General features: G+C 54.3%; 43 protein-coding genes and 5 pseudogenes (1 of these 48 cut by a window edge). 19 read left to right on the top strand and 29 right to left on the bottom strand.

What is annotated here, in order from left to right:
* From PSH66_RS25720 to PSH66_RS25710, 3 genes are all read left to right on the top strand, one after another.
* Positions 1-384, top strand: the 3' end of a protein-coding gene (locus tag PSH66_RS25720; RefSeq protein ID WP_078826142.1) for an MFS transporter. The gene continues 1,002 nt to the left of window position 1, outside the view; only the last 384 of its 1,386 coding nucleotides appear in the window; its start codon lies beyond the left edge, outside the window; its stop codon occupies positions 382-384.
* A 131-nt stretch (positions 385-515) separates the two neighbouring features.
* The gene (locus PSH66_RS25715; RefSeq protein ID WP_232291273.1) at positions 516-1,175 is read left to right on the top strand and encodes an AraC family transcriptional regulator; all 660 of its coding nucleotides are present in this window, start codon (positions 516-518) and stop codon (positions 1,173-1,175) included.
* Positions 1,176-1,258: 83 nt separating this feature from the next.
* Entirely contained in the window at positions 1,259-1,750 is a 492-nt protein-coding gene (locus PSH66_RS25710; RefSeq protein WP_305427901.1) for a DUF2269 family protein, read from the top strand.
* 257 nt (positions 1,751-2,007) lie between these two features.
* Here the strand turns inward: PSH66_RS25710 and PSH66_RS25705 are convergent, their stop codons facing one another.
* Positions 2,008-2,235, bottom strand: a complete 228-nt coding sequence (locus tag PSH66_RS25705) for a hypothetical protein (RefSeq protein WP_305427900.1) — start codon at positions 2,233-2,235, stop codon at positions 2,008-2,010.
* 370 nt (positions 2,236-2,605) lie between these two features.
* On the opposite strand from PSH66_RS25705, the gene PSH66_RS25700 reads away from it, so the two are divergent.
* On the top strand, positions 2,606-6,457 hold the full coding sequence (locus PSH66_RS25700; RefSeq protein ID WP_305427899.1) for an RNA-directed DNA polymerase: 3,852 nt from the start codon (positions 2,606-2,608) through the stop codon (positions 6,455-6,457).
* 179 nt (positions 6,458-6,636) lie between these two features.
* Here the strand turns inward: PSH66_RS25700 and PSH66_RS25695 are convergent, their stop codons facing one another.
* Positions 6,637-6,852, bottom strand: a complete 216-nt coding sequence (locus PSH66_RS25695) for a hypothetical protein (protein ID WP_305427898.1) — start codon at positions 6,850-6,852, stop codon at positions 6,637-6,639.
* 188 nt (positions 6,853-7,040) lie between these two features.
* Between PSH66_RS25695 and PSH66_RS25690 the strand changes: the two genes are divergently transcribed.
* Complete coding sequence (locus PSH66_RS25690) at positions 7,041-10,634, top strand: SIR2 family protein (protein ID WP_305427897.1); 3,594 nt, start codon at positions 7,041-7,043, stop codon at positions 10,632-10,634.
* Between the two features lie 344 nt (positions 10,635-10,978).
* Positions 10,979-11,598: pseudogene (locus tag PSH66_RS25685) on the top strand (tyrosine-type recombinase/integrase).
* 117 nt (positions 11,599-11,715) lie between these two features.
* Here PSH66_RS25685 and PSH66_RS25680 read toward each other — a convergent pair.
* Positions 11,716-11,934, bottom strand: coding sequence for a hypothetical protein (locus PSH66_RS25680; RefSeq protein WP_305427896.1), 219 nt, complete (start codon positions 11,932-11,934; stop codon positions 11,716-11,718).
* Positions 11,935-12,400: 466 nt separating this feature from the next.
* On the opposite strand from PSH66_RS25680, the gene PSH66_RS25675 reads away from it, so the two are divergent.
* Positions 12,401-13,117: a GNAT family N-acetyltransferase gene (locus PSH66_RS25675; RefSeq protein ID WP_305427895.1), complete on the top strand. Its 717-nt coding sequence runs from the start codon at positions 12,401-12,403 to the stop codon at positions 13,115-13,117.
* Positions 13,118-13,398: 281 nt separating this feature from the next.
* Here PSH66_RS25675 and PSH66_RS25670 read toward each other — a convergent pair whose 3' ends face one another.
* The 11 genes from PSH66_RS25670 to PSH66_RS25620 all read right to left on the bottom strand — a co-directional run bounded on the left by PSH66_RS25670 (position 13,399) and on the right by PSH66_RS25620 (position 28,540).
* The gene (locus tag PSH66_RS25670; RefSeq protein ID WP_305427894.1) at positions 13,399-13,620 is read right to left on the bottom strand and encodes a hypothetical protein; all 222 of its coding nucleotides are present in this window, start codon (positions 13,618-13,620) and stop codon (positions 13,399-13,401) included.
* Between the two features lie 600 nt (positions 13,621-14,220).
* Positions 14,221-14,493, bottom strand: coding sequence for a hypothetical protein (locus tag PSH66_RS25665; protein WP_305427893.1), 273 nt, complete (start codon positions 14,491-14,493; stop codon positions 14,221-14,223).
* Positions 14,494-14,512: 19 nt separating this feature from the next.
* A complete protein-coding gene (locus tag PSH66_RS25660; protein ID WP_305427892.1) occupies positions 14,513-19,459 on the bottom strand; it encodes a polymorphic toxin type 46 domain-containing protein in 4,947 nt (1,648 codons plus the stop codon).
* Positions 19,456-20,196, bottom strand: a complete 741-nt coding sequence (locus PSH66_RS25655; RefSeq protein ID WP_305427891.1) for a DUF4123 domain-containing protein — start codon at positions 20,194-20,196, stop codon at positions 19,456-19,458. Before PSH66_RS25655 ends, PSH66_RS25660 begins: the two co-directional genes overlap by 4 nt.
* Positions 20,186-22,228 carry a type VI secretion system tip protein TssI/VgrG gene (tssI, locus tag PSH66_RS25650; RefSeq protein ID WP_305427890.1) on the bottom strand — a complete coding sequence of 681 codons (2,043 nt, stop codon included), beginning with the start codon at positions 22,226-22,228 and terminating at the stop codon, positions 20,186-20,188. The genes PSH66_RS25655 and tssI overlap by 11 nt, the downstream gene beginning before the upstream one ends.
* A gap of 134 nt (positions 22,229-22,362) precedes the next feature.
* Positions 22,363-22,878, bottom strand: a complete 516-nt coding sequence (locus PSH66_RS25645) for an Hcp family type VI secretion system effector (RefSeq protein ID WP_074687775.1) — start codon at positions 22,876-22,878, stop codon at positions 22,363-22,365.
* Between the two features lie 563 nt (positions 22,879-23,441).
* Positions 23,442-24,662 carry an MFS transporter gene (locus PSH66_RS25640; RefSeq protein WP_305427889.1) on the bottom strand — a complete coding sequence of 407 codons (1,221 nt, stop codon included), beginning with the start codon at positions 24,660-24,662 and terminating at the stop codon, positions 23,442-23,444.
* Positions 24,663-24,679: 17 nt separating this feature from the next.
* Positions 24,680-25,621, bottom strand: a complete 942-nt coding sequence (locus tag PSH66_RS25635; RefSeq protein ID WP_305427888.1) for an alpha/beta fold hydrolase — start codon at positions 25,619-25,621, stop codon at positions 24,680-24,682.
* A 119-nt stretch (positions 25,622-25,740) separates the two neighbouring features.
* Complete coding sequence (locus PSH66_RS25630; RefSeq protein WP_305427887.1) at positions 25,741-26,739, bottom strand: NADPH:quinone oxidoreductase family protein; 999 nt, start codon at positions 26,737-26,739, stop codon at positions 25,741-25,743.
* Between the two features lie 113 nt (positions 26,740-26,852).
* Positions 26,853-27,824 carry an alpha/beta fold hydrolase gene (locus tag PSH66_RS25625; protein WP_305427886.1) on the bottom strand — a complete coding sequence of 324 codons (972 nt, stop codon included), beginning with the start codon at positions 27,822-27,824 and terminating at the stop codon, positions 26,853-26,855.
* A gap of 71 nt (positions 27,825-27,895) precedes the next feature.
* Positions 27,896-28,540, bottom strand: coding sequence for a glutathione S-transferase (locus PSH66_RS25620; protein WP_305427885.1), 645 nt, complete (start codon positions 28,538-28,540; stop codon positions 27,896-27,898).
* Positions 28,541-28,665: 125 nt separating this feature from the next.
* Between PSH66_RS25620 and PSH66_RS25615 the strand changes: the two genes are divergently transcribed.
* Positions 28,666-29,202: a TetR/AcrR family transcriptional regulator gene (locus tag PSH66_RS25615; RefSeq protein ID WP_163974006.1), complete on the top strand. Its 537-nt coding sequence runs from the start codon at positions 28,666-28,668 to the stop codon at positions 29,200-29,202.
* A gap of 172 nt (positions 29,203-29,374) precedes the next feature.
* On the opposite strand, the gene PSH66_RS25610 is transcribed toward PSH66_RS25615, so the two are convergent.
* From PSH66_RS25610 to PSH66_RS25595, 4 genes are all read right to left on the bottom strand, one after another.
* A complete protein-coding gene (locus PSH66_RS25610; RefSeq protein WP_305427884.1) occupies positions 29,375-30,793 on the bottom strand; it encodes an efflux transporter outer membrane subunit in 1,419 nt (472 codons plus the stop codon).
* Complete coding sequence (locus PSH66_RS25605; protein ID WP_305427882.1) at positions 30,793-33,984, bottom strand: efflux RND transporter permease subunit; 3,192 nt, start codon at positions 33,982-33,984, stop codon at positions 30,793-30,795. Before PSH66_RS25605 ends, PSH66_RS25610 begins: the two co-directional genes overlap by 1 nt.
* Positions 33,985-33,995: 11 nt before the next feature.
* A complete protein-coding gene (gene mexE / locus PSH66_RS25600; RefSeq protein ID WP_305427881.1) occupies positions 33,996-35,240 on the bottom strand; it encodes a multidrug efflux RND transporter periplasmic adaptor subunit MexE in 1,245 nt (414 codons plus the stop codon).
* 140 nt (positions 35,241-35,380) lie between these two features.
* On the bottom strand, positions 35,381-35,659 hold the full coding sequence (locus tag PSH66_RS25595; RefSeq protein ID WP_163974002.1) for a LysR family transcriptional regulator: 279 nt from the start codon (positions 35,657-35,659) through the stop codon (positions 35,381-35,383).
* 174 nt (positions 35,660-35,833) lie between these two features.
* On the opposite strand from PSH66_RS25595, the gene PSH66_RS25590 reads away from it, so the two are divergent.
* The gene (locus PSH66_RS25590) at positions 35,834-36,436 is read left to right on the top strand and encodes a TetR/AcrR family transcriptional regulator (protein WP_305427880.1); all 603 of its coding nucleotides are present in this window, start codon (positions 35,834-35,836) and stop codon (positions 36,434-36,436) included.
* Between the two features lie 81 nt (positions 36,437-36,517).
* On the opposite strand, the gene PSH66_RS25585 is transcribed toward PSH66_RS25590, so the two are convergent.
* Positions 36,518-37,066: a nuclear transport factor 2 family protein gene (locus PSH66_RS25585; RefSeq protein WP_305427879.1), complete on the bottom strand. Its 549-nt coding sequence runs from the start codon at positions 37,064-37,066 to the stop codon at positions 36,518-36,520.
* 64 nt (positions 37,067-37,130) lie between these two features.
* Complete coding sequence (locus PSH66_RS25580) at positions 37,131-37,556, bottom strand: MarR family winged helix-turn-helix transcriptional regulator (protein ID WP_305427878.1); 426 nt, start codon at positions 37,554-37,556, stop codon at positions 37,131-37,133.
* Positions 37,557-37,722: 166 nt separating this feature from the next.
* Here PSH66_RS25580 and PSH66_RS25575 point away from each other — a divergent pair, with 166 nt between their 5' ends.
* Entirely contained in the window at positions 37,723-38,358 is a 636-nt protein-coding gene (locus PSH66_RS25575) for a glutathione S-transferase family protein (RefSeq protein ID WP_305427877.1), read from the top strand.
* A 262-nt stretch (positions 38,359-38,620) separates the two neighbouring features.
* On the top strand, positions 38,621-39,502 hold the full coding sequence (locus tag PSH66_RS25570; protein ID WP_305427876.1) for an NAD(P)H-binding protein: 882 nt from the start codon (positions 38,621-38,623) through the stop codon (positions 39,500-39,502).
* A gap of 237 nt (positions 39,503-39,739) precedes the next feature.
* Here PSH66_RS25570 and PSH66_RS25565 read toward each other — a convergent pair whose 3' ends face one another.
* The 5 genes and pseudogenes from PSH66_RS25565 to PSH66_RS25545 form a co-directional block, all read right to left on the bottom strand.
* Complete coding sequence (locus PSH66_RS25565; RefSeq protein WP_305427875.1) at positions 39,740-40,990, bottom strand: hypothetical protein; 1,251 nt, start codon at positions 40,988-40,990, stop codon at positions 39,740-39,742.
* 441 nt (positions 40,991-41,431) lie between these two features.
* Positions 41,432-42,180, bottom strand: a pseudogene (locus PSH66_RS25560) (substrate-binding periplasmic protein).
* Positions 42,181-42,879: 699 nt separating this feature from the next.
* The gene (locus tag PSH66_RS25555; protein WP_305427874.1) at positions 42,880-45,018 is read right to left on the bottom strand and encodes a hypothetical protein; all 2,139 of its coding nucleotides are present in this window, start codon (positions 45,016-45,018) and stop codon (positions 42,880-42,882) included.
* A 195-nt stretch (positions 45,019-45,213) separates the two neighbouring features.
* Positions 45,214-46,215: a hypothetical protein gene (locus PSH66_RS25550; RefSeq protein ID WP_305427873.1), complete on the bottom strand. Its 1,002-nt coding sequence runs from the start codon at positions 46,213-46,215 to the stop codon at positions 45,214-45,216.
* Between the two features lie 198 nt (positions 46,216-46,413).
* Positions 46,414-47,679, bottom strand: coding sequence for an abortive infection family protein (locus PSH66_RS25545; protein WP_305427872.1), 1,266 nt, complete (start codon positions 47,677-47,679; stop codon positions 46,414-46,416).
* Positions 47,680-47,806: 127 nt separating this feature from the next.
* Here PSH66_RS25545 and PSH66_RS25540 point away from each other — a divergent pair, with 127 nt between their 5' ends.
* The 6 genes from PSH66_RS25540 to istB all read left to right on the top strand — a co-directional run bounded on the left by PSH66_RS25540 (position 47,807) and on the right by istB (position 54,679).
* Positions 47,807-48,139, top strand: a complete 333-nt coding sequence (locus PSH66_RS25540; protein ID WP_305427871.1) for a hypothetical protein — start codon at positions 47,807-47,809, stop codon at positions 48,137-48,139.
* A gap of 302 nt (positions 48,140-48,441) precedes the next feature.
* Entirely contained in the window at positions 48,442-49,038 is a 597-nt protein-coding gene (locus PSH66_RS25535) for a GNAT family N-acetyltransferase (protein ID WP_305427870.1), read from the top strand.
* A 121-nt stretch (positions 49,039-49,159) separates the two neighbouring features.
* Entirely contained in the window at positions 49,160-49,891 is a 732-nt protein-coding gene (locus PSH66_RS25530) for a hypothetical protein (RefSeq protein WP_305427869.1), read from the top strand.
* 474 nt (positions 49,892-50,365) lie between these two features.
* Positions 50,366-51,349, top strand: a complete 984-nt coding sequence (locus tag PSH66_RS25525) for a hypothetical protein (protein ID WP_305427868.1) — start codon at positions 50,366-50,368, stop codon at positions 51,347-51,349.
* A 1,040-nt stretch (positions 51,350-52,389) separates the two neighbouring features.
* Positions 52,390-53,904, top strand: coding sequence for an IS21 family transposase (gene istA, locus PSH66_RS25520; protein ID WP_305427867.1), 1,515 nt, complete (start codon positions 52,390-52,392; stop codon positions 53,902-53,904).
* 19 nt (positions 53,905-53,923) lie between these two features.
* Entirely contained in the window at positions 53,924-54,679 is a 756-nt protein-coding gene (gene istB / locus PSH66_RS25515; protein ID WP_305427866.1) for an IS21-like element ISPsy14 family helper ATPase IstB, read from the top strand.
* Positions 54,680-54,816: 137 nt separating this feature from the next.
* Here istB and PSH66_RS25510 read toward each other — a convergent pair.
* The 3 genes and pseudogenes from PSH66_RS25510 to PSH66_RS25505 all read right to left on the bottom strand — a co-directional run.
* Positions 54,817-55,350, bottom strand: a pseudogene (locus PSH66_RS25510) (DUF6088 family protein); the annotation flags it as partial.
* 97 nt (positions 55,351-55,447) lie between these two features.
* On the bottom strand, positions 55,448-55,714 hold the full coding sequence (locus PSH66_RS30280; RefSeq protein ID WP_370694818.1) for an antitoxin Xre/MbcA/ParS toxin-binding domain-containing protein: 267 nt from the start codon (positions 55,712-55,714) through the stop codon (positions 55,448-55,450).
* 320 nt (positions 55,715-56,034) lie between these two features.
* Positions 56,035-56,322 (bottom strand): helix-turn-helix domain-containing protein, encoded by a 288-nt coding sequence (locus PSH66_RS25505; protein ID WP_305427865.1) that lies wholly within the window; start codon positions 56,320-56,322, stop codon positions 56,035-56,037.
* 84 nt (positions 56,323-56,406) lie between these two features.
* On the opposite strand from PSH66_RS25505, the gene PSH66_RS25500 reads away from it, so the two are divergent.
* Both PSH66_RS25500 and PSH66_RS25495 read left to right on the top strand, forming a co-directional pair.
* The gene (locus PSH66_RS25500) at positions 56,407-56,859 is read left to right on the top strand and encodes a hypothetical protein (RefSeq protein ID WP_305427864.1); all 453 of its coding nucleotides are present in this window, start codon (positions 56,407-56,409) and stop codon (positions 56,857-56,859) included.
* 16 nt (positions 56,860-56,875) lie between these two features.
* Positions 56,876-57,329 (top strand): annotated as a pseudogene (locus PSH66_RS25495) (IS21 family transposase); the annotation flags it as partial.
* Positions 57,330-57,415: 86 nt separating this feature from the next.
* Here the strand turns inward: PSH66_RS25495 and PSH66_RS25490 are convergent.
* Positions 57,416-57,547, bottom strand: a pseudogene (locus PSH66_RS25490) (GrlR family regulatory protein); the annotation flags it as partial.
* Positions 57,548-57,671 lie beyond the last annotated feature (124 nt).

The raw sequence follows: 57,671 nt of genomic DNA, 5'->3' as shown, positions 1-57,671 counted from the left end.
TTCAGGCCGATGGCGGCAGGCGGCATGTCGATGCTGCTGCTCGGGTGCCTGTGCGTCGCGGCGGGCCTGCGCTGGGCATTCTGGCCGGCCATCGCCGTCGGCCAGGTGCTGATCGGGTCCGGCATGGGGTTCACCGCGACCACCACCCTGGTCTTTGCGCAAAACAGCGCCCCAGCGGATCAACTGGGCGCCTACACCTCCACGGTGCAATTCCTGCGTAGCCTCGGGGCGGCGTTCGGCGTCAATGGCATGGTCGCCATAGCGCTTCACCTGCCCCCGGAAAGTGCCTATCCAGGCACCTTCCTGCTGCTTGGTCTTGTCATGGGATGCGGTTTACTCTTCGCCTACGGATTGCCTGTACAACATGGATTACGAGAAGACTGACTGGGGTAGGCATGCATTACGATGAAACACATTATTCAGCAATGGTCGTTGAAAGGCAGTTAACCAATATCGAGGGCGAAGGCGAGCCCCACAGGCACCCGGTCGGGCAATTTGTATTAGTGAAAAAAGGCATGCTGTACGGTCATACGCAGGATCAGCGCTGGTTGCTCAAGCCCGGTATGGCCGTCTGGATTCCGCCTCAGACCCTGCACGCCGGTGTCGCGTACAGCCAGGTGGACCTCACGGTGCTGTACCTGGGCCGCGAACAGTCGAAGGATTTTTCCACCACCCTCAAACTGATTGAAGCCTCGGCGCTGGTCATCGCCCTGTGCGATCGACTGGCCGAGGAAGGCGCCCGGCCGCTGACAGAGGTTCAGCGCAGTTGCATCCTGCAGCTGTTGTTGCAGGACATCACCGAACTGCCGGCCAGTAACATGGTGCTGCCCTTGCCCAGTGACGGCCGGCTCAAACGCGTGACTGATCAATTGATTGCCCGGCCAGGGCTGCGCAAGAGCCTGGCGGAGTGGGGCGGCGAAGTCGGCGCCACCGAGCGCACCCTGACCCGCCTGTTTCGCAAGGAAACCGGCTTGTGCTACACCCAGTGGTATAACCGCCTGTTACTCGTCGAGGCCTATCGCGGCTTGATGGTCGAGCACACCAACGAGCGCCTGGCGCACCACCTGGGGTTTGCTTCCAGCGATTCGTTCGGTCATTGGTTTCGCCGCGTCACCGGCAGCAGCCCCGGGAAAGTGCGCAGCACTCTGCAGGGCGCTGCGGCGAAGGCGGCTTGAAACTGTCCGTTTCGTTCGGCTTTATGGCGGACTGAGCCATTTTGGACAGAATGGCGCTGCCTTAGGCTTGAGGCTCATATCTGATGAGGTTGAGCCTGATGATCGAGTACGACGCAATTAAAATCCTTCACGCGCTGGCAGCGGTCGCGGCGACCGGGCCGCTGCTGGTCGCCCCCTGGTTGTCGGCCCGGCTCAAACACTGCAGCACTGACAACAAGCCTCTACTGCTGCGCGGGCTGGCGTTCACCGATCGTTTTTATAATGTGGGCGGCTGGGGGCTGATCCTGAGCGGCATCCTGATGTTCTGGCTCAAGGACTGGAAGCGCTGCTTCGAGCTCTGGTTTTTGCTCAGCGTGGCCATCTTCGTGCTGGATTCAGCGCTGGAAAAGCGTTTGCGCGACCCGGCCAACGAAGTGTTGCAAGCCTGCAACCCGGATGCCGAACAATGGCAACCGGCAGCCCGGCAAATCCATCGCGGCGTGCTGGGGCAAGCGCTGTGTACCTCGGCGATCCTGCTGGTAATGCTGTTGCACAGCACGTTGGACCTGAAGGTGCTGGCGCTAAAACTATTCTGATGCACCTTGAGCGACACCGGTCGGCGTTCTGCATCTGTGCACAGGGGCATCTTGGCGTAGAATACCGGCCTTTGTTTACACCCGTTCATCAGAGGGCTCCATTTTGGCTCAATACGCATATCTACCCTATTAGATTTTAGTCATGTTTTACGATTTGAAGCCGAGCCCTGACAGTTACTAGTTCTCTAGGCTAATCAGCATTTTTTTGCCCTCAATCGTGTGTAAAAGCAGAGAACTTAGTTAGCTTTTGATGATTTTCAGCCAATTTCGGCTCCAAAACCTAACTTTTTATCAACCAAGAGCAGGCAGTCAATGCCCAAGATTTCCTTCGCAGCCATCGCCAAGGATAGCTTTGAGCACTTCATGCGCTCACATCGATGGCAGTCATGGCCATCCATGCCCATGAAGGCAAAAACCGCGCCAATACCACCGTCGCCAGGGACTGTTAGAGTTCCGTTGATTGAACCCTGCAGTTGCACTGCCAACATAGTCGTCGAGCAAAGCTCACCCGATACCTGCTCGGTAGCCGAAACGTCTCATGGCGTAATGTTAGGCACGCTGCGATAAGATGTGCTGACGCGAAGGGAGAAATCGATGAAAAGGAAGTCACTTGCCAGTCAGCATGACTGCGTCACATCGGTGGTTCGTGATTAGGTCACCACAGTGCTGGGGTGACAGCTGTGCGTATACAAACGCGAGCACCTCCTCTGATCTCATGGCTCTCGCTGGTGAGTGCTTAACGATCAGTGCGAGCAGTAGGTCTTACCGCCTGTTCTTGTTGCATTTAGCTCGGTGGAGCACTGTAAGCCAATCTTGCATAAAACCAATTACCAATGATGTTATGGAGGCTGCCGAGTGAGTGTCGTTGCAAGTCGTTACGAGCGTCTGGGGCCGTCACTCTCCCTGCTTGCTGATGAGGCCGTGTTGGCTCAAGCATGGAAGAAAGCTGATGCGTATATTCGGCGACATAACTGGTACGCCGACATTCTGGAGTTGGAACAAGTCTCTCTCTTGCTTCCGCAAACCCTGCGCGTTTGGCGGCAGCAAATTTCGTGGGGCGATCACGCCTCCGCCAGCCCACTGCGCTTGGTTCCTGCACCGAAGAACAGCAAGTGGCACTTTCCGTCCAAAAAAGAAGGTGGCGACTGGAAGTTCAAGCCCACGCGGAAGTCTGACGAGTTACTCCAGACCGAGCCGGATTTGCGTCCTTTGGCCCATGTCAGTATCCGTGAGCAGGTGATGGCGTCCTCCGTTATGCTTTGTGTTGCTGATTCGGTGGAGACCCTCCAGGGCAACACGGATCCTGCAACCTATGCCAGCAAGTCACAAGCCAGGCAACATGTCTGCAGCTACGGTAATCGACTGTTCTGCGACTGGCTGAAAGACTCGGACGGTCGTCAGCAGGCGCGTTTTCGATGGGGTAACGCAACAACGTATTCGCAGTTTTTTGTTGACTATGAGCGTTTCCTTGAGCGCCCGGCCGAGGTGTGCCGCGAAGCACTTCCAACGTTGCAGGACGAGCGACTGTTTGTAGTGAAACTCGACCTCGCCAAATTTTACGACTGTGTCAGCCAACCCGCTGTGGTGAAGCGCTTGCGCAGCCTGTACCAGAGTTACGCCACCAAGTTCTCAATACCCTACGTGGAATCAGACGCAGAACCGTTCTGGCAGGCGGTGGAGAAAATACTTCGCTGGCAGTGGCATGTAAGCGACTCCGCTGATCGTACAGACTTGAAGTTGGGCTTGCCTCAGGGACTGGTGGCTAGCGGGTTCTTCGCCAACGCTTACATGCATGAATTTGATCAGATGGTTCTCGGAGCCTTGACTCAAAGAATTGGCATTCCTATCAAGGTGAACGGCCATACCGTCACCGCCCGCTTGGTCGACTATTGCCGCTACGTAGATGACATGCGCCTCGTCGTTGCGATTCCTAACGAAGCAGCGAAAAGTATGGCGCTTGAAACCCTCGCAAATGATATGAGCGACTGGGCTAACAGTCAGATTCTTTGGTGCTTCAAGGACGAGCATAACGGCCTGGAAATTAAGAAAGAAAAGTCCGAGGCCGTTGCTTGGGAGGATTTTGCCGTACAGGGCAGTACGTCCCGTTTCATGCGTGGCGTGAATGGGCAAATCAGCACAGCTCCAGATCCGGCCACGTTACTGCAGGCTACCGGGAGCTTGGACCATTTGCTATGGCTGGCGGACGCGCTAGACGACGCTGGCGACGTCGATGAAAACCCTCTGGCACTGGCTCGGATTTCGCTCCCGCGGGCAGACGTGCGCGATGACACCGTCAAACGCTTCGCTGCCAACCGCCTACGCCAAGTCTTACGAATGCGTCGCAGTATGGCGGATCCTGAGCTACCTGCTGAAGATGCTCTGGCGAATACCGAGGTGAGCGAGCGCCAAGCGCTTGATCACGAAATGGAGACGATCGCGCGAAAGCTGGTTGCATGCTGGTCTCGCAATCCAGCATTGGCCAGCGTCCTACGATGTGGATTAGACATTTTTCCGTCCGCAGAGCTGTTGCGGCCTGTTCTGCAGGCGTTGCAGCTGAAGCTGAGATCTGGAGCGAACCGGGCAGAACGTGAAGTGTCGCTGTTTGTATTATCTGATCTGCTAAGGGCCGGTGCAGTGGAAACAGGACTGCATCGTCCAGAAAGCTATCCGGCTTCGGCTGATATAGCCGGGTATCGCAAAGAGCTTCTGCAGACAGCTTTAGAGGTCGTCGTCGACTCAGACCTTCCTTGGTACCTGCTTCAACAGGCGGCATTGTTTCTGGCGGTCATGCAATACCCAGTCTTGTTGCCACCGTTGAAGGAGTTGGTCTCGTACAGTGCCCTGCATGGGGCTTTGCGTTTTTCACCACCATTTACTCCTGAGCTCTCCACTGCGCTTACGGCAGGGCTGTTAGTGATGCGAATTACGGGGCAGCGCGACAAGTTTGTAATCTGGCTAGGCACTTGGCTGCAAAACCTGCCTATCAAAGAAGCCAACAAGCTTATTGATGACATTGCCATGATCGAACCAAAGGTCTTGGGCGAGCTCCACGCTGCGTGGATCGGTAGAGGCAAAGTCGGTTGGGTCAAGCATGTAGATCGGTATCTATCTCCATCTCAGACTCAAGAATCCTCGGTTCGGCTTAAAGACTGGCGAGCCGGCAAGCGCTCTCTTTTGGCAATAGCTACTCATCCTGAAAATCCATTTGTTCAGGAAAACGCGTTGCTCAAGTTGACAGTCGAACTGTTGAAAGCCGCATCATCAGGCCTACTCGATAACGATGGAGTAGGTTTGGATTGGTTGTCCGTAGAGTGTGCAGACTGGGGCAGGATTCAAGACCCCACCACCCAGATCATCTTGACGTTTAAAGCTCCCAACAAGATTGTACAGCCATGGAACGAGACACCATCATGGTGCTCGGATGAGTTGGCATGGGCGTATCGCCTCGGGCGTCTCTTGCGTTCCGCTATCATAGGGGAAAGCGACTTCACCACTCGCTTTTTCCCCCTCCGTGAGGAGCAGTTTGACCGCTATCGAGGTATCCAGAGCAGTTGGTACAAGCGCCGCCTGGGATTGATGCCCCTTAGCCGTGGGTTGGGGGAAGAGCCTACTCCCATTTCACCATGGTTAAACGAGTTGGTCATGCGATTGCTGCAGTGGCCTGGGTTGGAGATCAACAGCAACGTCGTCGTAGGGTTCGCTGAAGTTGGAGCCCCGTCGGATTTGCTTATTCTGGTCAAAGCACGATTGGCAGAGCAGGGGCGTCTTTTCGGAAGGCAGTCCAATCTCCCGGCTTACCTTCTACCTATCGAGTGTGCGAAGGCTACAAACCTAACTGCTTTCAAGGTGGCACTGGTCCAGTCTTTGATGCCCCGGGATAGGGACTTTTCTGAAGCTGATCCGCTGCATTGGACACAACCTTACCGAGCCAGGCATAGGGCGCATCTTGCAGCGATGTGCCGGTTGCTAGGACAGCAACTTTCGGCCGCACGCTTCGCGAACCGGAAACCCTCCACACAGCGCAAAGCGCAACTGGACCTCATTGTTTTTCCAGAACTTGCCATTCATCCCGACGACATGTGGCTTTTGCACAGGCTGTCAGACAGCACTGGCGCTGTGATATTTGCTGGGCAAACCTTCGTAGAGCACCAATACCTAAAAAAACCCGTCAACCGGGCTGTGTGGCTTCTGCGACAGGAGAGTGCAGCCGGTAGACAGATCATCCGGGCCTATCAAGGCAAGGAGTACGGAATCCCTTGGGAGTTGAAAGCTGGTGTGGCAGGACACAGGCCCTACCAGGTCATCGTCGAATTCAAAGACAAGCAGGGCGTTACAGCCAGGCTTACCGGCGCCATTTGCTATGACGCTACCGATCTCAAGCTCGCCGCAGACATGCGTGATATCACCGATGGTTTTGTTATTGCTGCGCTAAACAAGGACATCGGCACGTTCGACACCATGGCGACAGCGCTGCAATTCCATATGTACCAGCCCATCATGCTAGCCAATACCGGTCAATACGGCGGTTCAAACGCTCAGGCCCCCTTCAAAGCGCATCATGAGCGACAGATCGCCCACGTCCATGGGAATAATCAGGCGGTAATTAGCATTTTCGACGTGGACCTTCTCGCGTTTCAAAGCAGTCGAAATGTTGAGCAGGCGAAAGAGAAGAAGGCTGCACCTGCTGGCTTTGAGGGGCGACGCTAAGCAATATAACTCGCGCCGTCCTGTGGTAAACCCGCCATCGGCGGAATTGCAGGCTCAATTGAATGACCTCGTTTGAGTAGGCTGAGGGATGAGGCTGCTATCGGCCAAAAGCGGACGGTTGTATTTTTGAGGCAGCTCAGTTCAATAATGAGGAGTGCTCCAACATCCTACTATTGGAGTCACTCCACCATAATTGTGGAACGCCAAGGCAACGTGATTAAAAAACGGCCCTTAGTGGGCCCTTTTTTCTCATTCACCCGATACGCCTGAACTGCGGTATCGGCCTGAATGCGCTTTCCCATTAGGAAACACGCCACGAAGCACTTGAACAAACCCGCTTCGTTCGCGTCTGCGAGATCGATATGCAAGTCCTTCGTGCTGACAATCTTGGGCATGGCCCCGCTCCTTCATGACCCTAGGTTCGTCACATGGATGAAAACTGTCCAGACGCCCAGAGCAATCCAGAAATCGCAAAGATCCAGGATGTGCGCTACGTTGGCAACCTCTAGAGAACCACCTGAGGGTCGAGTACGATGGCATTACGATATCGCATTGGATGTTTACCTTGGATGGACTCTCATTTATGGAATTTTCTGAACAAAAAGTAAAAGCGCTCCAGGATTATCCTGCGCTGAAGAAGTTGGCAGGTGTACTGTGGCGTCAGGATTCCTCGTATCGAGGGGCCGCGGTAATGGTCGGGGCAGGTTTTAGCAGGTGCGCTGCACAAAGTGGCGACAGCACACGCCTAATGCCGCTCTGGATGGATTTCTCAAGAAAGCTGGCAACTGAACTGGACCCCGGGGACCCGAATTTAGCGTATCTCGACCCCCTACGCTTGGCGGAGTTATACAAGGCGCAATTCGGACAGCAGACACTCAATGATCTCATCAGAGCAGAGATCGATGACTCAGCTTGGTCGCCGGGTGACTTGCACACCAAACTGTTGCAGCTTCCTTGGTCTGATGTTTTGACGACAAATTGGGATACCCTTCTTGAGCGTGCCAGTGAACGTGTTCATGACCCAATTTACAGCACTGTGACAAAGCAAACCGACTTGGCCGCCGTCGCCCCACCCCGAATTACCAAGCTTCACGGCACGGTCAACGTCACCGAGGAACTGATATTCACTCAGGAAGACTACCGGCGCTACCCCGAAACCCACGCCGCGTTTGTGAATTTTTCTCGCCAAGTGTTTATCGAGAACGAGCTATGCCTGCTGGGCTTCTCAGGTGAGGATCCTAATTTCTTGCAGTGGACCGGTTGGGTTCGTGATCATTTGCAGAGCCAATCGCGCCGAGTGTACTTGGTGGGCGCTCTGAACCTTTCAGCTGCGAAGAGAAAATATCTCGAATCCATTAACGTCGCGCCCATCGACCTATGGGATGCCGTCAAACATCTGGACGACCCTGGACTGCGACACCTTCAAGCCACAGAACTGTTTATCGAAACGCTGAATAAGCTCAAGCCGGCGCACCCCTCAGAGTGGAGACCACAATCAATTGAAGGTCTTCCTCTCGCAGAGGCTGCATCGATGATGGAGTCCGACCGAAAAAGTTACCCGCACTGGTTGGTCTGTCCGTATGGGTTACGTTTATATCTTCAGTTTCAGTATGGAGTCAGGAGCATAACCCCCAGTGTTTTAGACGCCTGCGCGATCGAACTGCGGGAGAAAATTCTCTACGAAGTCTCCTGGCGTTACAGCATTACTTTTGACGCACTACCGGGTTGGCTGTTGGAGTCCCTCCTCAAGATCATCTATGAACCCGCGACACTGACGATAAGGCAACAGCTAGAGGTCGCCTTGGTGCTGCTTAATACCGCTCGCTGGTCTATCGGTGAACGCAAAGAACAAAGGCGATTCGAAGATGAAATTATTGCGCGTATTGAAGAACGTACCCAGTTCTGGCCGGATGTCGTCGCAGAGGTTGCATACTTCAAAGTAAATCGCGCCAGGCTGGATCTGAATTTCTCAGAGATGGAGACCAGCGCCTCTCAACTTCCAGAGCACTCAGCGGAATGGAAACTTAAAAAGTCAGGTGTCCTCGCTGAGCTAGGTCAGACTGAGCAAGCGGTCAAGTTAGTCCTAGATGGCCACGCTCAACTCATCGAGCAGCATCGAAAAAACCCAAACTCGGTACAAATCCTATCGAGACTTGCATGGGCAGACCTGTTGGCGAGGGCTGTAGATAGCGACCGTCCCGCCAAATCAAATTCCCTACCCAAAAGCATCTTATCCAGATGGAAGTGTGATCCGTGGGACGAGATTGAACACCTCAAGGAGAAGGTTAGAGAGAGGCTGGATAAAAATGATAAAAAAGCTTCAGTCGAACCGTCATTTCAAGTGGGCCAATACAAGGATAACTCCAAAACAGTACATTTGAGCAATGAAGTTCATGTTCTCTTGATCGCTGACGGACTGATGCGTTCAACAGGGGTTTTGCCCACGTACGAAGGGGCTAACCTTTTCTCGACCCAATTCGAAAACATCGCTTTCCTAGATGAGCTGACACAGCATGACCGCATGAAGCACTCGCTGCGCTTTGCTAGTCTTGATACGTCACCTAATCTGAATCGCATGCTTTCCCGTGTCAATGTCGCGGCCGCACCAGCGGAAGCGGTTGATGACATGAAACGGCTGTGTCGGGATGCAATTAAACATTTCCTGAATAGATACTATTCAAAAAATGTTAGTTCAGCTTTCGCTCTTTCAAAGCTTAGAGTCATGCTTGAGGCCTATGCTAGATTGATCGTAAGATCCACAGCAGACGAAGCCAAAGAGGCTTTCCGCTTTGCAATTGGCCTGGACGAAAACAAAGTTGTAAATCATGTTTGGGTGTCTAGGTCTTATGGGCATTTGCTAAATTATTCTTTGCACAGTATTCCCGCCAGCCAACAGAACGAATTGCTGGAGGAGATTCTGATGTTTCCTCTGGCATGTGAGAGAAACAATCCTGAGTGGCCTGAACTGATTGCGAACAATCCTGGCTCGCGAAAGGACAATCCAAGAATAAAGCTAAGAATCCTCGAGATGATTGATTCCATCGCGAAGCATTCATTAGCGCCCCCCCCATTGATAAGCCGTCCTATAGAGGGAATTCCGGCAGAAATGTTGGAGCAACTTAACCAATCTAGTTCAATCCCGAATATAAGTACTCCAACCATTGCCCGCCTCCTGCCGCTGGTCTTGAAGGGCTACACCACCGAGGAGGAGAATTCCTATCTGGCTAAAGCGATTTATGGTGCCGATGCCCCACTTGATTCGTTACCCATCGCTAGTTTCTTCCCTCACGTATTCAGCTTTCTTCCATCACCTGATCGAGTAAAAACGGATCGGCTTATAAGGGATTTTTTGTATCGGACCCCCATGTCGTTGGAAGTCAAAGACCTCCGTAAATTACTATGGGCGTCGCAAGCTCATGCGAGTGACAATAGATTGGCCCCCACTCCAGATCAGGCGCTCACGTGCTTTAATGAATTGATTGTCTGGAGGCAGCCAGGTGATGACGGTTCAGCCCTATTTAAGATGTTTTCCGATCCAAATGAGCCAGGCCCACTGGTTGCGGAGGTTCTCGCCAAGAGCGTATTACCTTGGCTGGGAAAAGAGCAGGTGACTCAAGACTTGGCCCTACGATTCAAAGAATTCGCGTCACAGGAAAGTTTCCCGGCAACACCGCTGGCGTTTTGCTACCTCGCAAAGCATCTTCCAGAATTAAGGCATGAGCTGGCCAGAGCAATTAAGCAGGGCCTTCGAGATAAGGACGTGAGCAAGGTTGGATTCGCTGCTCGTGCGGTGATCAAGGCCAAAGAACTGGGGATCGATGAGATAGCTGATAAATTGATCCCCCGACTGATTTCCCTCATTGAGTCTGGTCGGCTGACGGTGATCGCACCCTTGTTAGTTGTGGTTCGTGATCTACTAAACCGGTCCTGGCTCACTGACGAAGACGTTACGACAGTAGCAGAGTGCCTTCCTGATCTTTTCCAGAGCACGTCCTACGTCGCTGAATACTCTGTGGCGAAAGAGGCAGTATTCATTTCGGCAATAAGGTCCGGTTGCGCAAAATTGGCGGAGGCGATCGTAAAGCATAGGGCCAGCGGGCATCCAGATCTGGAGTCTCTCTTAGCGAGCGCAAAAAACGATCCGTTACCTGAAGTGAGGCTATTTGAGGAGGAATAATATTCTCAGAGACAAGTTAGTCATTAACTAACGGTTAATTTATGCATGGGCCTTTTAATATCACCAAGTATGAAGGCCCGCCTTAAAGAGGGCTCTGGCGCGTTAAATAGTCTGCTGAGTACAATTGTGCCGGATTAGCCGGCCAGTTGTAAGAGGACTGCTTTTTCCATGCTGGAAGATTACAGATATTTTCGAGAGTGAGTGTCCGCTTTTGGCCGTTTTCTGCCGTTAGGTACCGTCAGCTTTTGGCCGATTTATGGCTTTGCAGGCAGCTATGCGGCTGATAGCCACCACCAGCCATTGCGACCGATCCACCCTTGTCTTCCCTTAACGGAGGACGAGCCATGAACACTGTTGCTGGATACCGCCATCAGCCTTGGAACAAGGGAAAGCTTGTCGGTCAGAAAGCCCCGCTCCGGATCAGAGATATCTGGGCTATCCGAATAAGACTTCAGCTTGCTGAGAAGACGCGTGGTTTGGCGCTCTTCAATCTGGCCATCGATAGCAAGCTGCGTGCCTGTGACTTAACTAAATTGCGGGTCCGAGACATTGCCCGTGGGGAGCATGTGCCGTCACGGGCCATCGTGATGCAGCAGAAAACTCAACACCCAGTGCAATTTGGAATCACTGAACAGACCCGAACGGTTCTGGAAGCGTGGATGCGCCAGGCGCGTCTCCGCAGTGAGGATTTCTTGTTTCCTAGCCGCTTGCACGCCTCGGAGCATTTATCCACCAGGCAATACGCTCGAATAGTCAAAGCGTGGGTGACAACCATCGGCCTTGACCCACCATGTATGGCACTCACACGCTACGGAGAACCAAGGCTTCGTTGATTTATCGCAGGACGAAGAACTTGAGAGCGGTCCAACTCCTGCTTGGTCATACAAAGCTTGAAAGCACTGTCAGGTACTTGGGAATCGAAGTCAATGATGCCTTGGAAATGGCGGAGCAGACGGAGGTGTGACCATTCACAGCGACGGTCGTGCCAGACCGTCGCTATCCGTCCCTCTATCAGTCAATTGTGTCTAAAAGTCAGGGGGCCATTCAAATTAGAGAGCAGTCCTGGACCTCACTGAGTGATCTAACACCGGCGAACCCTCATAATGGAATCTGTAATCGCTTGAGCATTTGTGTCCAGCGTTTCCATTGCCGATATCGCATTAGCGGCGACACTGCCGACCCCATTTTCTGACAGCCACTTGGTTATTTCTTCTATCGCTGCACATATGGCGTGCTGATTGTGGAGGAGCAATGTCAGAGCGTCCGCTGTGGCGATTTTGCAATTTGAATTATCGGGCATGACGGTCGTCCTTGAGTAATGATGCCGGAAGCCTAGCTCATCTCGCCGTTGCCTTTCCCAGATCTACCCAGCTTTCTGGATTCGATCTGACGGTCCTTTGGATCGAATTTGACCTGTACGTGCCTAGGATATGACCGGCAGAGGTCGACCCATTGCAGCCGGTCGGGGTGGACCGAATATTGCCCGCTTTTGCCTGTCGTCGAGGACAGGCGTCGGCTGATCCCACTACCTGGGCGTGACAGTAGCTCGGCTGTGCAAAATGTGCAGTCTACAGAGGGCGTTCCCAATGGATCCGAGGAGCCCGGTTTGACGCGCGTCAGAGGCAACGGCCAGGCGGTGTCTCCGAAAGGGCTTACGGCGTACACACTTCTTCCCCTTTCAAGGCCTGTGACTTCTAACAAGACTAGGTGGCCCAATGGTTGGTATAAAGCCTAATCCCAACATCGATCCAACAGTGAGGTACTCAATGGAATTCTTGCATCAAACCGAAGGAACGAACCCTCGCGTGATCAGTGAGTGTGTTCGCCTCGCGGTGTCGGAGGCACCTGCAATGGTTGGTCAACACATCACCTTTGACAGCCCTTTGCTTCCGCTAGCTCAAGCTGAGGTTGAGATACTGCTCGCTATGAAGCTCAAGATGATCGGTGCTGGCGCACGAGAAGTCTTCGACCGGCAACTGGTCGAGTTAAAAGTAGGAGTCATCGTTGCCATCGACGATGAGCCAGAAGAGCCAGTACTCGCCGGGTTCCTCCAATACACGCCGCGGCTGCTCACCCAGGGCGTGGCAACTATTGGCTATGCTGCCGTGCATCCAGACTATCGAGGCAAAGGCCTTTTTACCCAGTTGCTCGATATCCTGAAGCAATCCTACCCAATCATCGGCCTGGATTGTCCGCTTGAGGTAGCTCCTATCTACGAAAAGCTGGGCTTCAAGCCTGACAACGTTCAAGGTGCTCACGTCGGCATGAGCCTGGGTGCGATCAGCGGAAAGACCTGGATGTACACTCAGGAAGACCTGGACAACGAAAAACTCTATCAACAGGCAAAGGAGAAGGTACGCGACAGGCTTGGCAAGGAGGCACGCGCTGCCTACGCGAAGCGTGATGCCGACACAGCCCGGCGGGCAGAAGAGGTGAAGGCATACATCGCACAGTTCAAGGCTAAGGCTGCCGCGCCAGCCTAACTCCAGATGGAGGGGAGGCCACGACTGTGAGCTTCCTCACTTCTGGCGAATAGCCGCCCGATGCCGTAGGCTCGAGGTCGGTACTGCTGCCTGTTTCCTCCTGAAGAGCCTAGACTCTTTCGATAGCTGTCCCACCATCAGTAGTAGCTATCGGACGATGCTGGGAATCAGAATAGGGCTAGATGAGTCGAAGCGCTCGGTTGGTCTCGTACGGCTTTAGCAGTCGCTGATCGGATGCGTTGAGATTTTTACCTTTTGCCCGCCTACCAGCACGTTCTGTCTCAACCATACATGCACAAAAGGTCGTCGATCAGCTCTAGCTCATGCTGCGAGTACTGAGCTTCGTTGTAGCGACTAATGTCTACAAGCACGCCCCTGACCGGAACTTGGCGCGAAGGATCTTGAACAATATCGATCAGACGGTCGTAATCGGGATCTCTTCCCTTGAGGTATTTTACGATCAGCTCTTTGAGCACTACGCGCGCCTCTAGATCGGTTAGCACTGTTACTTCTCCGGAAAAATTGTGACTTCATCTACTTTGATGATAGTGGTGGTACCCGGTTGAGGAATGAATTGCTACGCACCACCGGTACCGTACAGAGAGTTCGATTTGGTGGATGGCTTCAGATCCGGACTGAAATAGCCGTGAGTTTCGTAAATACTTCGAAGCCTCAAAATGAAACCACTGGGAGTTGGCCCGGAAGAAATAAAGTATTCAAACCATTGAGCCGTAGAGCAGTTTCCAGCTTCCGAGCTAGCCAAGGGTGCACTGAAGCGCGGCTTTTATAAGGCCCTTTCCAGTCGTATAGAAATTGTCGCTGATAGGCATTTAACCCGTGTTTGGGCTAATCAATGGGCTTTGGAAACTAGCCACATCGACAGCCGACCATCGCAGCCCTGGCAGCCGACAAGCGCGGTCGGGTGGCTTAGCGACTGCGATTAGGTACGTTCTACGACGATTCTGGACGCAGTGCGATAGCACAGATGGAGCTGTTTTCCAACGCATTAGTATCGCTAGTTACGGACGACGTCAGCACTCGGTACTGCCTGACTCCGCGCAGCACTCCGATGAGCTATTTTCTTTCACCTTCAAATGATTGCTTCAAATTGTTTTAAGCCAGGCCTCACAGGTATTTGCCTTCTCATCATCATTCATCGAATGGGATATCTTTTTGTCTAATTCTTGATATTTGTTTGGAGCAATTTCCTTGTAGAAAATCATCCATCCATCTCTTCCGTCTTGTTCGATCATATATGACGCATCGTGCTTTTTTATCCGTAGCGACCAAGATGAAAAAAAATCCGGATGATCGGAGAATAATGTGACAATAAATCCGGTGCGTTTAGCAATTTCGTAGAGCAGAGCTTGATTCATTTTTTTGCCTATGAAAGTGTTACTGTTTTTCAAAACTACCTTTGGATGCACTGAAAATTTGCGTGCCTCCACCGGATGAAGGTTGAGTCATACCGCGCACTGACCACGTGTCGTCTATGGACTTAGCTTTGGATTTCAAAACTTTTTGCTTCTCGGTGGTTCGATAAACACCTTGGAGCTTCAACTCCACAGTGCCCGCTGCGCGGTTATCACCCAGCGGACCAATACCTAGCTCCGATGGTGTGGTAGCTGGGTTCAAAGAATAATAATTACCTTGAGGTGCGCCAGGCGACTGATACTGATACACGGTTTTCCCTCGGTTTACAGCTTCAACATTCACTGGCTGATTAAAGTCTATGCCGTTCAAATGTCCTGGAATGCTCGTTTCCTCGAAGCCTTGGCTTCGATAAAAGGCCGTCGCAGTTTCTTTTCTAGAACGTATATTTATATCTTTGTTAACATCTCCAGTGCGACCGTATTTTTCATTTAGCTCTGCGCGCCTGGTATCGGGGCAATCACTGGGAACGCAACTTAACCCCAACGGATCCACCCACCCCGTAGGGTTCGGTACGTACTGGTAGTTGTTCAATCCACCCGCAAGCTTGATCGGATCCGGCGTCAGATACCGCGCTGTGCTCGGATTGTAGTAGCGGTGCCGGTTGTAATGTAACCCCGTCTCTGCGTCGTAGTACTGACCTTGGAAGCGCAGCGGATTGTCGATTTCGCTGACGTCCAGGGCTGCAAGATTGCCGTAAGCACGGTATTTCGCCGACCACATGATCTCACCACTGTAGTCGGTGAGTTCCTGCGGCGTGCCGAGGTGGTCGAGTTGGTAGTAGAACGGGGCCGCTCTTAGCGGGCCTTCGCCGTCGAGCATCGCCAGTGGACGGAAACTACCGGGTTCGTAGATGTAAGTTCGATAACGGCTACCCGCGCTTTCAGCGATCAGGCGTTCGCCTTGCCACAAGAACTCGGTGGTGTGTCCGTCGACGGTTTTCTCGATGCGGCGACCGAAAGCGTCGTATTTGTAGGACGCGATTCCTCCGCCAGGAAGGCTCACCTCGACCAGGCGATGCTGGCAGTCATAGCGATATTCAGTGACGAGTTTCTGGCCAGCGCCGCGCCGCTCGCGGATCAGGTTGCCGTAGGCGTCGTAGTCGTAGTGGCGGTCGCCCTGCATCAGCAGGCGGTTGCCTTTGACGTTGGCCAGATTGGCAACAGGCATGTCGGTCTGACCGAGCAGGTTGCCAGCAGGGTCATGGGCAAAGCTTTCGGACATTGCGCCACGTACGTTGATCAGGCGATCCAGCGGATCGTAGTGGTAGCTGCGATTGCCTTTGCGACTGTCGTCGATGACGGCGAGGTTGCCGTTGGCGTCGTAGGTGTAGCGACGCTGGAACAAGTTTTTGTCGCGTTGACTGACGCTGTGCGCTTGCAGACGACCTTGTTCGTCGTATTGGTATTGGCTGAGCAGCAGACCTTGCTGGCGCTGCTGTTCACGACCGGCACTGAACTGGTGGGAAGTCAGGCGCGTGCCGTTGAGGTCGATGCTGCTGAGATTCCCGCCGGGTTGATGGCGATAATCGAGTGTGCTGCCATCCGGCAGTCGGCAGTGACTGAGCTGTCCAACGTTGTCGTATTCGTAACGTGTGGTGCCCCAGCCTTGGTGCTCGGTGATCAGCCGATCCTGCTCATCGTATTCGTAGGCAAGCGGCCAATGACCATCGTTCACGTTGACCAGACGGCCCAGTGCGTCGTAGCTGTAGTGAATTTCCTCGCCGTCCGGCAGGGTCTTCACTAGCAGTCGGCCGGCAGCGTCGCGCTGGTACTCGGTGACCAGTTCGCTGCCGTCGTCGCCGAATTCGGTTTTCTTCAGCAGCTTGCCGTTGAGGTCATACTCGTAGGCAGTGCTACGTCCGTCGAAACCGGTTTCCTGCTGGATCAAGCCGTTCGAGTAGTAATCTAGATGGTAGTGTTCGCCGCGTTCGTTTTCGATGTCGGTGAGCAGCAGGCGCGCGTTGTCGTAGCGGTAGCGCAGTTGGCTGCCGTCCGGGTTGATGCGGCGGCTGACCAGGTGCAGGTTATCGGCATATTCGTAGCGAGTGATGCGGCCCAGTTCGTCGCGTTCAGCCGTGACGCGCCCGTAAGGGTTGTAGGTAAACGCGCGGGTGGCACCACCGGGCAGGGTGATCTGTGCCAGACGGTTTGCAGCATCCCACTGGTAGTGGGTGATTGCACCTGTTTCAGCCTGACGTGTGATCTGCCGGCCGAGTGCGTCGTAGCGATATTTACGTTGACCGCCGTCGGGAAGGCGCTCCTCCAGCAATTGGCCGAGGTTGTTCCAGCCCAGTTGATGACGGCTCCCATCAGGATGCTTGATTTCCAGCAGTCGACCCTGGCGATCGTAGCTGTAGTGTGTCGAGTTGCCATCCGGATCAACTTGTTCGGTGATATCGCCCTGGTCGTTGCGCCAGTAGATCCATTTGGCCGAGCCACGATTAACCACACGGACGTAACCGTGGTAGTACTCGTAGGAGGTCGGCATGTCTTCCGGCGGGATGACCGCGACCAGTCGACCGGCCTCGTTGTACTGGTATTCAGTGACCGCGCCGAGGGGATCCTTTTCGGCGATCAACCGGCCTTGGTCGTCGTAAGCTTTGAGGTGTTCGGCGCCATCCGGATCAACCTTGGCGACGAGTCGAGCCTTGTCATCGTGGGTGTAGACTTCTTCACTGCCATCGGCGTTGGTTACCGTGACACTACCGTTGTCATCCCAGGCGTAATGCGCGTCCATCTGCGAGAAACTGGCCCAGTGATGGATGCAACGCGCGGACTTGCCTTCCTTTTCCCATTCCCAGTAGAAGCTCGCGCCACCGGCAAGTTGCCGCTCGAGAATGACGTTCTGTTCGTTGTAGGTGTAACGCTCAGACTCACCGGCAGCGTTCGTGGCGTTGGTCAGGCGCTGCTGAGCATCGTACGTGTAGGTGACCAGGGTCTGAACGGTGCTCCACGCATCTTCCAGTGTGTCTGCCGGGACAAATTGCTGATAATCGATAGCGATGATGTGTTTGCGGTCATACCGAACCAGAAGTGCTCGACCGGCCCCGTTGTCCACGCGCTTGATTCGACCGTGGATGTCACGGGTGATCTGCAGGCGATTGTCGTAGTTGTCGCTGATAGCGATCAGCGTCGTGCCTTTGCTGTTGAAGCGGAAGTGATAGAACTGCTTACGTTCACCAGCCTGTGTGAGAACGAGCTCCGAAGGATCGCTGCCAATGAAGATAGCCGCTTCCGAAAGGCTGTTGGTGATTGCCGGGCGCTGCTCGCTCGGCATCGGAAAGGTCGTGACACGGTTTTCGTGGTCAGTCCAAACGACTTCATCACCATTGATGTCCACCCGCTGGGCGAGGGCGTGACTCCAACCATAACCGAGGCCGCAGTCGATTTCCGCCGCACTGGTGCGATAGAGACGCGTCCATGTAAAGGGCAGCAAACCGCCAAGCTCACCGTCGGTAATCGTCAACAGCTCTTCACCTGTCACCATCGAAACCGGGCAACCATTGGTGCAGGTTTTCTTGGCGCAGGTGGCGCTTTTGTCGTCGGGCGTCTTGGATTGATCGGGAGCGTCGTCGACGTTTTCCTTTGGCTGGAGCGAGGTTTGATTCTGTTTTTTGTCTCGTGGAAACGAAGAGGCGTCTTTAACTTCCTGTTTTGGAGTATCTGTAGTTTTCGGCAGCTGGCTTTTTGGCGGCAGCCCCGCTACATGACTTTTGGGCTCAGCCTTCGCTGCGGCAGCCTTTGGTGCTTCAGTAGTAGCTTCATCGATTTTCAGCACTGCGGTTTTGGCAGGCTTCATCGGCACGTTTCTAGCGCTGGCGATGATGGGCTTCGACACTTGCGCGTGGGCGGGCAGGGCGTGTTTGTTGCTGAGTGTCATTAGGGTCGAGGCAAGATCGTCCAGGTACTTGATTGCTTCGCCCGATTTGACCGTGGTAATGACTTTTGTCCCGGCTCTGACAGCCAATCCAGCGCCGCCTGTTAGGCAGATACCCAGCAGTACGTTGATCAGAAACTCCGAAGCAATCGCCGTCATAACATCGACAATGACCTGGGGCGGGAGCATGCCGACCCACGCCACGATTGCCGATACATAGATGAACATCAGCGGTTCGTCGCTGAGGATCAGCAACCCTGAAGCAATGGACTCTTTCGAAGCAGCGTATAGCCTGTCTATTTCGACGTCCGACAAATAGTCTTTGAGTTTTGCGTAGTTTTTTTGAGGGTGAGCGAGCAGGTCGAACAGGCTTTTGATGTCATCCCACAGACGGAGTAGAGCTTGCTCAAAACCGTCCAGCGCTCGTTTGAGCAAAATGACCGAGCGCCCCGCACGATCTGCCGCCGAGTAGCTCGCCCACTGCGGCTGAAACTTGCTCGACCATTCGCTTTGCAGCCAGCCTTCAAGCTTGCCGATAACGCCTTTATAGGAGTCATAGAGTGCTTTGACGTCACTCTGGGATACGTTGGGGAAGAAGGTGATGCGATAGGTCTGGCCTTTCTTGGCCCCCTCGATCACTTTGATGCCGCTTGGGCCGATCATGGTTTCGATGACCGGACCGGTAACGTCGTCGTAAAAGGTGCCTTTGGTGACTGGCTCCAGTTTCACTGGAGTATTTCCGATAGGTACAAATCGCGCTGACTCAAACATGTGGATCAGCGTGAAATCACCCACCAGTGGGCAGGTCGCATAGGTTTCAACGGCGCCAGTCTTGGTCTTGCGTTCCGTCACGCGGACTTCATTGCCGACCTTGAAGGTCTGGTCGACGTCCAGCGCCCAGCCAGTCCAGAAACCGTCTGCCCATTCCTTGTAATCACTTAGGCAGTTTTTGAAGTCTTTGAGAATCAGGCTCGCGTCAGGTGTTTTGGCGTCCAGCACACGTAGGACCAGGGTACCAATCGGGGTATTCATGACGTGACTTCCTTTGTCAGCTGTGCGGCAAGGCGCTCTGCCATATCTTCTGTGTTTGGGTTCTGGCGCACGAAGCGCTCAACTTTTCTGCGCAAGTTGGCTTCGGGAAATTCGAAGTAAAGCGCCGGGCAATCTTCTGATAGCCACTGCATCAGGTTCTCGACGACGGTGGTGTGGTCTGTTTCCGCGAGTGCTTTCAAGAGATTCTCAGGCACCTCCCACCAAGGCCAGTCCCGCACCTCCGGCCCCCCCCGCGTGCCCACTTCCAGCGCCTGCCCATTAATCAGATACCGCTCAAACATCGGCATCACTTCCCCAGCCTTTTCGCCCAGTCCATGCAGAATCGGGTAGATATGCCGCCCATCCCAAAACCGGAAAAACACCTCGGTGCCATCCGGCATTTTCACCTGCGTGAGGCTGCGCAGGTGTTCGAAGACGTCGTTCGGCGCTGAGCGCGAGACCGCCAGCCAGCCCCAGTCGGGCGCGTCGGTTTCGGCGATCCAGGGCAGGAAGGCGGAGTTGGCGTTGAGTTCGGTGAGGTAGGGCATCACCGGTTGCCAGTTGGAGTAGGGGGTACCGCCCCAGATCGGGATGAGCTGGGCGGTGGGTTCGGTCAGGTACAGGTTTTTCAGCGCATCGCTGTCGCTGGCCGCGCTGATGATCAGGTACAGGCGCTCGCCGCTTTGCAGTGGCTGTTGCGCCAGCCAGTCTTTGGGGGTGATTTGTTCAGATGGCACAGGCACCTGCCTTGCATTTTTCGCATTCTTCGCAGAACGGCGCGTTGCGTTTGAGGGTGTTGATTTGCGCCGGGGTCAGGACCTGGCCGGCCTTGTCGGCCTCGGCCTGTTTCAGAATGCCGGGCAACAACGGCGCAGCCCCCGTGCCACTACCCGGCCCACCGCCGGAGTTCATATTGATCACCGGGCCGCTCATGGTCACGCCGCCAGCGTCGATCTTGATGAAGCTCCCACCGCCGACCAGAGTTAACTCGGCGCCTGCTTCCATCACGACTTTCATGCCGCTGCTCAGGTGGATTTCCTGCCCTGCGTCGATGAACTGGCCGGTGCCGATCTTGATGTGCTGATTCACACCGACGGTGAGGTGGTCGTTGGCGCGGGTTTCGACTTTGCGGTCGGCGTAGACGGTGTGGTGTTCTTCGGCCTTGAATTCGGTGTAGCTGTTTTGTTCGACGATGTCGTGGCGTTCGTTGCCGACGCGGATTTTCTGGTCGTGCTCGATGTTTTCGTCCCAGTCGCGCTGGGCGTGCAGGTAGATCTGTTCCTGGCCTTTCTTGTCTTCGATGCGCAGCTCGTTGTAACCGCCGCCACCCATGGAACTCAGGGTCTTGAAGGTGCTGCGGGTCTTGTTCGCCGGCAGTGGATAGGGGACGGTGTTTTCCTTGTGGTACAGGCAGCCGCTGATCAAGGGCTGGTCGGGGTCGCCTTCAAGGAAGGTGACCAGCACTTCCATGCCGATGCGCGGGATGGCAATGCCGCCGTACTGGGCGCCGGCCCAGGCGCTGGAGACGCGCAGCCAGCAACTGGTTTTGTCGTCGGCCTGACCTTCGCGATCCCAGTGGAACTGGACTTTGACCCGGCCGTATTCGTCGCAGTGGATTTCTTCGCCTTTCGGGCCGGTGACCACCGCGCTCTGGCTGCCGAGGATGCGCGGTTTCGGGTGGCGCAGCGGCGGGCGGTTCGGTACGTCCCACGGCGTGGCCTGAAAGCGGTTGCGATAGCCCTGATGGAAATCGTCTTTCAGCGCCGTGGTGTCGCTGGTCACTGACTCTTCGAGCACCTGCGGCTGCTTGCCTTCGTGCAGCACTTCGGTGAGCAGCCAGAGGTCGTTCCATTTGGCTTTCGGGTGTTCGGTCAGAGCAAGAAAGTGGCCGCTGACCAGCAACGGCTGATCGCTCTTGCCTTCGGCGAGCTGGAAGTCGCTGCGGTGGCGTTCGAGGGCGCGTTTGGCCAGGTGCTTGCCGCGCTCGCGGTCGATGAAGCGGCCCGGGTAATCGTAGTCTTCAAGGTCGGGCAGGGCGTCGCCACGGTTTTCGCTTTCCAGGGTCAGGCGCGGTTTTTCGAAGTCGTAGTCGCGGCGGGTGGTGCGGCTGGTGCGGGTTTCCAGGCGCAGGTCGAAACGCTTGATCACCGGGTTGCTGGCGACCATGCCGGAGTCTTGCTGATAGGGCACGGGCGCAAGTTTCGGGAACACCGTCTGGTCATCGCCGAAAACGAGCTTGTGCGCGTTGGCGCTGTGCTGGAAGTGGTAGTGAATGCCTTCTTCTTCACACAGACGCTGGATGAAGTGCAGGTCCGACTCGTCGTATTGCACGCAGTAGATGCGCTCGGGATAGATCGAACCGGTCTTGAATTCGTAGGCGTTGCTTTGAATGCCGTGCTCTTCGAGCACCATGCCGATGATTTTCGGCACGCTGAGGTTCTGGAAGATGCGCTGGTTGATGCGGTGCGCCAGATACGCCAGTTGCGGGCGCAGGGTCACCGAATATCGGGTCAGGCGCTTGCCGGAATCGCCTTGCGCGGCGCGGTAGATCTGGCCATGAATGCCGCTGCCGTCAGGCGACAGCTGCAGAAAGGCCGGTTTGTGCAGCAGGGTTTCGAGGTCCAGCGACGGCTGCTCACTGACCAGCTCCACCTCAAAGACAAAAGGCTGGCTGATGGCTTCCCGGCCGGTGAGGGTAAACACCTGAAAGTCGGCGGAAAGCCCTTCGATGGTCAGGGCAAAGTGGGTTTCATTGGCCGGCGCGAACATCCCTTGTTCCTCGTGCTGTACAGCGGCGCTCGTCGACGACCGCGAAAAAGCGGCTCAACGTACGCGAAATTCTGGAGGGGCGTAAACAACATCGACCAGCAGAGCTGGCCGATGCGTGTAACGGTCAGCCGTAATTAAACGACTGGAGCACGCCAGTCATCGGAACCCGAAGTACCGGATACCTCGTGGGTCCAGGTGATTTTGCGGTAGGTGAACTGCACTTCTTCCAGGTGGGTGAAGTGGGCGTTCGACGGGTCCTGGCAGTTGTGCATTTTGTTGTTGATGGCGACGATGATCGCGTCTTCCAGTTTGGTGGTGTAGTAGTGCTCTTGGGTGCCTTGAGCCGAAGTGCGGTACCACTGGATAACGATTTCGCTCATGCGCTCGCCGGAGGTCAGAGCGGCTTGCAGCAGAGGCGACGACTTGTCGTAGACCTTGGTGATCACGACTGGCTTGTGCACGCGCTGACCGGTTGGCTGACCGGACTGTGGGTCACGCGGGATGATCACGTCGTGGCTGAAAGCCTGAACCATGACCTGGTCTTCGTGGCCTTCCTGGTAGGTGTTGCCAACGGAGTCGGCGGTGAAGGCGCCGGCAGTGATCAGGCCTTGTTTTTCGCCGGTAACCGACATGTACGCTGGTGTTGCCATGGGGTGCTCTCCTTGCGGAATAAAGTTAAGGGCCCGGAGGCGAAATCGCCCGGTGGGTGGCTGAGAGTTATCAAGGAGCGTGCCAAGTTTTGCGCGGTGCCCGGATGGCGGGGGCGCCACGGTAGTCGTTGATCATTTGCGGCGTTTTTCAGCGGTAAAGTCGGGAGAAAGTGCGCAAGAAGTTGCGCAGTACTGCGCAACTTCTTGCGCACTTGGCTACAGGCCTTTATCGGCATGGGCTGTAGAGCATTTACCCCCTGAAATATTACGACCTACTGCGCAACTTCTTGCGCAGCATGGCGATAGGCTATGATAGGCGTTTTATGAGTTATGGCCGCGGGTATGTGAGTAGGAAATGGCTGCTGTCGGCCACCGGCAGCCATGGGTCGATAACGGCGTCCTCTGAACGACTGCTATTGGTCTAAAGCGGTTATTGGTGAACGGCAGCTATCGGCCAATAGCAGACGTTCGACTTCGTCCGCTTTCGACCTTTACCTGCAAAGCATGGCTTAGAGGTTTCCTTTCCCCGCAGTCCATTAGCCTTTGACTGGTCTACTGACTTGCTAATTGTTACCACGATACACTCGCCAATGCGTCAGGCTGGTGGTCAGTGCTACCAGTAACAGCGCGGCGAGATAAACCCAGCTGGTGTCTAGCAGGCCGAAAACTCCGACTCCGAATCCGGCCATGACAGGAGGGAGGCTCAACGACAAATAACAGGCCACAAAAATCGCCGCGAAGAGCTCCGCTCGCTCATGTTCTTCGGCGAGTGTCGCCAGCGTTTGCATAACCGCCGAGAATCCCGCTCCAGATCCCACTCCCGCAATTAGCGTGCCGATGAAAAATACTGCGACCCCTCCTCCCAACAGAGACATGATCAGGACACTCACCCCAACGACCATGGCTATAGCGCCCACTGCAGCGCAAAGAGAGAGCGTGAGGAAACGGCCCAAAACTGCTGCTGCAATGGCTGCGGGACCGCACAACGCAGCCACTGTCAGACCGTTGAGTCCGGCGCTGTTCACGTTGAATATTCCATAAAGAATCGAGGGCGCCAGTGACATGTACAGGCCGCACAGCGCCCAGATGGCTAGCAACAGCGGTATGCTTCGAACGTAAGCAGTCTGGGCCCTGGCATTCACCGAAATACGAGGCTTCAACGATCCCAAAGCACCGGCACGCCGAGTCGCCGTTTCCGGGACCGTGGCAACACCCACCGCCGCAATCGAGAAAATGAACGCCAGCACCGCGAATATCATCACCTCCGGTCGCCCGATCCAGTACATAGACAATCCTGTGATTAACGATCCTGTGGCCAATCCCGCTAACGGAGCGATGCTGCTGAACAGTACCCCTGCCTTCTTGTGGCCGACAGGTGCTGCCTCGACCACAGCCGCCGACAATGCACCACTGGCAATTCCCGTCGCCAACCCTTGGAAACAACGCGCCACAATAAGTTGATTTATATCACCGGCATACACGAAAAGAATCATCGCCAGGGTCTGCAAACCAAGCGCGCCGATAACCACCGAACGTCGACCGATATGGTCCGACAACGACCCGGCAATGAGTAGAGCGACCAACAGTGCGATGGCGTACACCGAGAACGCAACGGTCAGCATCCCGGAGGAAAATCCCCAATCACGCTGAAACACCACGAACAGAGGCGAAGGTGTGCTCGCAGCAAAGAAGAATGCGAACAGCACCATGGCCAATAAGGGGAAGGCGAAAGCATCTGCCCGGCGAGCTGTCTCTTCTGTTGGGGTATTACCTCTATCCGACATGCCAATCTCCTGATGCCTCATTGCCCGGCAAAGACCTGAATAATGCGTTGGGCGATGTCGCGATGCTCTTCCTCCAGCGCAAAATGCCCGGTGTTGTAATGGTGGATCTGAGCCCCGGGTACGAACTCCTTGATGGAATCGGCGCCTCGCGGCGTAAAAATCGGGTCGCCATCTCCCCAGACCACCAACGTCGTGGGTTGAGCCTTTCGCAAGTAAGCTTGCCATTGCGGGTACAACGCGAGGTTTGATCCGATATCGAGCTGCAGATCCGTCATGGCTCGCCGTTTCTCGGGATCGCTGAGCGCAAAGGCATCGTTTGCCCACGCGTCAGGATTAAGGTCATCGGGATTGCGGGCACCGTGCTGATAAAGAAACAGGTCAGTCGCCAGAACAACCCGCGCCTGGGCGGCTGAACGTTTCTCAGGCGTTTGCGGACCAACGTTTGCCTGAATCGCTTTCAACCTCGCGGGCTCCCATCCATCCAGCGTAATCGGCGTGTTCTGGATGACCAGTCCCCGCACCCACTGTGGATTACGTGTCGCCAGGCGCATTCCGACAGGGCCGCCAAAGTCCTGCATGAAGATCACCGCGCTTTTAATTCCTAACTCCCGAACCAACTCTTCCATCGATTGACCTAACGCGTCGAAGGTAAGCGGCGTCAAGGGTGCTGCGTTGGGGACAGCGCTGTATCCCATACCGAGGTAATCAGGGGCCAGCACGTGAAAATACTGTGCTAGCTCAGGGATCAGGTCGCGAAACATGTGCGAAGACGACGGAAAACCATGAAGCAGCAGAATGGTTGGTTTATGAGGATCGCCGGCCTCCCGATAAAACAGATTGTTGCCAGCGACCGTGATGAACCGGTAGTGAATATCGGCTGCCGTCGCATGGCCGCCCCACGCGAGCATCAGTCCAAGCGTCAAACATCTTGCACTTGCAGTGAAGCCGTGACGGCGCATAGCGCGCTCCTCTCGTGATGGACATATTTACAGATGAGCATGTGGCCGCCTGATGAACACCACAGAAGCTCCAGCGTCCCTAATTCGCAAGAAAATTCAGGGGAATCGGTGATTCACTCTTAGAGGTTCGGATCCAGCACAATGACGCCTTGCACTTCCCTTCGCTCCAATAAGGCGTGCGCCAGCCCCGTTTCGCTCAGGGGTAACGTCGCGCCGATGACTGGTCTGATCACTCCGCCTGAAACGCCATCAGCGAGGAATTGCAAAGCCTCGCGAATCAACGTTGGGCGCTGGAAGAACGTCGGCAGGTACACGCCGGTCAAGGTTTGCGCTTTGGCCATCAACCGACGAGGCGCCAATGCCTCGCCTGGCCCCCTTGTGGAGCCCACCACCACACAACGCCCCAGCATTGCGAGACACTCAAAGTTCTGATCGAACACTTCGCCGCCGATGGTTTCGAGAATCACATCAACTCCACGCCCCTCGGTCAGTTCAAGCACCCGCTCCGGCCACTGGGGAGTGTCGTAGCTAATGGCATAGTCGGCCCCGAGGCTGCGTACAAATGCGCGTCGACTTTCAGTGCTGGCCGTACCGAAAACTGTCTGTGCGCCCATGGCTTTAGCGATCTGCACAGCCAGACTGCCAACCCCCCCGGCGGCACCTTGAATCAAAACGCTTTCACCTGACTGTAAATGCGCGCATGTGCGTAGAGCGAGGAACGCAGTCACTCCCTGACAAGGTAAACCCGCCATGGCGACGTCGTTCGCCCACTCATCCAGCATTACCAGCATGTCAGCACGGGCAATAGCCTGTTGTGCGTATGCGCCTTTAGGCATCAAGGCCATAACCTTGCGCCCGACAACGGCAGGGTCAACGCCCGCCCCTGTTTCCGAGACGCGTCCGACCACCTGAAGTCCGGCTACATGCGGCAGCGTGACACCACCAACGCGTGTTTCGGGCCGGTTATACATGCCCAACCGTTCACGAATATCTGGAAAATTCACCCCGATCGCAGAGGTGTCTATCAATACCTCTCCGGGCCCCGGTACAGGCATTGGCAAGTCGACGTACTCGAGTACGTCGGGGCCGCCGAAGCTACGGAACTGAATCGCTTTCATAATCTGAGATCCTGGATTCTTCGCTCGTCAGATCTTTAGACGCAGGCCTGACTTGGAGCCTAATCGGTGGTGCGGCATGTGCTGTCGAGCAAATCGTCAGTGTATTGTTTCGACTACTTCACCCCATTGAGAAACAGCGTGGCGTGTTTCAAAAACAGATCCGGGTATTGATAGATCGCGCCATGGTTTGAATCCGGGTAGATCACCAGCTGGGCGTTGGGCAAAGTCTGCTGCAAGGTCACGTCATTGGCCGTGTAGAAGACAATGTCATGGCTGCCGGCGACTACCAGCGTCGGTTGCTTGATGCCTTTCAGGTAGTCGTTGGCGTTGTCGGCCGGCGCTCCCCAGCCAGCGATGGCGGCTGCTTGTGCGGGTGCAGTCTTGCTATCGACATCGACATCGCGATTGACCTTGCGTGCACGCAGACGGGTAAGAAACTCACGTCCGGCGGTCTGGCTTTCTGCGGTTTGGGTGAAAAACACGTCCAACAACAGCTCATCCGGTATGTCGCGTTTTTTCGCCAGGTAGCCTTGGAACTCCGGCGTCAGCGAAGCCATGCCTACGCCACCACGAGGTGAGGAGCCGACCAGAATCAGACGACGTACCAGTTCCGGATGATCAAGCGTCACTTGCTGGGCGATCAGACTACCCATGGAAAAGCCAAGTAAATCAGCCTTGTTTACACCCAGCCGCTGGAGCAGCCCGGTGGCGTATTTGGCCATGCCCTGGATATTATTCGGCACTTCACCGCTTGAGCTGGCGACGCCGGCATTGTCGAAAAGTATGACTTCGCGATCACGGGCAAAACCGTCGATGACTTTCGGGTCCCAACTGTCGAGGTTGCCGACGAAATGCTGGAGAAACACCAGCGGTACGCCACCGGCTTTGCCAAATCGGCGGTAAGCCAGGCGCGCACCATCCACTTCGACGAATCGGGTCGGCGCGGTTTGATGGGTGTAGCTGGAAGTCACTTTGGGCTCTGCCGGGGTGGCGCTGGCCTGAACCGCCAGTGTCGAGCAGGTAGTCGCCAGCGCGACGAGGGCGAAGGTACGGCGCAACGCCCACCGGGTGTTGAATACGGTCATAGAGATGTACCTGATAAAGACGGTGGGTGTAAGGTCCGCCCCGCACGGGTTGGCGACGGGGCGGAGCAGGATCAAGCGGGACTTTTCACGCTCGGGCGTTGCTGCACCTTGGTTTGCCAGGCAAGGAGCGCGGTGCACTCTTCGGGAATGGCGATGGAAGCGAACCCGGCGAACACAAGCCCCGCAAGTACGGTGATGTCGGCCATGGAAAATTGCTCCCCGGCGATATAGGGCTGGCTGCGTAGGACCTGATCGAAGTAGTGCATTCCAGCGACCGCTTTGTCGCGTTGACGGTTGCCCCAATCGAAACGGCCTTCCCATTCAGGACTCTTGTATGGCTGCAGAGCGGCACCGAGCCCCGGCGTGGCGTGGTGAAAGTAAAACCCGACCGGATCCGCCAGTTCGGACTCCGCGCGCTTTTGCATCATGTGGATGATGGCCTTTTCCTTCGGCGTTTTGCCGGTAAGAGTCGGGTTGCCGTCCAGGTTGTCCAGATACTCGGTGATTGCGGTACATTCAGAAATGTTGGTGCCGTCATCCAGCTGCAGAACTGGGACGGTACCCAGCGGGTTGATCGCCAGGAATGCGGGTTGCTTGTGTTCCGCTGCGAGCAGGTCGATCTTGATGAACTCTATTTGCGAGCCCAGGCCTTTTTCGGCCAGAACAATACGAATGCGCAGCGGATTAGGAAAACCAGGAATATCAAAAATCTTCATACGAGCTCCATAACTATCTATCTACCTATCGATAGGTATAAGCTACGGCAAGAACATTTTCACTGTCAACGTCTATCTATCGATAGAAAGGTAAAATTGTGACGACGGATACGCGAGAAACGATCATGGCGGTTGCTCGAAAAATGGTGCAGACCCGAGGCTACAATGGCTTGAGCTTTCGTGAACTGGCCAAAGAGGTCGGCATCAAGAGCGCGAGCATTCACTACCACTTCCCCACCAAGGGTGACTTGGGTGCGGCTTTGGCCAAACGCTACACCGAGGATGGTCTTCAGTATCTTGATGGTTTACGAAGCCATTCCGAAGATCTGAATGTTTGGATGAAGGGTTACACCGACGTATTTCGCATGGCACTGGTCAACGACAATCGCATGTGTCTGTGCGGGATCATGTCTGCCGAATACGATGACTTACCTCCAGAAGTGAGGACAGAGGTTGACGGTTTCACCGAACTGAATGTGCGCTGGCTGACGGAAGTGTTGTCTGTTTGCCGGCCACAGTTGAGCCTCGAGGAGCGACAGCAGCAGGCGCTGGCGATCTATGCGGCTGTGGAGGGCGCTCAGTTGATCGCTCGGGGGCGTGATGACATCAGCGTTTATGACAAAACAATCGAGATCTATCGCTCGGCAGGCCTATTACCTTAAGGTGCCGCAGTTCTCGACACGCCTTGCCTGTGGAGTCCAGACCAGCAGCGACGTGCGAGTAATCGCTGCTGGAATCATAATGACGAACGATCAGACGAGGCAAACGCTGCACCGTCTCTGAATCGCTTTTGATCTAGCGCCAAAGATTCCGTCAGGGGTTTCGACCGGTCTATCAATAAATACTCGCGACCCTGCCGTCACCGCTGTCCCAACCACCACCCAACGCTTTATAGATCGCGACGATGCCACGGTACTGATCGGTTTCACCCAGTGCCTGAGCATCTTCGGCGTTGAGCCGCTCGCGCTGCGCATCCAGCAGCACCAGATAATCCACGGTTCCTTCCTTGTACTGGATGGCCGCAAGGTCGGCAGCGGCGCGGCTCGATTCGCTTTGTTTGATCAACGACAACAAGCGTTGTTGGCGTTTGCCATAGTCGCTGAAGGCGTTTTCAGACTCTTCCAGCGCCAGCAGCACTTGCTGTTCGTAGGTCGCCAGCGCGCCTTCGGCATTGGCGTCGGCACCGCGAATGCGCGCCCGCACGCTGCCCAAATCAAATGCTGCCCAGGTGATGCTCGGTCCCAGACTCCAGGCCCTGGCGGCACTGGAACCAATCTGCGAACCACGGCCGGCGGTGAAACCAAGAAAACCGCTCAGGCTCACGCGCGGGAACAAGTCGGCGGTGGCCACACCGATATCCGCAGTGGAGGAAGCCAGCCTGCGCTCGGCGGCGAGCACATCCGGGCGCCGACGCAGCAGCACGGCGGGATCACCAATCGACAGCGCTTTGGCGATGGCTGGCAACTCGGCGGGGCTCAACGACACGCTCAACGTATTCGGACGCTCACCCAGCAGCGTGGCAATGCGGTTTTTCTGCCGCACCTGCTCCGCTTGAAGTTGCGGCACCGTAGCCTCGACCGCAGCCAGACGTGCATCGGCGCGCACTACGTCGAGTTCATTACCCACGCCCGCATCGCGCAGGCTGACCGTCACGCTGCGCGAATCCTGCTGGTTCTTCAGGTTGGCCAGGGCGATCTTTTCCCGCAGTTGAGCGCCGCGCAATTGGCCATAGGCGTCCACCAATTCGGCAATCATCGTCACGCGCAGTTGATACAAGTCTGCGGCGGCAGCATCTTCCTGGGCGTCGCTGGATTCCAGTTGGCGCTGGATGCGACCGAACAGATCGACTTCCCAGGCCATGTCGAGGCCAAGATCATAGCGCTCCTGATTGACGCGGCTTTCGGTCTGACCGGGCACTTGGCCCTTTCCTTGTTGGCTGCTGACGCGGCTGGTAACCACCGGCAAATTGTCGTTGCTGACGTCGTCCCGAATCGCTCGGGCCGCTTTCCAGCGGGCGAACGCCACGCGCAGATCGCGGTTGCCTTCCAGGGATTTGCTCACCAACTGGTTGAGCGTGGGGTCATCGAATTGCTGCCACCACACCGTTTCAAACCGTGATTGATCGTAGTGCCCGCCCTGGATCGACACGATAGTGGCCGGCGCGGTGTCAGGCGTCTTGTAGTCGGGACCGACCGTACACGCGGCGAGCGCAACGACCAGAAGGCTGGGTAAAAAAAGCTTCAAGGTGTTCATCAGTGTGCCTCCGGATTCAATGCGGTTGTTGTGTGAACCTTGGCGACCTTGCGCGCGTTTTTGCGCTCAATGGAGCGACGAATCAGCACGAAGAACACCGGCGTCAGCAGCAAGCCGAAGAAAGTTACGCCGAGCATCCCGGAGAACACCGCAACCCCCATCGCTCGGCGCATTTCGGAGCCGGCACCGGTGGACGTCACCAGCGGAATCACACCCATGATGAAGGCGAACGAGGTCATCAGGATCGGCCGCAACCGCATGCGGCAAGCCTCCAGCACCGCATCCAGCGGCGACATGCCCTGCTCCTGTTTGTCCTTGGCAAACTCGACGATCAGGATCGCGTTCTTGCAGGCCAGACCAACCAGCACGATCAGGCCGATCTGGGTAAAGATGTTGTTGTCGCCCTTGGAAATGATCACACCGGCAATCGCCGATAGCAGGGTCATCGGCACGATCAGGATCACCGCTAATGGCAGGCTCCAGCTTTCATACAGCGCCGCCAGCACCAGGAACGCCAACAACACGCAGAGCGGGAACACCAGCAACGCGGTGTTGCCGGACAGGATCTGTTGGTAGGTCAGGTCGGTCCATTCGTAGGTCATGCCATTCGGCAGTTCTTCTTTCAGCAGTTTTTCAATCGCCGCCTGGGCCTGGCCGGAGCTGTAGCCTGGCGCAGCGCTGCCGTTGATTTCGGCGGTGACGAAACCGTTGTAGTGCGAGACGCGGTCAGGCCCCGAACTAGGGCTGATCTTGACGAAGGTGGCCAGCGGGATCATCTCGCCGCGGTCGTTGCGCACCTTCAATTGGCCGATCTGTTCCGGCTCCTGGCGGAACTGTTGTTCGGCCTGTACGTTGACCTGATAGGTCCGCCCGAAACGGTTGAAGTCATTGGCATACAGCGAGCCCAGATACACCTGCAACGTGTCGAAAATGTCGTTGATCGCCACGCCATGGTTCTTGGCTTTTTCGCGGTCAATGGCGGCTTCGACCTGCGGCACGTTGACCGTGTAACTGGTGAACAGGTTGGCCAGCTCCGGAACGCTGCGGCTCTTGGTGATGATGTTCATGGTTTCTTTGTACAGCTCGTCGTAACCCAGGTTGCCCCGGTCCTCGATCTGCAAACGGAACCCGCCGATGGTGCCCAAGCCTTGCACTGGTGGCGGCGGAAACACCGCGATGTAGGCGTCCTGGATGCTGCCGAACTTGGCGTTCAGCGAAGCGGAAATCGCCCCGGCTGACAGGCTCGGATCCTTGCGCTCATCGAACGGCCGCAAACCGATGAAGGCGATGCCGGCATTCGGACTGTTGGTGAAGCCGTTGATCGAAAGGCCCGGGAAGGCCACGGCGCTGTCGAAGCCTGGTTCGTTCATGGCGATGGTGCTCATGCGCCGGATCACGTTTTCGGTGCGATCCAGGCTGGCGGCGTCCGGCAATTGGGCGAAAGTCACCAGGTACTTCTTGTCCTGGGTCGGCACAAAACCGGTCGGCGTGGTGCTGAAGCCCATGTAGGTCAAGGCGATCAGACCTGCGTAAATCAGCAACGCCACGCTGCTGCCGCGAATGATCTTGGCCACGGCAATCACATAGCCATGGCTGGCCTTATCGAAGAAGCGGTTGAAAGGTTTGAACAGCCAGCCACCAAGCAGGCGATCCAACACTTTGGAGAAACGGTCCTTCGGTGCACCGTGGGCCTTGAGCAACACGGCGGCCAAGGCCGGTGACAAGGTCAGGGAGTTGAACGCCGAAATCACCGTAGAGATCGCAATCGTCAACGCAAATTGCTTGTAGAACTGCCCGGTCAAGCCCGAAATAAAGGCTGCGGGTACGAACACCGCACACAACACCAGCGCCGTGGCGATGATCGGACCGCTCACCTCGCCCATGGCTTTTTTGGTCGCCTCGACCGGTTCCAGCCCCGACTCGATGTTCCGTTCGACGTTCTCCACCACCACGATCGCATCGTCCACCACGATCCCGATCGCCAGCACGAGGCCGAACAGCGACAGCGCATTCAACGAGAAGCCGAACAGGTGCATCACGGCAAACGTACCGATCAGCGACACCGGCACCGCGACCAGCGGAATGATCGAGGCGCGCCAGGTTTGCAGGAACAGGATCACCACCAGCACCACGAGGATCAGCGCTTCGAACAGCGTGTGAACCACCGCCTCGATCGAACTGCGCACGAAGATCGTCGGGTCATAGACAATTTCGTAGTCCATGCCTTCCGGGAAACTCTTCTTCAGCTCCGCCATCTTCGCCCGCACCTGGTTGGAGATGTCGATCGCATTCGAGCCCGGACGCTGGAAGATCGGCATCGCCACCGCTTCCTCGTTGTTGAGCAAGGCGCGTAAGGCGTACTGGTTGGAGCCCAACTCGACCCGGGCGATGTCTTTCAGACGCGTGATCTCGCCGTCCGGACCGCTGCGGATAATGACGTTCTCGAACTCTTCTTCACTGACCAACCGCCCCTGGGAGTTGATCGACATCTGGAAGCTCGTGGCATTCGGTGCCGGCGGCGAACCCAGTTGTCCTGCAGCGACCTGACGGTTCTGCTCGCGCACCGCGTTGACCACGTCGGTAGCGGTCAGATTGCGCGAAGCGGTCTTGTTCGGATCGAGCCAGATACGCAGCGAGTAATCACCGATACCGAACATCTTCACATCGCCAATACCGTTGAGGCGCGACAGCTCATCCTTGACGTTGAGGATCGCGTAGTTCGACAGGTAGAGCATGTCGTAGCGCTTGTCCGGCGACACCAGATGCACCAGCAAGGTCAGCTCGGGAGAAGCCTTGTCGACGGTAATACCGATGCGCGTCACTTCCTCGGGCAGCTTGGGTTCGGTGCGGGTCACACGGTTCTGCACCTGGACCTGGGCGTTGTCCAGATCGGTGCCCAAAGCGAACGTCACGGTCAGGGTCAGTCGGCCGTCAGCGGTGGATTGCGAGGACATGTACAACATGTTCTCGACTCCGGTGATCGCCTGCTCCAACGGCGCGGCCACGGTTTCACCGATGACTTTCGGGTTGGCGCCGGGGTAGTTGGCGTGGACCACCACGGTCGGTGGTACCACTTCCGGGTATTCGCTGATCGGTAACTGGAACAGCGAGATGGCTCCGGCGATCAGGATCAGCAGCGATAGCACGGCGGCGAAAATCGGCCGCGTGATAAAGAACTGGGAGAACTTCATGTCAGTGCTCCTTATCCGCGAGGTGCAGCGGCAGATTCAGCTTTCACCAGCGCAGGCGATTTAGCTGAAGCCGGTTGATTGGCGGCTTCGATTGCCTGACGCTGGCCAGCCAGTGTGGCGACCGTTTCCGGGCTCGCCATCGGCGCGTCCTGCGGATCGATCAGAGCACCGGGGCGGACGCGCTGCAGGCCGTTGATGACGATGCGATCTTCTTTCTGCAAGCCGCTGCGCACGATGCGCAGGCCTTCCGTTTTCGGCCCCAGATCAACGCTGCGATAAACCGCTTTGTTGTCCTGGCCGACCACTAGCACGAATTTCTTGCCGAGGTCGGTGCCGACCGCTTCGTCTTTGATCAACAGACCGGGATAGGCAGCGCTACCCACCAGTTTCAAGCGCGCATACAGACCAGGGGTGTACTGACCGCCGGCGTTATCAAAAACCGCACGGCCTCGGATGGTGCCGGTTTTCGGGTTTACCTGGTTGTCGACAAAGTTCATCTGCCCAAGGTGCGTGTTGCCCTCCTCGTTCGAAAGACCCATGTAGACCGGCGTGGTCTGGCCGCGCTGGCCCTGGCGGGAAAGCAGGCTGTACTTGAGGAACATGCGTTCGTCAGCATCGAAGTATGCGTAGACCTTGTCGGTGGAGACCACGCTGGTCAGCGCGGTCGTGTCGGCGGTGACAATGTTGCCGGCGGTGATTTCCGCGCGGCTGACGCGACCGGTGATCGGCGCCGTGACGCGGGTGAAGCTGAGATTCAAACGCGCTAGATCCAGCTGCGCCTGAATCGCATCGACACCGGCCCGGGCTTCCTGCGCCGTGGTCGTACGAGTGTCGGCGAGCTCGGCAGAGATCGCGTTGCTACTTAACAGACGCTGTCCGCGTTGCGCTTCGTTGCTAGTGCGGATCAGCGTGGCGCGTGCCTGTTGCAACTGCGCCTCGATGCGATGCACTTCATGCTCGAACGGACGTGGATCAATCTGGAACAGCAAATCGCCCTTCTTAACCAGCCCACCATCGGTAAAAGCAACGCGTTCGATCTGGCCCGACACCCGTGGGCGAACCTCTACGGTTTCTGGTGCTTCCAGGCGAGCAGTGACTTCATCCCACTCGGTGATGGGTTGCTCAAGCACTTTCGCGACGGTAACGTGCGGCGCCCCGGGAACCTGAGCGGCATCGGGTGTGCGTTCACACGCGGCAAGCGCTACCAGCGCCAACGCAGCAAGGGGATAACGCAAAGGTTTGAGTGACTGTTCCATGGGTTGTGTCCGCCAGACGGTTTGGGAATTTGCGGATTCTCGGCCTCACGCGAGGTCACGACGAATCGAAGGGAGTGAAGTTGGCTATCACTAATAATGATAGCCATCATATTTAATGACAAAAAAAGGGATCAGCCCGGTTAAACCCTGGTGTCGGTGATCGCAGTACACACGCAATCCAACGCTGGCCCGAGCGTCTGTGCAGCACGCAATGCACGAGAGGTGGGCACCATTCGACGACCGATGCGCTCGAACAGAGGGTCGTTGAACAGCCTGCGCAAACGCACCAGCGCTGCGCTGACCGCTGGCTGACCTAGAGATAATTTTTCAGCGGCGCGGGTTAGGTTGCGCTCCTGAATAAGAGCTTCGAACACCACCAGCAGATTCAGATCGACACAGCGCAGATCATTACGTTTCATGGGGCCGGTCCACCGGGGAATTATTTGACTTGAGCTAAAGCCATGGGATCCGCGAGACTTCTACAGATGCCTAGACAGCCATTGCAGCAACTTTATATGACGAATATCATGAAAGCCAGCCCAGCAACATCGTTATGTCCAGGCGATGCCAACCTGGCGACAGGAGCAATTTTCATGAAAGTGACGAAAGACCAGGCCGCAGCCAACAAAGAAGCCATCCTTACTGCAGCGTCACGGCTGTATCGGGAAAAAGGCATCGACGGAATTGGTATCGGCGAGCTCTCGCGCTCAGTTGGCCTGACCCATGGCGGGTTCTACGGACAGTTTCCGGGCGGCAAGGAACAGCTCGCGTCAGAAGCGGTCAGCCGTACATTTGAATCAAATATTCAGGATTGGCAAAATGCCAAATCTATTCCCGAGCTCGTCAAGACGTACCTGACACAAGCGCATCTGGATAACTGGACCGAGGGTTGTCCCATTCCTGCATTGGGTGCGGATGTCGCGCGTACCGGTGGCACGGTCAGCAGCTCCTTCACCAGAGGCGTCGAGCACTTGATCGATACCCTGATGGCGTTGGTCGAAGGCGAAAATCGTGAAGAGAAGTACCAAGAGTCACTACGCGTCCTGTCGTCGATCACGGGGGCGATGCTCATTGCCAGAGCGCTGGATAGCCCTGAACTGTCTGTGCAGTTTCTACAATCGGTCATTAATGCCTGGCCTGTCACTCCCACAAAAAAAGAGCGGGCTGCTAAGCGCCGCTCAAAGGATGAAGACTGACTTTACTGTCAGCAAGGGATTCGCTATGCCGAACATGTGTGGAACGACGCCCCCATCATCTTCTGCTCGACAATGGCAGGTTTACGCTTGCTTTAGTTGGGGCATGTACTTGGCAAGTTGAGTAGGATCAGTGGTCGGTGGGTTGAGCCTCGTGTTGATAGTTGAACCACCTATGAACCGCTCGAAGACTTTCCAGCCGTGTTCAGTTCGACGCAAGCGATCCATCATTGGCGAGTAGAGCCAGATAGCAGGCAAATCACCGGGGCTATCGATGGCTTGGCCATCTCCCAGCATCGCTGCCGACTCTGGGGTGGCGTAGCGCACAAGCAAATTCTGATAGCGCACCACCACACCGTCTTCATCGACATCGACAATGTGATTGGTAGCGTGTCGGCTGACCCCAGGAATCAGATACGGATAGTCCTTCTTGAAGAACTGGCGAATCTCATCGTGACCACGAATGGTGCCATGGAAGTGGTACGCGACGGCGTTCGGTAGAAAGGCATCGACCATTGCCTCCACATCCCAAGTCTCGAACCACCAATTGAGCCTGTTCACGAAGTCGATCGCGCTGATTCGGTCCGCTGGATCGACAACGCTCTGGGACGAAATTCTTGGAAAAGCTTTCATAAGTACTTCCTCATTTCGGGGTCAAAATCATATGTGTAATTACACACAAAACACGCAAAAAAATTTATTTACCGCCGGCCTGCTTAAGAAGTGAGTTACGAATCAGAACTGCTGCGACCCCGCCGATTTGATCCTCACGCTCACGCTGCGCAGCTTTCCAATAGGGCTCGGCCTCCTCCACCTTCGCTCGTCCTTGCGCAGACAGCGAGAGCCTGATGGCAGAACGCGGCCCTTCGGCATGGCTAGCGACATAACCTTCGTTCTGCAGTGGCTTCAGTGCCCGAACCAACGTAGTTCGTTCCATGACCATTACCTCAGCCAATTCGGCGATCAGGATCCCGGGATGCTCATTGATCAACGCAAGAGTCGAAAACTGCGAGACAGTGAGTTTCGCAGCAGACAGATGCCGATCGTAGAGGCGGGTCAGCAGACGCGCATGGCGTCTGGCGGCGAGGCAATGACAAAGGTCGGCGCCATGGGGGCTTTTCATGACGACCATCATATGTGTAAATACACACCAGTCAAGTACAAATTGAGGCACTGAGGCTGTGCTCAGCGCCGACGAGCCACTGAGAGTGTCAGCAAAATTGCTGAAACAGTCATACATCGTCCCTAGTGGACGCATTCGCGTAACCAATTTACGAGGCTAGCAATTTATGTCTGAAGTACGAGAGCTTTATGGCGCATCAACGGGGAATAGTCTGCGAGCTGCAATCGCCTTGGCTGAAGCGGGCATAGAATTTACCCCGAGGTGTCTTGACCTTCTCTCTGGCGATCAGCGCGCCCCAGAATATCTGGCGCTTAACCCGTTAGGTAAGGCTCCGACATTTGTAGATCACAGCGTCTCACCTACTCTAGTAATCAATCAGTCAAATGCAATTATGCAGTACGCTGACGAACAGGCCCCTGGTCGGCTGTCGCCCATAGAGCCGAGTGCTCAACGGTATAGGGTCTACGACCGGTTTTATTTCTTCGTCACGGATGTTATCGCCCCAAGCCACGCCGCTTTTTTTCTGCGCCAGATAGGGCAACAAGATGCATCTGCGCCACTAAACCGGCGAGCGTTGGAACATCTGATGACGGCAGACGCATTTCTCGAGAGCGGGTACATAGCGGGCGATGCCTTCTCGATGGCCGATATTTCTGCGTTTACTTTTGCAAGATCGGTGCGCGACCAAATTGATTTGGAGAAGTTGCCCCGTATGGCACGCTGGCTGGCGTTGATAGAAGCCCGACCCGCAGTGAAGCTGGGCATGCAGGCATTTGAATCCAAGCCGTCATCGCGAAAATGATTCATCAGCGCGACGGCTTCGGCTTCCGGCCCCCCATCAGGCGTTCGGTGAACTCGTTCCGGAGGCTGCCAGCCCTCTCGTCAGATTGCTGACCCACCAGCCCCCCCCCGCCTGCAACACCACCCCCTCTAAACTTACGTGCTGAATTTCCCTAGAACTGAAGAATTCGTTGACAAAGATGATGCGTATCATATAACTGTATTACACCCATCATAAATTCATGCCCATTATGCAGTCGGAAACCAAAAGAGAGAGAAGAACGATGACAAGTCCCACCATACTCGTTACCGGCGCCGGCGGTTTTACCGGCCGGAGAACCGTTGAAATATTGCGCGAAAAAGAATACGCGGTTCGTGCGCTGGTCCGCACGAACGATGATCGAGCGGCCAGACTGCGCCATTTGGGCGCCGAAGTTGTGGTCGGGGACCTGCTGGACTTGAACACTGTTCGAGCAGCGCTTGAAGGCATCAAGCGAACTTATTTCGTCTATCCAATCGCACCTGGCTTGATTGAAGCGACCGCCCACTTCGCTCTCGCTGCTAAAGAAGCCGGAGTAGAGTCAGTTGTAAACATGTCTCAAATTTCCGCACGTCGCGTGGCCCAGAGTCACGCGGCCCTTAATCACTACACTGCCGAGCGAGTGTTTGACTGGTCGGGCCTGGATATGACTCACTTGCGACCGACTTACTTTGCACAGTGGCTGATCTACCCGCACTGGCGCAAACATATTGTTGAACACGGCGAGATTCGTCTGCCGTTTGGTTCAGGTCGTCACGCCCCGATCGCAGCAGAGGATCAGGCTCGACTGATCGCTGCAATCTTGGAAAATCCGGAATCCCACAAGGGCAGGACGTACCCGCTGCATGGTCCGGTTGAACTGAACCAGCAGGCCATAGCTGACGAAGTCGGCAGAGTATTGGGTCGTGAGATCAAGTACGTGGCGATAACACTGGATCAGTACCGCCAGGAGCTGCAGAGCGATGGCCTACAGCCGTTCCTCATTCAGCATCTGCTGGAAGTTGCAAAGGACTACCAGCACGGCGTGTTCGAGGGGGAGGATTCCATTATTGGCGAGGTTACGGGACAACCACCGATGACTGTTCAAGCGTTCGTGACCTTGCACAAGGAACTGCTCACCAGATAAAGCTTTTGCGAGGCGGCCGCGAATGACTGCTTTGGGCGGAAAAAGCGGACGTTCGTCGTCGCCCGCATACGGCCAACCGCAGTCTGTCCGAAGGGCAGTAATCGGCCAAAAGGAGCCAGTTGAAGGCGTCTAGAAGACTAGGGGCGATTAAGCATGCTCATAGGTTTGATATATAGCTTAAGATTAGTCGAGTAACGGGTGAATCATTTCGACCGAATGATGCGATTCATCTTTAGCTTATTCAGGGCTAACGAACAAAATAGCTTTATCAATAAGCTCTCGCTGTCGCATCAGCTCCTCTATCGAAGCTGACGAGTCTAAGAATTTATTGGCATCTTGCAATCCAGAAAAATTGCCAACTTCAGCTAAGTGAAAAATAACCGCCTGCCGAAAGTATTTTTGTATCTGGAAGCAATGAGGGGATGGATCATCGATAGACTGTCCCATATGTACATTTCGATTACGGTAGTCTTTTACATGCTCTAATATTTGTCGATGATACTCGCGCTCGCCATAAAGGTAAGAGCAACGCGCAACGACTAAATCCGTATTATTTTCATTTGGAGCCATTACTGACTCCAAAGCAGCCCATCCCCGTTGAACAGATGAGTTTTTATCAGTCTCGTCAAAGGCACGTACAAATCTTACGATGGCGTCCTTGATAATGTGCGCGTCCTTATGATGCTTGAGCTTATCTGTTACGAACTCAAAGAATTTCATCGACTGCGTTTTTTTTCCAGCTGTCAGATTTAATGATCTTCGCTCAGTATAGTTCGAGTCATACCAAAAAATATTGCTATCACTTAGACTGCCATCCTTGTTGTGCAGCGTGTGCATTCCCCCTAAAGTCAGCTTGTTGATAGGCGCTCTTCGAATTGCCTGCATCGAAAAGGCAAGCTCAAACGCGGGGTTTATATCTAGACAAAAGACTCCCCTTATGAAATCCAGTTCATGTAGCGCATGTTCTACACCATCCATGGCGTTTTTCGACTTGAATCTTACAACCACCGGGCAGTAGCTATCTGGTAGAGATGGAGATTCAAATTTCCAACGAGCATCATATGTTTCTCGAGTTTTATATTTTTTTGGAAGCCCGCCTGGGTAACATTCCAGAGTCGTATCGCCGAGCACTATCCTTCGCAGTGGAAAGCCCGCGCCTATCGATATCGAAGTTACTAGCACGTACTCCTTCGGCGCCTGCTTGTTATAAGCCAACACCTCTGCCTTTAATGCCTTCAAAAAATCATCAGCCAATTTGCTCCCGGATTTTACCCAGGAGTTCAAGGCTCGATTATAAAATCTCTTAGCGGTGTGATAACTAAATGTTTTATGAAAATCAATCATCGTAAAAAGAACGGAATTAAGCTCATGCATTTCGAAGCCATTGAAAGAAACTTTGCCTTCGGCGTCGATAGATGAGCATGCCTTTAGGCGATCCAGGATAATTTGTGGCTTCAGTTTTTTGTTGGCCTTCCATTCGACTTTCATATCCACTCCTCAAATTCAACCATATTCTAACCTCGTTTACATCGCTCTGAATCGCCCCGGGTTCCCAGATACATCCAAGGTCTCCTCTTGGCCGAAAGCGGATTTTCGCGAACAATCGCTCCTGGACGCACTTGGATGCACAGTCATTCCCATGATGGATCGGCAAGATAATCCGCCAACGCCCCATAAATAACGGCCCGCCTCCCACGCAGAAAGACCCTGTATCAGTTAAGCACCAGTAACCTTTTCCTTCGAAGAATTCCGCTTCCACTTTGGTGACGCATCATCTGCTGCGCAACCTTCTTTGGCTTGGCTGGGTTAAGCCATTCCCTGGTTCCAAGGCTGATGGCTGTATGTTGCAAAAATGTTCATGACTTATCCCCGCATTGAGTAAGAGCAGACTGGATAAGTGCGAAGCGGGCTTGCGTTGGTTCCGCGCCTTCATTGGGCAATGGCTTGGTTGTATCGACCCTGTATGCGCTCCAGCTCGCCCGAGTGACGCAGCTGCGCCAGGGCGTGGGACCAAGAGGCTACCAGTTCGTCCTCACAGTCGCGGCTGAAGGCGATGTACAGAGATGAGCGATAGAGCTCGACGGGAACCTTCCGCAGCGTGCCGGGGGCGATGTTCAACTGGCGGCTGTAGTAAGCCACTCCCGCATCGGAGTCGCCTATGATGATCTCGGTGCGCCCGGCTAGCAGCATGCGATGAGCTGTAGGCTCTGGGTTGCAATTTTTTTGAGGTTGTTAAAGCCCCGCGACTGCAGAGTCTCGGGTATCACGCCGGCATGTCTCGTCGTAATTTTTGGCGCGCGCAGTAGCTGCTCCAAGGTATTCACGGGCTGCTGCGCATTGGCTAACTGATAGGGGTGAATGGACTCTTCCACGATCGGTCCTACCCACTTGTACAACGGTTCGCGCTCTGCCGTACGGAATAGTGAATACATGATGGTCTTGGGTCGGGTCATCAATGCACGGGCGCTTCGCATACTAGGCAGCAGCACCACCTCAAAATCATCCCCAGTCAGCGTCATTATGCCTCGAACGATCTCGGTGGCCATGCCGGTGAGCTGATCTTTCTCCTGGTAGTTGTACGGCGCCCACTCTTCAGTAACGACCTGATACTGTTCGGCCCTGAGCGGAGTGATAAGTGATAGGCAGAGCAGCGCGGCAGTAAGTGTCGAATGTTTCACGTGTTCTGCCTGCTGGACTGTGCGGTGATCAAGGTTGGATCTGTTTAAAAAAGGGCAATATTAGTATAGATGAATTTAAAGAATTAAAACTGTCGCAACCGGTCCACGGACTTCGCGGCTTTCAGCGTCCTTTAGAGAATGCGCAAAACTGTCGCAATCGATAGATACGCAGGTCCAGGATTATGCGCTAGAGAATTAAACCTGTCGCACCCTGGGACGACAAGGCTTTTGTATACATTTAACAGCACCGGCGGCTGGCAAGCCGCCGGGCCGTGCATCATCAACGAGGGATGAAGTAGGCAACGAGACCAATAGTCATCAACCAGACGTGGGTAGGACTGTCGTCCGGAATGTCACCTGGAAAAAGGAACATGGTAAACATGGCCGATTCTCCGGCCAGGGGAAGGGTCAAGGTCGGAATTGACTAATGACTGTCCTGACTTCGTATTTAGTGGTGTTGGTCACCGAGTTGACGAATTCGGGCGAAAAATACCTGTACTATTCTGAGTGCTCATAGTTCGTCGACGCCTCGATCTTTGGATACTACCTCTTTAAATAGGCAGCCCCCGTGATATCTCTGAAGTGGGTGCAGAAGATAGTACTCTAATTTTTTAGTACACATTAGAGCTCAAAATAGACAAACTGCTGCCGATTGTCTAGCATCGGCAACACATTACTGAGAGCGCAACTCATCAACCACTAAAAAACAATATTCAACAGGTCTGGCCGACCTAGGTGGCAATAAAGCATTGTTTCAGTTAAAGGTAGATCATCACGAACTTCACTTTTCAAACTTTCCGAGGAAAGCCCAGAGATCGCAGCAACTCTACCTATAAGAGAACTATACCAGTCACAATGAAAATCATTAATCAATTTATTTATATCGGCATGAATACACAAAAACTGCTCCGACGATAGATAGTTTTTATCCTCAAAATACATCAAAACATCTGTTGCGTAGGACATGCGAAAGAAATGCGAGACAAACAATCGCCAACTAATCGCTTGACAGCCTTTTTCTTGCAACTCGGTCAAGAACCTATCGACCATAAATAAGATCCTAGCCATTAAAACTGATGAGTGTCGACCATCAACCGGCAAGTAAGTACCCAATACACTTAAGGCACCGCACCTCAAAAATCCATTTGCAACAGAAACATACGAACCTCCTACCGAGGAGGTCGAACATGCGCTCAGCGCCACAATAGGTGGGATCCTCGCCACCGAGTGCAAAGACCAACTATTGAGTTTTTCGCTTCCAATAGCTAACCAGCCCGTCCCAGTAGTGCCCTCGTGATCTCCGTGGCAATCGAATATGACCATCCCCCCGGAAAACTCATTCAGTGCCGCAATAACCTCAGCAATGCTAGTCACATCTACAAACTTAACCGAAATATTTTCGGATAGCGGATACGATTGAACTGCATCTTGGAGAAGCCCCTTCAGCTTATCTGATTGCCCAAACGACCGGACGACCAAAACATCGCGCACGTTTGTCACTGGAAGATCATAACTTCCGCCCAGAGCACAAAGCTGTAATAACATGTTGCCCGGCGTCACGGGAACTCGACATACTTCATGACTAATCATGAGTGGCAGATCTTCTAAGGTAGTCCATTCCAAAGGGACATCACTGCAAATTATACATTCACTCACGCTGTTTTGTAACACATGGCGAAACCGCTCACTATATGCAGAGTTTAATTCGCCAACTAGCTCCTTGAACTTTACTTTGAGCCTCCTATTGCCAGAGATCTCTTTCCCTGCATGAATAATATCTATTTCCTTCAGTTTGGATATCTGCAGGTTCACGGAGTTAGGAAGACGAATAGCGGGTATCCCTAGAGAGCTTGCAAGCAAACCAATGGTATGATTTGTGACCTTTAACTCTTTTTGCCTTTCTTCCAGCAAGTATGCTGCCATAGGATCATTGTGAGGATGATCATCTATAGTATGCCCCTCCGGCGCAAGCCAACCTGAGTAACCGGGATTTCTAATCAATGCATTTTTAATGAAGTTACGATGCGAAACCCTTTTGATCTCCCTAAACAGCTGATTCCAGCGATGAGAATTAGTATTATATAGTTCATTCACAATAGCGGGAGAATACAAAATCACGCCATTTTTATCACCGGATTTCAAGGTATTAAGTACGGACTCAACACCATTGGCGATGGCATTATAATAGCTCTCAATATTAAGAGGCTGAATATACTTAGTATCAGGGATGCTATAACCGAGTGAAGCAAGAAGAAGTTCGTTGGCTACGGTTGTTCCAGCGCCATGATACACCAGGTCGATACTATCGCTGTATGCACTCCGAAGTTTTGGCAACTTTTCTTTTATTCCAAGAGAAGCTCGCATGCGCCTTAAGCCCTTGTAGATTTCGTAGTCAAAGATTTGAGTCGAAAATCTATTTTTTAGGATCGCAAGATTTATAGCACCTCGGGCATTCCCTGTAGTTGCCAAGACAGTGACAATCCCACCAGGAAAAGCCAGCCTTGATATTTCATCAGCAAATCTTTCTGGATATAGTACTATCGCCACATGTGTTTCGACCAACGATGGAATTGAACAGACTAACTTTCCGCCAATGACACGAACTCGGCGCCCACTTGCTACTTTTCTGTAGCCTATAAGACTTTGCTGATTCATAAATATTTCAGCAGTATCAAATGGTCCTACTGTAGCCGCGACCAGGAGATCTTGGACTTCCCCCTCCATGACCTCTCTATGCCAGCCTTGAAAGAAGCTCATATCTTCAGCGACAGGCAAGACAACTATGTAAGTTATTGCGACCATATAATCCTTCTTATCAAAAACAGCCAAGAGCAACAAAACGCCCGCGCGCCTCCGTTGCTTTTAAATAAAATTTACGTCAATTTTCTCCATGTCAGCGCAATGATATTTAACATTACCTTGAAGACACCCCGATATAGTTATCTCATTCAGCCCATGCTACCTCTAAGGATTCCTAAAGAGTCTCGCGTCTCGCAATTTGTTGTTGGAAAATTGATTAAAGCCAGAAGCGGTTCAATTTACCAAAGCGCTATCGCCAAATATCCAGTCTTGGTACTGTTCGTCGGTGGTAGGTACGGGTTTATATTCACACCGCACTCGCATGAACCCGATTGGTACCTCGGCTGTCTTTTCAAAAAAATCAGCAAAGTCGAAAGCTCTCAACTTATACGGCGCAACTAACACCGCTTCTTGAGTGGAGCCTAAAAACACCACTGGTGTGTTGAGAACGACGTTGCTGCACTCGTGTGAATAATTGAAGTCCAGCGCGTGAGCCATCAAGTAAACCTTCTCAGGCACTCTGGAGTCGGCAATTTGATCATGCGACCACCCCCAACCAAAGTAAAGAATAACGCCCGAAACGAAGACGGAAAGCACGGAAGAGAGTGGCGGAAAATAATCGGCCTCGCCGTTCAGCTTGCCTTTTACCCAACCTGCACTGACGAAAATATGGACAATCGATAGCACTAGGGCAGTGAATAAAACAAACGGCAAAACAAGCTTAATTACCAACAGCCCAGTCGTGAACGCCATGGTAATGGGGAAAGCAGAGGCGTCGACATGGAAGACGCCGTTGACATACCCCGCAGCTTTTCCACGCGAGTACACAACTACGCCGGACAGAATTACTGAGACAAGAAATTTGGTACTTGCGAAACTGAACAAAGATCGAAAAACAGCTGAGCGTTCAAGTGACACACATATAAAAATCGTACAAAAAACGACGGCCCACAGGCGAAATGCCACGGTATGCTCTCGTATCCAATCTGAGTCGCTATCTGCCGAACGAGTGACTGCAAGAATTACTCCGATGAGTCCCACAACACTAAGCGCCCAACTCAACTCGTAACGGCGCTGGTCTTCTGCGAAGCCTTGTTTAGCCAGCCACCCAGATAATTGTCTGTGGATCTCCCTTACGTAGAATTTCAAGGTCTTTTGATTCTGCGACAAATCCAACTCGCCACCCCGCAGTTCATCGGCGATAGACTCAATATGCTTTTCGATTTTCTGGGTCATCTTTTTGCGATTTCTAGTTTTGTGGAAATGGAGAGTGTGTAGTGGTCGACTAATTTCGGACACTGCGTTAAGTTTTCTCGGCCACAGCGAGCGCTAACCCGCAGCTTGTTGATAGGTGTATCTAGAAGCGTCTGCCTGCAGGCGAGCCGGTTGACGCTATGTCATCGGGTCTATCAAACAACTGATCTGCCAAGCTCTTTAGCTCTGCGGCTCGGAAGCTTCTCGGTATCGATGCGTTTCCGATACGAAATCGATAAATGCCACTGCTGCGGCAACCGCAAGCCGAGCATGCCTAGGCTGCAGCCCGCGATGTTGGCCGTCCTTGCCATGGCCGGTACCATACAAACCTCTCAGCTGCGTGAGATTGCTGGTCAACTGAGTGAGGTTGCGGAGGATATTCTTGATATTTTCAGCGCCCTTAGCTGCTTCACTGACTCCGTCGGGAACCAGCTGCAATGCTTTGGTAACCTTCTTTGTCAGATTGCCCAGGTCATCGGCCTTGGTGAACGGAATTTCTCGTTTCGTGAGAATGGACTTGCAGCAGCTTTCCACCAGTTCTTTGGCTGTCCCGATCGCCAATTCGGGGTCTAAATCGACGGCATATTCCAGACGTTCAATTTGCTTCGCCATCCATCCGGCGCTCAGCGCCTCGACAACAACTCTCGCTCGCATGACCGACCTGGTTGCATTCACTTCTGTGGAAGCGCTGTTTATCAACCGGTAGGAAAAGCGCGGGCGGCCGGCAATTTGCTGCTCCTGATACAACTCCCATCCGGCGTTCTGGAGTTGATCGTTGAAATGCTCAACGAGCTTAATCGCTTGTTCTCGCTGGGGGCGAACTACGGGATGCACCGTTTCGCAGAGAAACCGGAGAAACGCCTCAGCACTCCCATCGAAGAGGCTGAATCGGGAGTCGCTGAAGACCCAGTCATCGTCCCAGTCATCGTTGTTATAGCGATGTTGCCAAATGTCGCCGACGGCGTCTTTGTAGCGACTGTCCGTGGAGGGAAGGGTTTCAAGCTCATACAGCCGACTCAGAAACTCAACATCATTGAGCTCCCCATACCACTTCACGTTCTCTAGACGTAGGCCATCCGTGATGTTCTGCCGCACCGACTTCGGTAGGTTGGAAGACTTCCCTGAACGCCAATCCATTTGATACTCCCGTGCAGGCACGATCAGCGCCGAGTACGCGTCGCTTTGCTGGTGCTCAGTTACCGTCCTCAACGCGGTTGTGATCCTTTCCTGGAGTTGGACCCGCTTGACCCCGAGCTTGGCGTACTCCAAAGCAGGAATGATGAAGCGAATTTCCCAATAGTTGGTTCCGCCATTCCAGTTGTCGTTGCCTGTCAGTTCCGCATTCGCAGGATGACCGCGGACTACCTCCGCCGCCTCATCAGCACCCTCTGCGCGGAGAACCGCGTATATCGTTGCCAAAAGCGGCTCAATTTCGGTTTGCTCCATACGACCCCCAATCCAGATAACTGAGAGTCATCGTAGCTAGTAGGACAGGCCATCTGCCATCAAAAACTAGACATATTGGTGAAAAAGCTAAACCCGGGCCATGCCCAGCGAACCAAAGGGCATTCGCATGCCTTTAACTTTCAAATCCAACGCCAGCCCGCGCAGTAAGGCTTCCGGCGCGACGTTGATTGTGCCTGGGGGGCGACCACGTGAGTTCGCAGGCAATGCTCTTATCCGCACGCATCCGGTTATGGAGGAAACCCAAAACTGGCGCATCCAGAAACGACACGGCTTTGACTTATATTCCAGAACACCGGCGGCTTATCTACCGCCGGGCCCTAGAGTCATCGGCCAGACATGGATCGAGCTGTCGACCGGGGTGTCACTTGAAAAAAGGATCATGGTTTGCATGGGCCGTTCCCCTGCCAGAGGAAGGGTCATAGCCGAAATTAACCAGTGATAACCCTGACTCGTATTTGGTGGTGTTGATCAGGTTGTCAGACCTAGAAAAAATTGCCTCACTACCGGCTAACTATCAGCGCTCTCAGGCCATCTAAACCCTTAATGACCAGGCATTCCTAGTTTCAACTTTAAGTACACAAGCAAGGTTGCCGTGAGCAATCCAAGCCCCAAAATTTTGGATGATTTGTCGGGTGACAAACCCTCACAGTGACAGGTACGCTCGGCGCTCTACCCTAGGACCACTGGAATCGTCCATGCGAATACAAGCAGGCTATCCAGTCAAAGCAGGAACGCTTATCCGTGCTAGACACAACTCTTTCTGATCAACAACTGATCGACACCTTTCTCCCCCAAATATTGGAAAACGAAGCCAAGGGCGTGCTTCAGGATCTGCTCGCTCAGCCCACTCTAGCCATGCAGTTTCTTTTCTTTTCAGAAGAGGCAACCCGAAAGGCCATTAAGCATGTAGTGGATATTTTTGACGAGTGCTACCGAGCAGGGCAGCTGAGGGTCGCCATGAGCCATGAAAATGACTGCCTCTACGGCTATGCGTTGCTGTTCGCTCATCCAGACCCAAACGTTCCACGCTATTGCCACAAAATCTTTGTTTTCCCAGATTTTCGCGGCCACGGTATTGGATCACAAATCCTCAATGCGCTGATCGAAGATGCGCGCGATACAAACCTGTTGTGCGGCTATGACCTAGTAGATTTCTACGAGAATGCAGGGCTTGAGCAAAAAGGCGCATTCGCTGTTCCTGGGAAGCAGCAAGGATTTGCACTGACTCAAGGGATGTACGCTGACCTGGTTGTTATGGGCACACCAGGATCAAGTGCGGCGGCAGGTGTGTTCATACTCAACGATGACGACGTAAAGGCGCTCTTGGCTTGCGCATGAACTAACCTAAGCCAGCCTGGAAAAAGGCGCTGCACCATGCGTTGCATGAACTCCTGATCAAAGCAGGTTTCAGAGAGCCGCCAAACGTAACAGTCGTGCCAATGAGAGATTGGTGAACCTAATGAAATACATTCTGTTTTTCGTCACTGCTGCATCGACTTTGTGGCAACTGAGTTTTCAATACCATTCCTGGTGGCATTTTTTTCTGCTGTCAGCAATATCCGTCTCATGGATTCTCGGCACGCTATACACCTATGACTGTATTCAAGCTTTGACCGGGCGAAGTTCTCCCTATTTTAGGGAGTTTTATGGTGAGCTGAATAAAGATTTCTGTATAGCACTACTTAGCGGACTATCACTTACATTCATTATAAACATCTCTTCGGCGGACTACAGCCTGTCAAGTATTGACATAGCTTTTGCGGGCTTCCCATTTTTATTGTTAAGCGTGTACGACAGCTTTGCGTTGCAAAAAAGAAAGATCGTCGGCGCCCGACTACCTAAGGCCATAACGCGCTGCCTGATTGGGCTTCAGCTTTTCATCATTGGCGTATTTAACTATTACCTGATAAAGATTAACTCCGGTGCATTCGCGCCTGCAGAATCCCTGTGGATTCAGATAACACTCTTACTGACCGCCCTATGTCTTTGTGTGTTTTCGCACCAGATGGTTTTCATTCTTACAAAGCAGAGAATGGAGATCTCTCCTACGATACTTGGACTATTTGAAAGTATTAAGATGAGCAAAGGCGTTTATAGGCAGGCTGGCGAAATGGCAGAGCAGTGGAATAAAATTGTATTTGATAAAAAGCTAGAGCAGCGTAAGAAAAAAGCTAAAAAGCACAAGCGCTGAAACATCCAGTTCGGGCTGCTGCGCACCTACCAAGCAGTGCCGTAGCCCCTTGGCCGTTTCTAATGAGTACGGGATAGCCTTCGTTTGCAGGCAAAAGTTGGATTCAGCCATGGTTGCCGTTTTTTACGTTTCCTGCGAGCGCAGTAGCAAGGATGACACGGCGAAATTTGATCAGCGCAATTCACTTTCATTCCGCAAAAAGATCCATAGATGAGCAAACCGTTACTGCCCCTTAGAGTCGAACTGTCGCAGCCAAATCGCCACGACCTCCGGCCGGGGAAGGCTAACCCCATACTGTAGGCTGACCGTTCTAGCCTTGCGCGTGGTCAGACGCCGTCGCACCCAGACCCCTACCCCAATATGAAGTGATGGCACGAAGCCTTCCATCGAACAGCCGTGCACCCTATACTGTTTATACATACAGACCACCTGCGCGACCCATCTTCTCCCGTTTTAACCAGATTGGAGCAATTGATGCCTACCGACTTCATAGAACTCAAGACCCTCGCTGACATCCAAAGTCATTTCGAAATCGCCCTAGGCCTGCTGCTTAAGAAAGAGAATTTCAGCCATGGGGTGTGGCCTTATAAACTCTATCAACCTGAAGCAAGCTGCCAGTATGAAAAGCTTGGTAAACGATGTGCTCAGCAGCACCAAAAAGGTTACGTAGTCGGTTGTACCGATGGTTCCGTGGTTCTGATCGGCCATTGCTGCGCTCACAAGTACCTCAGCTTGGATGACGCATCGGTCAAAGCAGGCTTCAAGCAGCTTGATATGAACCAGCGGCAATCAATCCGCCGCCGTAAGGTGGAATCCCTACTCAAGAAGCGGCAATCCTACGTAGAGCAGGGCAAAGCCCTTCACATGCAACATAGGGATTTGCAAGCGCGGATCACTGAGTTGCACAACGCACTACCCCGGCAGATTTGGCATAAATTAATCGACCGCTGGAAGACGAATAGGCCGGAAGTGGTCTGGGAATATCAGATAACCAAGACAGGTACCGATAATGGAAAGAAAGTTGTCGAGAGAACCTGGTACCCGAGTTCCTACGGCAAGCTTACCGGGTTGGGAGCATGGCTTGAACTGGACTATCAAACGTACGCTGGGCAGATATCAGACTACCGTAAACAGCTCGAACTCATCCCTGCCAAAGAACACCTGACTAACGCTGAAATCGATCACGCAGAGGCCACTTTCAATAACGTGGCTGCTATCACGAACATGGAGCGAGAGCTCGGAGCCCTGTCCAAAATGCTGAGCGACTTTTCCGAGCCATCCAATTTGGTACGTGCAGTTCAACTCACCAGCAATCAAGCCGTTCGTGCGGAAACTGTAGTCGCTGTGCACCGCTTGACGGGGGAAACTCTGGTGATGACGCCCGAACGGTTCATTGCGGATATTGATGTCGCTCTGAAGCGCAAACACGATGCAACCGGATTACGTATTCAGCAGTGACGAACCGTAGGATGACCTGAGCTAGGAAACAGCATCACTAAACTGGAAGCCCAGTTCTATCCGATCTGGCAAGGAAAACTAGCGTCAACCGTGATTAAGCACGCGCCTTAGGAGAGGATCTGGTGCACATCTGCTCTCAGCTTTCAGGCACCAAGCTAAGTGGTAAAAAACCACACTCAATCGCTCTGCGTAATTCGATGTTGGAGTTCACTACAAGCGTCCTATGCGTAGAAACGTCAATCTTTAAACGCCAGGAAAAGTCCCTAGTTCCCTCGCGCCCTAACGACCCGTTTAACCAATTTGGGAGTGTGGCGCGCCCAGGGAGAGTACATAGGTGCTGAAGAGGTAGTCCGGAGTGCATGATGCAGAAGTATTTCGCTGCAGCTCAGAGGAGTGGCGTGGCACCCACCTAATGACGATACATAACTCCTAAGGGAAGGAGTTCGACGAGGTCATAATCTACGACGGCCTCTACCAGCGCATTGCCAAAGCCCCCAGGATCCAAAAATCTGCGCCCAGAATCTTCTAGTACTGCGGGTGGGCGTAACTCGGGCGATACGTCGGACCACCATTGTGACTCCGAAACGCGATCCGTGCCCTTTCCTGTGAGTCAATACTTCCCCTGCTTACATCTCTCTCTACTAATCCGGCCGCAGCTGAAAGCGGTCTTAGTCACGCCTATCGTAAGAAGTAAAGAGCTCCTAGGTCCCAAATTGACTAGCACAGAAGGGTTCACGTTACGTCCGCTTTTGGCCGAAGGCGGCCATTCACTTACCTATTCCCGCTATCTTTTGCGCGCATTTCCAGCACAGTCTGCGTATTCCACGCGCATTTGGACACCCATTCCACGAACACTTGGACAGCGATTCCACGCTGACTTGGACACTCATTCCACGGCCACTTGGACACTGATTCCACGAGCACTTGGACAGTGATTTCTCACTGATCCGACCCACGCTCAGGCAGGCGACAACGCAGGACTATTCACTACCATCGGCCTCTTTTATCGAAGCGAAGAGGTCGTCGTGGAGCGTATATCCATGCGTAAAATCCGAGAGGTACTGCGCCTAAAGTTCGACGCCGGCCTGTCCGTGCGCAAGATCGCCGCCAGCTTGCGCATCAGCAGCGGCAGTGCCGGCAATTACCTGCACCGTTTCAACGCTTGCGGGCTGACTTGGCCGACATCATTGTCGGACGCCGAGCTGGAGCGATGCCTGTTTCCGCCAGCACCAACAGTTCCCAGCGATCAAAGGCCGATGCCTGATTGGGCTCGGGCGCATGCCGAGCTGCGCCGCCCCGGCGTGACTCTGGCTCTGCTCTGGCAAGAGTACCGACTCGCTCATCCGCAAGGCTTTCAATACAGCTGGTTCTGCGAGCACTACCGCCTTTGGGCCGCCAAGGTCGACGTGGTCATGCGCCAGGAACACCGTGCCGGCGAAAAGCTGTTCGTCGATTACGCTGGACAGACCGTGCCGATCATCGACCGGCGAACCGGAGATATCCGCCAGGCCCAGATATTCGTCGCCGTCCTCGGCGCCTCCAGCTACACCTTCGCCGAGGCGACCTGGTCGCAGAAACTGCCCGACTGGCTGGGCTCACACGTCCGCTGTTTTGCTTTTTTCGGCGGCACCGCACAAATCCTGGTGCCCGACAATCTGCGCAGTGGCGTGACCAAGGCGCACCGTTACGAGCCCGATATCAACCCCAGCTACCGCGATCTGGCCGAGCACTACGGCGTCGCCGTATTGCCTGCTCGCTCACGAAAACCCAAGGACAAAGCCAAGGTCGAAGTCGGTGTTCAAGTGGTCGAGCGCTGGATCCTGGCGGTGCTGCGCAATCGGCAGTTCTTTTCGCTGGGTGAACTCAACACTGCCATCGGACTGCTGCTGGATCGCCTCAACCAAAAGCCCTTCAAAAAGCTGCCCGGCTCACGCCGTTCGGCCTTCGAAACCCTTGACCAGCCGGTACTGCAAGCATTGCCGGAACATCCCTACGTCTACGCCGAATGGAAAAAGGTACGCGTCCATATCGACTACCACGTCGAGGTCGACGGTCACTTCTACTCGGTGCCATACCAACTGGTGAAGCACCAACTCGAAGTGCGGCTCACGGCCCAGACCGTCGAGTGCTTCCACGCCAACCAGCGTGTAGCCAGCCACCTGCGCTCGCCGCACAAAGGCCGCCACACTACCCACACCGAGCACATGCCCAAAAGTCACCGCGAACACGCCGAGTGGACACCGCAACGGCTGATCCGCTGGGCAGAGCAAACCGGGCCGAACACGGCTGGCGTTATCGCCTACATCCTCGAACGCCGAATCCATCCGCAGCACGGCTTCCGAGCCTGTCTAGGCATCCTGCGCCTGAGCAAACAGCACGGCGAAGCGCGGCTGGAAGCCGCGTGCCAGCGTGCGCTGGCACTGGGCGCATGCAGTTACAAGAGCCTGGAATCGATCCTGCGCCAGGGGCTGGAACGCCTGCCGCTGGCCCAGCAAAACCTGCCGCTACTGCCCGACGAGCACATCAACCTGCGCGGCCCGGGCTACTACCACTGACTGAAAAAGGAGCACGAACATGCTGCCTAACCCGACCCTCGACAAGCTGCAAATCCTACGCCTGCACGGCATGATCAAGGCGCTTGGCGAACAACACGCAACGCCCGACATCAACGATCTCAGCTTCGACGAACGCCTCGGCCTGATGGTCGACCGCGAGCTGAGCGAGCGCGAAGACGCCCGCCTGACGACTCGCCTCAAAGCCGCACGACTGCGCCATAACGCCTGCCTGGAAGACATCGACTACCGCAGCCCGCGCGGCCTGGACAAGGCGCTGATCCTGCAACTGGGCAGCGGTCAGTGGCTGCGCGACGGCCTGAACCTGATCATCGGCGGCCCAACCGGCGTAGGCAAAACTTGGCTCGCCTGCGCGCTGGCCCACAAAGCCTGCCGCGACGGTTACAGCGTGCGCTATCTGCGGCTGCCGCGCTTGATGGAAGAACTGGGCCTGGCCCACGGCGATGGGCGCTTCGCGAAACTGATGGCGAGTTATGCCAAGACCGACTTGCTGATCCTGGACGACTGGGGCCTGGCGCCGTTTACCGCAGCGCAACGGCGCGACATGCTCGAACTACTGGACGACCGCTACGGCAACCGCTCGACGCTGGTGACCAGCCAGATGCCGGTGGACAAATGGCATGCACTGATCGGCGATCCGACCTTGGGCGACGCGATCCTCGACCGGCTGGTGCATAACGCTTATCGGATCGAACTGAAGGGCGAATCGATGCGCAGGCGCGCAACGAAATTGACGGCGACAGAGACTTCAGACTAACAATGCAAACCTGCGTCGCTGCGCTCCGACTGCCTGTCCAAGTGGACGTGGATCAGATGTCCAAGTGAGCGTGGAACGAGTGTCCAAATGATCGTGGGCTGAGTGTCCAAGTGTCGTGGAATCCGCACACAGTCGGCTAGTGCTGAGCGCAGCCACTTAGGCATTTTGCATTCCATGAGCTTGTTGAGCTCTTCATCCCTGAGCGAGTTGGTAATCTTCCTAATGACCTCCTCATTCACCTCGTTTTTCCCGAGATACAAAAAAGCAGTCAAGGCCGTCCCTATTCGCGTTCCAGCTTGTTGGAGTCGTTGCTGTGACGCATGGCGCAGCCGGACAACAGCGTTACCGATTCTGATTTCTCGTGTCGATCCGCTGGTGTAGAAAGTAGGCAAAACCTGCATTTGAACGCTTAGACCCAGTCGGCGAACAGCTTCTACACCATGGATCTGGATAGTCTCGCTTCTTGCTCTTGCAACCGCTCCCAACACAGAAATGGGGTTGGCTCGAACCCGTTTACCCGTGTATTGGCTGAACTTGGGACGCATGTAAACGCCCCGGAAAACGCGCTCCAAGGTGCCCCTGAGCACCATCCGAGACAGAGCTTTGTTAACAGCGGAGCGGGAGCCCGCTTGCTCAAATACCGTGTGAACAAAGGGGCTTCCCTTGGGCATTCGCTTGATACGTTTCGAGATAGACTCTGTGACAGACACAGCTAATCCTATGACTGACAAGTAGTGGACCGATCCTGTGGCATAGAACCTAACGGCGTTAAACGTAGACACCGTATTCAATTCGCCCTAGAAGTGTAACCACTTGCTGGTAGCCCGATCGAGTTATCAAAATGTTGCAAGGCACTTGATATCTTAGCCCGATCGCTGGTTTGCATAGCCATTGCCTGGCAAGCGCTCGACTGCCAAGCACTCGCGTTGCGAGATGCAAGATGTGCTCGCACCTTTTCTCTAAACATCGGTGGGTGATGCTCCAGCACCCCAGCGGCGAGCTTGGGCACAGAGCTAGTATCTGAGGATTGTTCATTTGCACACCTCAAAGATGAAAACCTATCTCTTAACCGGCAAGTCGGCCAACGGGCTCCATTCCTTTGCCGGCTTGTGCTGCTATGTCGAGGAACCCTCCTTGCGTCTGTTCCCGCGCTCGTAAAAGCTTTCGGGCGCCGCCTTCATTTTCCGACTTTATACGCCGGTTCTCTGTCTTTACCTTCCGCCGCCCCTTCATTGCCTCTCCCGTTCCTCGAGGTAGCGCCCAGGATTAACTCAGCCGCTGGTTCAGACAGCGCATACTATGGTTGCATTTGATCGGACATCTCAGTCCATGCTGAATAGTGCAGCCGCCCATCCTCATCGATCCGATGGCGTCACGCTTAGCTCCTCACGAACGCGCTCAATGATTGAATCTAGAGTGGCATCCTTGTCCATAAAAAGGTAGCACTGGGTCAAGATCGTCAGAGGATGAACATTCATGATAGAGGCAAGCCCGTGCACCATTTCGAGGGTAGGGCCCTTTCCTCCGGCTTCCAGTTGACTAAGGTAGGTTTGGCTAACGTGGCCGCCGAAATTTTCTTGGCTGAGGTTGCGGGATTTTCTCAGCAGCCTCATTGACTTGCCAAATGCCTGTTTCAGCTCCATTTTTCATTCCTACAAAAGGAATGATGAAGCCGTCTTGAACGTAATACATCCATTAACTATTGTTAATATTTTGAGGATTTTTCGATGTTCAAGACCTATAGACATGCCGAACTCAGCCCTGCCGGCATTTTTGGCGAGCCTGGCAGCCATCACTGGAAATTCATTGAGCTGGAGCTCCACCACCCATGGTTTTACGTGGAGCTTGTGCGCGATTATGGTGACGACATCGTGGGCAGCATGCTGATGATCCCTACGGTACCAATCCTTAAACAAATACTGTCGGAGCTTGATGATCGTTCATGGTTCGCGCAGGCACACCTGATGTTCCCTGGTCACATGAGGGGCGGGAACGACTGGGTGATGGAACCGCTCCAGGAAGTGAGCATTGCTGAAGACTCTTCAGGAACGGAAGAGGGCTATATCTATAAGGTTGTAAGTGGGGCTTGTTACAGCATTCATCACTCGCCTCAGCAAGAAAACCTCAAGGTTAAAGAAATTATTTTTTTGGCTGAGCGCGATTTGCGGGTGAGTATATGAGTTAACCAATGCAGTATTGCGATTGATAGCCAAGCGTACCGGGCTGTCGAGAAACACCATTCGTAAATGGGTCAGAGCACCCGAAGCCACTCAGCCGGCGTACCAACGGTGCGCAACCTTCAACAAGCTCAGTCCATTTCACGAGACTCTGGAGCAGGTGCTCATGGCCGATTCGTTTCGGGCAAAGCACAACCGCAGAAGTGCCAAAGCACTTTTCGAACAGATCAAGGCCGAGGGGGACTACGGCGGCTTACAGCCAGCTCACCGCCTTCATACGTGCGTGGCGCGGCGAGCAAGGTAAGTCTTTAGGGGCCTTCGTACCGCCGACCTTTGCACTCGGCGAGGCCTTTCAATTCGACTAGATCGAAGAAGGTATGCTGATCGGCGGCCTGTCCCGCCGCATCCAGGTCTCGCATATGAAGCTGTGCGCCAGTCGCGTGTTTTGGTTAGTAACCCATCCCAGCCAGGGCCGGGTGTAGTTGTCGATGCCTACGACATTTGCATTACCGTCACGGTATTTTCGAACGGTAAACCGCGACTCGAACTCACCAGAGTGGGTTGGGACCTCCCCTTGATAGAGGTAATGAGGATCGCCTCCATTCACCGCGCCATCCTTCACAACTACGAGCCCGTCACCGAAATCACCTGTGCTCGCGCGAAACTCCACATGAAAAATCCCACTTGTCATATGCCACGACCTCAATTGACTGGAGATCAAAGCGTAGCCCAGGACAGCTTTAGTGTACTTGGCAGGCTGTAACTTTTTGTGAAGGGATAAAAAGATAAAGCCAAATCTATGACGTCAAGAAAAT

This window comes from Pseudomonas sp. FP597 (genome assembly GCF_030687435.1).
GTDB lineage: Bacteria > Pseudomonadota > Gammaproteobacteria > Pseudomonadales > Pseudomonadaceae > Aquipseudomonas > Aquipseudomonas lactucae.
This window is presented reverse-complemented; position numbering and strand designations above follow the sequence as displayed.

Coding starts and splice junctions, on each gene's coding strand:
- PSH66_RS25660 (WP_305427892.1), bottom strand. CDS start 19,459: ATGAATACCCCGATTGGTACCCTGGTCCTACGTGTGCTGGACGCCAAA.
- PSH66_RS25645 (WP_074687775.1), bottom strand. CDS start 22,878: ATGGCAACACCAGCGTACATGTCGGTTACCGGCGAAAAACAAGGCCTG.
- PSH66_RS25585 (WP_305427879.1), bottom strand. CDS start 37,066: ATGAAAGCTTTTCCAAGAATTTCGTCCCAGAGCGTTGTCGATCCAGCG.
- tssI (WP_305427890.1), bottom strand. CDS start 22,228: ATGTTCGCGCCGGCCAATGAAACCCACTTTGCCCTGACCATCGAAGGG.
- PSH66_RS25615 (WP_163974006.1), top strand. CDS start 28,666: ATGGCGGTTGCTCGAAAAATGGTGCAGACCCGAGGCTACAATGGCTTG.
- istB (WP_305427866.1), top strand. CDS start 53,924: ATGCTGCCTAACCCGACCCTCGACAAGCTGCAAATCCTACGCCTGCAC.
- mexE (WP_305427881.1), bottom strand. CDS start 35,240: ATGGAACAGTCACTCAAACCTTTGCGTTATCCCCTTGCTGCGTTGGCG.
- PSH66_RS25545 (WP_305427872.1), bottom strand. CDS start 47,679: ATGGAGCAAACCGAAATTGAGCCGCTTTTGGCAACGATATACGCGGTT.
- PSH66_RS25680 (WP_305427896.1), bottom strand. CDS start 11,934: ATGCCCGATAATTCAAATTGCAAAATCGCCACAGCGGACGCTCTGACA.
- PSH66_RS25595 (WP_163974002.1), bottom strand. CDS start 35,659: ATGAAACGTAATGATCTGCGCTGTGTCGATCTGAATCTGCTGGTGGTG.
- PSH66_RS25635 (WP_305427888.1), bottom strand. CDS start 25,621: ATGCGCCGTCACGGCTTCACTGCAAGTGCAAGATGTTTGACGCTTGGA.
- PSH66_RS25715 (WP_232291273.1), top strand. CDS start 516: ATGCTGTACGGTCATACGCAGGATCAGCGCTGGTTGCTCAAGCCCGGT.
- PSH66_RS25620 (WP_305427885.1), bottom strand. CDS start 28,540: ATGAAGATTTTTGATATTCCTGGTTTTCCTAATCCGCTGCGCATTCGT.
- PSH66_RS25500 (WP_305427864.1), top strand. CDS start 56,407: ATGTTCAAGACCTATAGACATGCCGAACTCAGCCCTGCCGGCATTTTT.
- PSH66_RS25525 (WP_305427868.1), top strand. CDS start 50,366: ATGCCTACCGACTTCATAGAACTCAAGACCCTCGCTGACATCCAAAGT.
- istA (WP_305427867.1), top strand. CDS start 52,390: ATGCGTAAAATCCGAGAGGTACTGCGCCTAAAGTTCGACGCCGGCCTG.
- PSH66_RS30280 (WP_370694818.1), bottom strand. CDS start 55,714: ATGAACAATCCTCAGATACTAGCTCTGTGCCCAAGCTCGCCGCTGGGG.
- PSH66_RS25530 (WP_305427869.1), top strand. CDS start 49,160: ATGAAATACATTCTGTTTTTCGTCACTGCTGCATCGACTTTGTGGCAA.
- PSH66_RS25710 (WP_305427901.1), top strand. CDS start 1,259: ATGAGGTTGAGCCTGATGATCGAGTACGACGCAATTAAAATCCTTCAC.
- PSH66_RS25665 (WP_305427893.1), bottom strand. CDS start 14,493: ATGAATCAAGCTCTGCTCTACGAAATTGCTAAACGCACCGGATTTATT.
- PSH66_RS25690 (WP_305427897.1), top strand. CDS start 7,041: ATGGAATTTTCTGAACAAAAAGTAAAAGCGCTCCAGGATTATCCTGCG.
- PSH66_RS25540 (WP_305427871.1), top strand. CDS start 47,807: ATGCCTTTAACTTTCAAATCCAACGCCAGCCCGCGCAGTAAGGCTTCC.
- PSH66_RS25640 (WP_305427889.1), bottom strand. CDS start 24,662: ATGTCGGATAGAGGTAATACCCCAACAGAAGAGACAGCTCGCCGGGCA.
- PSH66_RS25695 (WP_305427898.1), bottom strand. CDS start 6,852: ATGCCCAAGATTGTCAGCACGAAGGACTTGCATATCGATCTCGCAGAC.
- PSH66_RS25675 (WP_305427895.1), top strand. CDS start 12,401: ATGGAATTCTTGCATCAAACCGAAGGAACGAACCCTCGCGTGATCAGT.
- PSH66_RS25570 (WP_305427876.1), top strand. CDS start 38,621: ATGACAAGTCCCACCATACTCGTTACCGGCGCCGGCGGTTTTACCGGC.
- PSH66_RS25505 (WP_305427865.1), bottom strand. CDS start 56,322: ATGGAGCTGAAACAGGCATTTGGCAAGTCAATGAGGCTGCTGAGAAAA.
- PSH66_RS25580 (WP_305427878.1), bottom strand. CDS start 37,556: ATGAAAAGCCCCCATGGCGCCGACCTTTGTCATTGCCTCGCCGCCAGA.
- PSH66_RS25625 (WP_305427886.1), bottom strand. CDS start 27,824: ATGACCGTATTCAACACCCGGTGGGCGTTGCGCCGTACCTTCGCCCTC.
- PSH66_RS25610 (WP_305427884.1), bottom strand. CDS start 30,793: ATGAACACCTTGAAGCTTTTTTTACCCAGCCTTCTGGTCGTTGCGCTC.
- PSH66_RS25575 (WP_305427877.1), top strand. CDS start 37,723: ATGTCTGAAGTACGAGAGCTTTATGGCGCATCAACGGGGAATAGTCTG.
- PSH66_RS25605 (WP_305427882.1), bottom strand. CDS start 33,984: ATGAAGTTCTCCCAGTTCTTTATCACGCGGCCGATTTTCGCCGCCGTG.
- PSH66_RS25565 (WP_305427875.1), bottom strand. CDS start 40,990: ATGAAAGTCGAATGGAAGGCCAACAAAAAACTGAAGCCACAAATTATC.
- PSH66_RS25590 (WP_305427880.1), top strand. CDS start 35,834: ATGAAAGTGACGAAAGACCAGGCCGCAGCCAACAAAGAAGCCATCCTT.
- PSH66_RS25630 (WP_305427887.1), bottom strand. CDS start 26,739: ATGAAAGCGATTCAGTTCCGTAGCTTCGGCGGCCCCGACGTACTCGAG.
- PSH66_RS25550 (WP_305427873.1), bottom strand. CDS start 46,215: ATGACCCAGAAAATCGAAAAGCATATTGAGTCTATCGCCGATGAACTG.